Source organism: Bacillus cereus group sp. BfR-BA-01331 (assembly GCF_022663915.1).
Classification (GTDB): Bacteria; Bacillota; Bacilli; order Bacillales; family Bacillaceae_G; genus Bacillus_A; species Bacillus_A mycoides.
This window is the reverse complement of the sequence record NZ_JAKUGJ010000004.1, coordinates 115,344-173,014: the sequence shown is the minus strand read 5'-3', so window position 1 is coordinate 173,014 and position 57,671 is coordinate 115,344. Positions and strand designations below refer to the sequence as shown.

Here is a 57,671-nt window from a genome sequence, read left to right as displayed (position 1 = left end):
AAGAACCTTTGTTTTTCCCTGAAATTCATGGGGAGCACGGTTTAGGTCCAATTATTCCACTGAAAATGAGAATTTGTGACAGAGAAAATTTTTGTGAATTGATTAAATTAATTGAGCCTTGTCCAGAAGATGTTATTATAGTCGCGACGGGACGATTAACAACACTTGCAACATTATTTTTATTGTACCCCAATTTAATGAATCGATTATGTTCTTATTATATAATGGGCGGTGCTTTTCTATTTCCGGGAAACGTTACACCTGTATCAGAAGCTAATTTTTACGGCGATCCAATTGCCGCGAATATCGTTATGAAATATGCGCAGAATGCTACTATATATCCGTTAAATGTAACGCAGCGAGCTCTTATTACTCCTGAAATGGTCGATATTATTGATAAAGAAGGAACCGGGCAGGCGAAACTTATTAAGCCAATGATCGATTTTTATTACGAGAACTTTTACAAAAAAGAATATCCAGGTATTGCTGGGAGTCCGATTCACGATTTACTTCCGTTCATTTCATTTATAAATGATGATATTTTTGAATATAAAAAATCAGCAGTTTGGATAAGTACGACGAATGATGTAACGAGAGGTCAAAGTGTTGCAGATTTTAGAAAAATAGCTGAGCCAACGACGTTTGATAATCGTCCTATACAAAAAATTGCCGTTGAATTTAATTATCAAGCGTTTAAAGACGAATTTATGAGAACAATATTGAAGCCAGATTGTCCTTAAAAGGGTGCGCAGATTTGAATGATTTTCATAAGACGAATAACTTACGAAAAATGTAACATAACTAATGGTAAGCAATTGTTTCTGATTATAATTTTTATTGGTCAATTATAAAGGAGGAAATGATATGATTTGGTCTTTAATCGTTGGTGGTATATTAGGATGGTTTGCAAGTTTAATTACTGGGAAGGATGTACCTGGCGGTGTAATCGGTAATATTATTGCAGGTATTGTCGGTTCTTGGCTTGGTACAGCGTTACTTGGTAAATTCGGACCTGTTATAGGCGGATATGCGATTGTTCCGGCTTTAATAGGCGCGATTGTTTTGATTTTCATCGTAAGCTTTATATTCCGTGCAATGCGGAAATGAATACAGGGGACTGTTTACATTTGTAAGCAGTCCCTTTGTATTATGTTGTCTAATCTGTTATGCTACTGTTATACAAACAGGAGGTGTCAGCATTGAAATCATTTACAGTAAATTTTCATCAAGAGGATAATGCAAAGGCAACAACAGTACATAAATTAAGTGAAGAGGACTTCGAGAAAGCAACAGAAAAAGGTACTCGTCATCTATTTGATTTAGATACAAACGTTGGTTTCTTCGTATTCTTTGATGCTGAAGATACAGAAGGAAACGAGCAATACTTAATGTTACAATATGAAGGAGATCATGAAGAACCAAGTGCTTGCTACGGATTTGATTTGAAATTGTTCTATCAATTTTTAGCACTATACTTAAATGATCTTGAATTCCAAGGTGAGACAAATGAAGAAGAGGAAGAAAATGGTCCAATTCATCATTTAGCGCACTTACTTTACCACATCGTTGAAGACGGTAAATCTATCGAAGTGTAAAAATACATAATTGAGGCTGTCCTTTAATAGGACAGCTTTTTTAATTATATAAATAGTTAATCTTAATGGATTTCTGATCATGACAAATGATTTGAATAAGATTCAGAAGGAACAAAACATTAAACCAGCAGAGAATGAGTATTCACTTTCTGCTGGTTTTTTGCATTTAAAGGAGATTTTGTAGCAGCTTAATTCAAGTTACAAAAAGGATATAGCGAGTATGGAGAGAAGGTGTATACAAGGAGATGAATAAGATGATTAACAATACAATTCCAAGCTTTTTGAAGCTTTTGGAAAGCGATGATATAGGATTACATGACTTGAACAAATATTATGATATGCACCCAGAGGCATTCGAAGAGTATTTTAAGTTTCACTGTCCTAAGACAGAAGAACGTCTCTCTAGTGCGATTGAAAAGTATCCTGAAAAACTAAAAGACATCCGTATTATTTCGGAAACTTTACCATCTATTATTCAAGAAATTAGTGAGGAGTATCACATTCAATTTGGTTTTAATATAGATTTGACTTTTCATCTATTTGTAGGTGGATTTGGTTCTAATGCATTTGTGGAAAGGGAGATTATTGGGGATATATTTTTTGCGGCTGAGAAATTATCTCCTGTAAGGGAGCACCTCCGTGTTATCGTTGCTCATGAAATCGGACATATATATCATAATGTAGCATTACAAGAGAGTGGAATGGATTGGACTAAAGCAGAATGGAATGATGCCCCGATAAGTTTATATCGTGAAGGGGTCGCGACCTATTTATCACAACTAATAGTTAAAGGTTTAAGTGAGTCCGTTTACTATTCATATAGTAGTAATGGTAATTCATCGTTACAATATTATAAAGAAATTGAAGAGCGCATTAAGAAACGTTTTTTACAGGATTATGTTGAAGGATGGACAGTTGAAAAAGAGAAAGAATGGTTCCGTCTATCCGGAGGGAACTATTTCGGATACAATCGACTCGGTTATTTTTTAGGAACATCGTATATGGAGTATATTGTGAATACTTTCGGGGAAAGCGAAGCACTTACTTTTTGGACCAAAAATAATTTGAAGAGTAGTGTAATGGAATGGTTACAAAAGTGAATATGTTGAAGAGGGAGGCTGAAAATGATGAAAGTATATATGAAAGTACTTATATTTTTCCTAACTTTAACGTGTGTAGCGGCTTTAACCGCATGTACTAACGCTGAGGAAAAGAAACAAACTAATTCAACATCAGAAAATAGTACGGAAAAAAAGAGCGAAACGTCAGAAACGGGTAAAAAGAATGAGGACACCGCTCAAAAAACAGAGAAAGAGTCTGTGGAAAAACCAAAAGGTCATGATTCGGTAAAACCTTCAACGGAGTCTAATACGAAAAATACAGTGCTTAATCAAAAATCAATTAACCATGTAAAAGATTTATTTGAGCAAGCGAAAGAAGGTAAAGTACCTAACGTACCATATGCAGCGCATACAGGAGATATTGAAGAAATAGAGAAGGCATGGGGAAAGGCAGATAAGACTGAGCAAGCAGGAAACGGGATGTATGCAACTTTTACAAGTAAAAATGTAGCATTTGGCTTTAATAAAGGATCACAAGTCTTTGACGTACGCTCTTACCATTCAGAGCTCAAATCGATTACGTTACAAGAAATCGAAAAGGCTTTAGGAAAACCAGCGTCTGTTAAAGAAAATGGTAATGATAAAATTTATGTTTATAAAGTAAATGACCAGTTTGAATTGAAATTCGTAATTCCAAAATCGACTGGTAAAGTACATCATATTTCTGTGTTCTCACCGGAGGATAGTATTAATAAAATGGCAGGTTAAATGAAGAGCTGTTCCTATAGGGACAGCTCTTTTGTTTTGTTTCTTTCTAACGATTGAACAAAAAAAGCTTGAATGATACCACCGATTATTAATAAGAAGGCACAAATATAAAATAGAGTACTACCGCTTAATTTACTTAATAACAATGCACCTACAAAAGGCCCACAAGTTCTTGAAATATCCCAATGTATACCGTATATAGAAAAATATAATCCGCGTCTATGACTTGGAGCAATTTGTGAAACGAATCGTAGTAAGTGATTCAAAGCTATACTTTGCCCAATTACTAAAAAGAGCAATGTGAAGAATAATGACCATATTGTTGTGGAATAACCGTAGCCAATCGCAGCTAACGTATAGCAAGTATAGGAAATAACAATGATTTTAGGCATAGAAAATCGTTCAGACCATTTCACAAGGAAAATTTGGAGCATAACTTCCATGATTGCTTTACAAGTTGAGATAAATACGAGTATGAATAAAAAATTTGGAAATACACTTTCGGCGAATATACGATAATTTGATTCGGTTTGAGCGTAGAAAAAACTAATAGGTAGCGTAGAAACCATAAGTCCAAACACAGCATAATGCTTTGAAATAAATTGTTTTGGCGAATATACTTCTTTAGTTTTATTAACGCTTTGTCTGAGTGGGACCGTTTCAGGAAGCTGCGTCCAAACGAGAATAGCATATAGCGTAAGGGCTACACCTTGCAAAATAAATAAATACTCAGGGTGACTAGTATAGAAAAAGGCGCCGATTAATGGGCCAATTACAGAGCCGATTGCTCCCGTAGTATGCAGAACAGCAAATATTTCTGCCTGTTGTTCTTCCTTCGTTAAGTCAGCGATTTGTGCTCGCTGTGCCGGAATATATAAAGAGCGTCCAATACCATTTACTACATACAATAAGGCGAAAAAGGCGACCGATTCAGCAAAAACGAATCCGCTTACGGCAAAAGCTTGTAAAAGTAATCCGAGTAACATTATTTTCTTTCGGCCGTATTTATCTGTTACACCCCCAGCGATTAATGTAAACACAATATCAGCGAGAGGCTGTAATCCGAAAAGAAGCATTGTAACTATAACATTACCATTTAACGCTTTATTAACGTGAACAATAAAAATGATAGCTAACATCGCTTCAGTCGTTCGGACTAACAATTCACCGAACAATCGAATGAGAATAGGCTTATTATAACGTTTTAAAAGATACTTCATTTTTATTTCCTCCTTTCTATATTGAAATGATAAGATGGAAGCCGGAAATGAAAAAGGGTAGAATGAAAGAGGAAGATTTTTCATCTTTTAGGGGGCGTTTTATGATTATTTTGGAGCAATATATGCACCTGTGGCTCCAGTATGGAAATGGGAGAGCAGAGGGAGAACAATTAGAAATAACAATACAAAATATATCTGAAACTTTATTTTGTACAGAGCGAAATAGTAAATTAATCATAAAAAAATTAGAAGAATTTAATTGGATTATGTGGTTTCCAGGCCGAGGAAGAGGAAATCGTTCAAAGTTGTTATTTCAAAAACATCCACTTTCTTTAATTTTAGAAAGAGGAAAAGAAATAACGAAACAAGGGGATGTAAAAAACGGGAGTGCATTTATTGCAAGGTATAGCTCATATTTTCCATCACTTCAAACTCAATTTCAAACTTGGATAGATTCGATATTCGGGTATCAAGTCGAAAGGACATCTAAAGGGAGAAGAGATGTACTACGTTTGCAAGTCCAAATGAATCTAGACATTGCATTAGACCCTGTATACGCTACGATGCGTTCAGAATGTCATATGGTAAAACATATATACGACACGTTAGTGTATGTAGACGGAAATACAAACAGTGTAGAGCCAAGACTTGCGTTTTATTGGGAATATGATGACCAGAAATATATATGGACCTTCTACTTACGAAAAGGTGTTCAGTTTCATAACAGGAAAGAATTTACTGCTTATGACGTTGTACATACATTTAAACGATTCTTGAAAGCAAAAAATAATCCGCATGCGTGGATGTTACAGCACGTTGAAAGTTTACATATTCTTGATGACTACATTGTGCAGATTCGTTTATCTACAGATAATAAGTTGTTTTTACATGCTTTAAGTACAGAACAGTGTTCTATTGTAAATGAAGATGGAGATGGAAGGTTAATCGGTACTGGACCGTTTCGATTATGTGAAAAGAATGAGGATGTATTCGTATTAGAAGCAAATGATTTATATTTTCGCGAGCGACCATTTCTCGATCGAATTGAATTATGGAATGTAGAGCACAGTGTAAATACGTGCGATATTTTAGCGAAAGCACACTATAACAATATAGAAAAGCATCATAAAGAACTAACTAGACTTGAGTCGAATGTAACATACATTACATTAAATACCGCAAAAGAAGGACCTATGCAAAACACGATGTTTCGGAAAGCTCTATATAAAATCATTCATAGCAATGCGCTTATCGAGGAATTGCAAGGAGCGCGCGGAGAAATAGCAGAAGAATTGGTTCTAACAAAGGGTGGCACTATACATATAAATGAGGACATATATACTCTTATTAAAGAGAGCTCTTACCGTAATGAAACACTGCGACTATATACATTTACAGAACAAGATCATGTTGAAGATTCATATTGGATACAAAAAAAGTGTGCGAAGTATGGCGTCACTATTGAAGTCGTTTTTCTTGAAACAAAAGAGTTATTGCAAGCAAGTACGATACAAAAGGCTGATATAATACATGATAGTGCGACAATTAGTGAACGTATTGAAGAAAGTTTACTATATATGTTTCTTACAAAAAACAGCTTTATTCATCAGCATAGCAATATAAAATTTAACGAAGTATTGCAGTCTTATTTTATAGAGAATCAATTAGAGAAACGGATGACACTGTTACGCGATATGGAGGACACACTGTTACGTGAAATGCATATCATTCCTTTATATCGCAATAAACAGCGAGTAAGTTCACACGAAAAAATACAAAATATAATGATTAATTCACAAGGCTGGATTGATTTTTATGATATATGGTTTAAAGCTTGATATATATAGGTTCTTACGCATTTAAAGATATGTGTAAGAACCTTTTTTGTATGTAAGACAGGTTTGTTTCACACATTGTTACGCTACTTGCTATAAAAGTCTGTTTACAACGTAACAGTGTTATGTTACATTGTTATCAGGAAGGAGTGACATACAGTTGAGTACAGATTTGATTTCAAAAAAAGATTTATTAGAACTAGCTGGTATTTCATACGGACAGTTATATAGGTGGAAGAGAAAAAATTTAATACCGGAAGATTGGTTTGTACGGAAGTCAACGTTCACAGGCCAGGAAACATTTTTTCCGAAAGAAAAGATATTAGAACGTATTGATAAAATCCAAACGATGAAAGAGGATTTATCACTTGATGAATTAGCAAATATGTTCTCACCGAGCGTGACAGAAATTCATTTAACAAAAGATGATTTGTTACGTAAGGGTATTGCATCAGAAACAGTTTTACAATTCTTTATAGAACAAACGAACAAAACGGCAGATTTTCAATTTGCAGATATTCTTTATGTATACGTGTTAGAAGAACTTCTTCAATCAGGAGACGTTAGCTTAGAAGAAGGGAAAATGGTTTTACAAGTTTTACGTGAAAATTATGAAGCGATTAAACATAAAAATTGTGACTTACTTATTATTCGGAAGTTAGGGATTTCTACATGCTTCTTAGTATCAAGCGTTGAGGATTTAATTTTTGAAAAGGGAACAAAGATTGTTTTACGTGTAGCAATTATGAAATATACCGAAGCATTAAAAACTAAACTGTTGTAGTGGAGGAGAAATAATGCGTACAGAAAATTTAATTATAAACGGATATGGTTCATCAAACGGTGGAGAGTTTCATAAAGTGCAACTAAATGGAAAAGGAACTGTTAATGGAAACGTTGAGTGCGACCAATTTGAATGTAATGGTTACGGAATTGTTACTGGTGATTTGAAAAGTGGCGATGCGAGAATTAGCGGATCAGGTAAAGTTGAGGGTACAGTTAGTGCAGAGATGATGCGAATCGATGGGAAAGGGACAATTACACAAGATGTAAAGGCGACCACTTTAAAAATTGCAGGAAAAGGGACGATAGGTGGTAATGTAACTGGTGAAGAATTTAAAATCAATGGTCAAGCGACGATTGATGGTAATTGTGAAGTTGATATTTTTTCTTCAGAAGGGCAATTTACAGTTGGTGGATTATTAAGCGCAGATGAAATTAATATAAATATTCATGGTACATGTAGAGCGAAAGAAATTGGTGGCCAAACCATTAAAGTAAAACATAGATTGAGTGCTTTTAGTAGACTATTTAAAACAGTATTTGGCTTACAGTTAGAAGCTGAACTGCTGGAAGGTGACAATATCGATATTGATTATGCTCACATTAAAACAGTAAGGGGAAACAATGTTACTGTAGGACCGAACTGTGAAATTGAACTAATTGAATATACTGGGGTTCTTACTGTTGATAAAAGCGCAAATGTAAAAGAAATTAAGCAAGTTTAAAAGGGAGAGAGGAATCGGTATGGAAAATCAACATAGTCTTACTGTAAATGGATCAGGTAGCTCAGCAGGTGGAGATTATAACAAAGTAAAGATACGCGGCGAAGGAACAATTTCTAATCATATGAGTTGTAATGATTTTAAAACGTATGGTACGAGTGAAGTACGTGGCAATATGAAAGCGAAAAATTATGTCGTGTATGGAGATAGTGAAGTACAGGGGAATATGGAGGCGGAATATGTAAAAGTATATGGCAATGCCCAAGTACAAGGCGACGGACAAATTAATAAAACAAAAGTTAGAGGTATGATAGAATTTAAAGGGAAGCTATCCGGTGATTTCGTAGATGTGAAAGGCGCTTTAAATGTAAAGGGAGATATAGAAGTAGAGGAATTATTACTAACTGGTGGTCTTGAAAGTGATGGTTTGCTTAATGCTGAAAATATTGAAATCTCACTCCGTTATGAAGGAAGTAAAGTGAGAGAAATCGGTGGGAAAAAGATTACAGTACGTAAAAAAGCGAGATTTATTCCTTTTACAAGTCATGCAGGAAGCCTTCAAACATCAATTATTGAAGGGGATGATATTTATTTAGAACATACAATAGCAGACGTAGTAAGAGGAAATCATGTTATAATTGGCCCTGGCTGTGAAATTAGTGTAGTAGAATATCACACTAGTTTTAATCAGAAAGGTAATGCAGTCGTAAAAGAACATAAACAAATATAAGTAGTATGAGGGAGAGCAAGGTTATGGTTGAGAAGAATAATAAGCTCGGTTTTGTTGTGGCGGGCTTATTGCTAGGGATTTTAATGGCATCAATGGATAATACCATTGTCGTAACAGCGATGGGAACAATCGTTGGTGATTTAGGAGGCCTTGAAAACTTTGTATGGGTCGTTTCTGCCTATATGGTCGCAGAAATGGCAGGTATGCCGATTTTCGGTAAACTATCAGATATGTATGGTAGAAAGAGATTCTTTATTTTCGGTTTAATCGTCTTTATGATTGGTTCGGCACTTTGTGGAACTGCTGAAAATATTACACAGTTAGGTATTTATCGTGCCATTCAAGGTATTGGCGGTGGGGCACTAGTGCCAATCGCATTTACTATCGTTTTTGATATTTTCCCTCCAGAAAAGCGCGGGAAAATGGGTGGTTTATTCGGAGCAGTATTTGGTTTATCAAGTATTTTCGGGCCATTACTTGGCGCATATATTACGGATTATATTAGCTGGCACTGGGTGTTTTATATTAACTTACCACTTGGAATTTTAGCACTTATTTTTATTACATTATTTTATAAAGAGTCACGAGTTCATAGAGAACAAAAGATTGATTGGTTTGGCGCAATTACTTTAGTTGGTGCAGTAGTTTGTTTAATGTTCGCCTTAGAATTAGGCGGACAAAAGTATGATTGGGATTCTAGCTTTATTTTAAGTTTATTTGCCGGGTTCGCTATTTTAGTAATTGCTTTTATTGTTATTGAACGAAAAGTAGAAGAACCAATCATTTCATTTGAGATGTTTAAACAACGTCTATTCGGAATGAGTACAATTATTGCCTTATGTTACGGGGCGGCATTTATGTCAGCAACTGTGTACATTCCGTTATTTATTCAAGGCGTATACGGTGGTACCGCAACAAACTCAGGATTATTGTTATTACCAATGATGTTAGGATCAGTAGTAACAGCGCAGTTAGGTGGATTTTTAACATCAAAACTTAGCTACCGAAACATTATGATTATTTCTGCTGTAATTATGCTAATCGGATTATTCTTATTAAGTACATTAACGCCAGAAACAAGTCGTATATTATTAACAATTTATATGGTTATTATCGGTTTTGGAGTTGGTTTCTCATTCTCTGTACTAAGTATGGCTGCTATTCATAACTTCGGTATGGAGCAACGCGGGTCTGCGACTTCAACGAGTAACTTCATTCGTTCATTAGGTATGACACTTGGTATTACAATCTTCGGAATGATTCAAAGGACTGGTTTCCAGGATCAATTAGAAGAAGCGTTTAAAGGTATGAGCGGGGGAATGAATACAAACGCTTTAGGAGATTCAAGAGCTATTCTATCAGAATCGGCAAGATCTCAAATTCCGCCGCAAATATTAGATAAAATTATTGATGCTCTTTCTAGTTCAATCGTTCAGACATTTATGTGGGCGTTAGTTCCCGCAAGTTTAGCGTTCGTATTCGTTTTCTTTATGGGAAATGAGCGCATGGTATATAAAAAAGAACAAAACAAGGTGAAAAGTGAAACATCAAAAGCGTAAAGAAAAAGCTCCTTTCAATTTTGAAAGGAGCTTTTTCTTATGTACGGAGTCGAATTAGCCTTCGATAATTTCGTATTCTTCGTCTGCTAATAATAAAATTTGTGTTTTCTTACCTTTGTTTTGAACTTCGATTACATCATATGTACCTAAGTCTCTTAGCTTGCTTTGAGAAGCGTTAACCATAACTTCCATAGAATCAATTAAGATATCTTCTTCAACGTATGATTCAGGTAATGCCATATCTTCAGTATCTAATACACATGTATATAGATTTTGTAAGTTCTCAGCAGTTGGGTTTTGTTCCTCAACATCAATGATGTTTTTTACTGCTTCCATATTTTCTTCTTTTACTTGATATACTTTAATTTTAGTCATTGTTTTAATCTCCTTTATTACGTAATCTTAGAGGCTGCACCTCATTATAACGCTTTTTCATTGAAAGATGAAATTGTTATATGTATTTATAGTAAAAATTATGTGTTATTACTTATTATTGGTGTAATTTCCATATTGATGTTAGGCGTAACTAATTATATTCTTACGCTAAAATTATATTGTCCAAGCTTTTCATATATCCCGCTCATATTATGTGTATTAGATAAAAACATATAGGGAAGGGATTGAATGTAAGTAGATTGCGAGCCGAAATAAAATTGTCAATGTTGTCAAACTAGTATATGTGAATTTTTACAAAGTCTAGAATCTTTTACAAAGGTTTAGAGTATCGTAATAGCTGGAAACGAAATCGTTGTATCTTATTTCCTTTCATTTAACAAGATGAAAGGTATCGTGTCATTTGTACAAGAAGACGATGAGGTAATATTTGTAGGTTGTTCAAAAATTGATGCGATTCGAATAGGGAAAGTTTGTAGTTGTAAAACGAAAGTTAAATTTATTGAAGAGGAATTCCGTTTACTTGGAAATGTTTGTCCACATTGTTTAACTGAGGGAAGTACACTATTCTTCGATTTTAATAACCCTGAATTAAGTTTATCCTTACAGGCAAAAATGATTGATCCACCTAGATGTGTTGAATTTGTAGATGAGATTGGGAATGTAGTAAAGCAAATTACTATAGTAGGTGAAGCGATTGTTTCTAAAGATTTTGTTCTAGTACCTGAACTGTTAGATTTTCGATTAATTTTATCGGATACAGCTGGGAATCCTTTGAAATTTGGATTGCTATTTATTAATTTCCCTGATGTTACTTATATTATTATTTTAGCATCAAGCGGATATCTTTCCATTTCGAACTGTTTAAAAATAGAGAGTGGAACTAGTAATGCCGAAATAGAAGAGATGAAAAAGATGATAATGAATGACAATAATACGTACAAGTCAATTATTAAGTTGACTAAAATATATAAAAATGGTGCGACGGAATCTTTTATTTCTAAGAAGGAGTTATAACGTATCTATTGATTAACCCTCTTAGTTAAAATTTTATGTTTCGAAAAAATTTATAAAATAATAAAAAACATTACTTTGTTATTATTTACGGAGAACATTTTTAATTAGATAAAAGCTCATTTGTAAGTATTCGAAAAACTATATAAAAGTACATGCTTAATAGTAGCTTCAGAACAGAAGAAGTCATTTTGGAGTCGCTTGTTGGGTAAATAAATTAAAATTGCATAATAAAAAACTTCACTCCTTCTATAAATGTAGATAAGGAGTGAAAAGGAGTGAACTTTTTTATTCTTTTTGGATTTCAAATGAAATTTCTTTAGCTGCTTTTAAAGCTATTTTTTTAGCTTCTGTTTTAAAATAGGATGCTGCTAAAACGTAGCCACATCGATGTCCCATTGATGTAGGTGGTTTTAAGACAGTTCCTTTTTTAGGTTTTATATAAACTTTCTCTACACCAGGATATTTAGAACTACGGTTCTTTCCTGTAACTCGAATTAGTTTTCCTTTAGATTTAACTGTTAGGTAATGAGTGTATACATATTTATGATGTTTTTTATTTAGTGAAGGTTTATTTCCTAACATTAACTGAATAGTCTCTTGCACTAAGTTGATTCCATGTCCAATTTCAATTATATCATTCATTGCTCCACCTGATATTCTGGGGTTTATCTCAATTAATTTCCAATCATTATTTATTCTCCGGAGTTCTAGATGACAAGCTCCATTTTTCATATTAAAAGCCTGAATAACAGAATTAACTGCATTGAAAAGACTATTATATAGACTTTTGTCTACCTGTCCTAGTAAAGAATAACCAGTAACAATAAAACGTTCAAAGAGTGTAATTTCTTGTTCAATTACTGCTATAATATGGACTTTTCCATTTTGAACTAAAATTTCGACTAAGTACTGAGGTCCATCTACATATTCTTCAAGAAGAATTTCTTCATTAGGTAGTTTGTTTAAAAGACTTTGTATAGATAAAATTAATTGATTTTTATTTTTTACTAATAATACATCTTTTGATCCTGATGATTTAGGGGATTTCACAATAAGAGGGAAATTTATCTTTTTATTTTTTTTAAGAAAAGATGATAATGGTTCTGTTGGTTTGTAAATTAAATAGTTGAGTGAGATTGGTAAATCTTTAAGGACATTACGAGTTAATATTTTGTTTTCCATCCGATAGATAGCTTCAGTAGATACAATATTTGAGCAGAATTTTTCTGATAAACGTGCAGCCAGATAAACAAAGGGGTCAATAAAACTAAAGATCCCTTTTATGTTCTTTCCTGATTTATTTAATTTTTCAATTGTTGTAATTATATTATCATAATCATTTATATCGGTGAAAATCATCTGATGTACATCAGGGAATGTATCACGTTCTTCAATAAATTTTGTTTTTTTTGTTAACAAAACTGTAAAGAAATTAAGTTTTTCAGCTGCTTTGATTGCTTCCCTACTTGATCCAGATTTATTTGTTTCAATAAAAACAATAGTATCCATCTTATGCCACCCTAACCTTAATTATTTTATAAACCCTTAGATATAATATTTCTATAGGTAGAATATTAAAATGAGGTTAAGCTTGTTCTGGATTTTTCGAAAAATGGTTGAATGAAGGAGAACATGAATATATATATAATGAAGTTGATATTTGTTTTGAAAAAGATCTTTAAAAAGAGGGGAAGAGGAACCGATATGACTATAATTGGTATGCTTCATCATCGGAAAGATCCGAATGTCGTAAAGAAAGCATATACTTATGCTGCTGTAGCCAAAGCTGAAGGTATAAACTTTTTTTATTTTACTTTAGGGAAAGTAAATATAGAAACTGAGAAAATTTTAGGTAAAACTTATGAAAATGGTAAGTGGGTTGAACAAGAATTTTCTTTTCCTGATGTTATTTATAATGCAAGTGTTCATGTTAGTGATAAAAATCAGCAAATTTTTGATTATTTATATGATAAAGTTCCGTTCACAAGTCATTCAATTGGAGATAAATTAAGTGTATATAACAGAATAAAAAAAGCAGGGGAATTTAAGCAATATCTTATTCCTTTTTATGAATTAAATGATGTTAATAAGTTTTTTGACATGATTAATCGTTATGAAAAACTTATTATTAAACCAATTTCTGGACATCAAGGTAAGGGTATTATTTTTATTGAAAAACATGGGATAAATTACAGTATGAATGAGTCAGAACAAATTTCACTTATTAATAAAAAACAATTACTAAGTTTTTTGTCTGATAAGATTCAAGAGAAAGGTTACATAGTTCAACAGTTTATTTCATGTCAAATGAAATCTGGTCATGTTTATGATTTTCGATTGCATGTTCAAAGAAATGGAGAAGGAAAGTGGGTTATTACTTCAATATTCCCGAGAATAGGTCCATTAGGAAGTGTTGTATCAAATATGGCTAGCGGTGGTTATAGTACTTATTTAGATATTTTTTTAAAAACGGAGTTTGATAACGATTGGTATAATGTTCAAAGGTATTTAGAACGATTTGCGGTAAGTTTTTCTAACCATTTTAATTCTTTATATGAGGATGTATTATTTGATGAGTTAGGAATTGATGTTGGGATTGATGAAAACCAAAAATTGTGGTTGTTTGAGGTGAATTGGAGACCAGGCGTACCTAATATATTTAATCTTGAATTAGATGTAGCTAGAAATTTAGTTCACTATGCTAGATACTTAGCTGATAAACATAAATAAGAAAAGGAAAATAGAAATATATATAAACAGAAAATTACGAATTTAAATAAAATGTAAAATAACTCCAAAATATACAATAGAAGTTGATTTTGGAGTTATTTTTTGTTTACTTCACTTTTTTCCCCTTCTGTGAATCAGATAAAACCTTTAAGGTTTCATCAAATTTCCGTCTGGTATGCGCTCAACAGCCGCTAGTCCATCAAATGATTTACGTAAATAGGTCACCCCTTGTACAAGATATACTTTTTTAATTGACAGATGATTATATAAATCGAGGGATTGGCTATAGTATGTTCTATAAAGGAGACGTTGTATGCGGTGCATCATCGTATAGTATTTATGATGATGGGATTGAAATTGAAGTTGCTACTGATCCGAATCATAGAAGAAAAGGATTGGTGACTGCAGTAAGTACGGCTTTAATATTGGATTGTTTAGAAAAGACGAAATATCCAAACTGGGATGCAGCGAATAGCACTTCTGCTAAACTAGTGGAAAAGCTTGGATATGTTTTTGATAAGGCGTATGATACTTTTTTTGTAAATAATAGGTAAATGAACGAGTTTGTACGAATTGAATTTTACAACATAAAAAGGCTAGAAAATCCAATTAAATTAACATCAATTAGCCCTTTTTTATAATTACAAAGATAAAATATCCAAAGATAATTTTACCTAAACTAAAGGTGTTAAGAGAGATGTTAATTAATAGTATTAGAGGGGAGAACAACGACAAGATTGTTTTCATTAGAAGTATTGATAAATTCTATTGGAAAAGGTGAGAGTAAAAAAACGATGTGAATGATAAAGATGAAGTGATTCCACAACAATGTAGGTATAAAAACCGACTTTATTAAGTCGGTTTTTATTTTTTAACAATCAGGTGTTACCCAATATTAAATTGCAGTTGCAAAGATATTATGAGATGAAGAAATCAACAAACTTAAATTTATCTGCCTTAATAAATGTAAGAATAGATTTTTTGAAAGTTTCTTCGAAAATATGGTTATCTTTTTTACTATTGAACTTAATTAACGTATCATTGTATTTTTCCACGTTGAGAGTTAAGAAATTCTATTTTTTATAGGTAAATATACATGAAAATTAAGTACATTAAGTTATGTGTATTTTACTATTAAAGAGAGAGTACTCTTTTTATTTGTAAATGATAAAAGTGACTATGATACAAACCCACGCATTAATAGAAGACAAACATATACAGTATAGAGAGTTAAAAAGCTCTAAATTTTTCATATAAAGGAGATTATAAAATATGAGTGAACAATGCCCAATTAATGTACCATGTCAGGTAGCGGGACAAACCCAAACACCATTAAGTGATGCTGCAGCAACACCAATTACTACTCCAGGAGCACCAATCGTAAAAATACCAGTTGTATTAGCGGAAAGAACAATTCAAATTGTTGTAGAAGCCGATGTTCCATTAGATCCTCCAGCAACTGAGATTAAACGTGTCTTAAAAAATGTATTTTTAACACAAGGTAAGTTAGTTCCTGTAGCATTTACTCCGGTAGTTGGTACACCTTACAACCGAGTTACAAGAGGAAAATTATTTGTACAAGGGTATATTCGTAAAAATATTGAATATGCAAATGATGAGTGTAATGGAGTTCTATATGATCGCATTGCAAATGTTCCATTTTCTGGTTTTGCAGATCTAACAGAAGCTGATTTTCTATCACTAGCTTTAATAGCTGCTTCTTCAGACACTACATCTCATTTTATTAATCCTAACAACGGCGATTTACCACGTTTAGATAAATACTTCTTCCAAAATTCGGTTTTTTATAACGAACAACCATATGTCGAATTAGTAAGTGCTCAATTTTTCGAATTAGACTTTTCACCTTGTCCAACAGAATTAAACGAGCCATTTGGAACTCTTCGTGAAAAAATTGTACTAGACCTTACTTTAAAAGTTTTACAAGTACAACAAGTACAAGTATAAGACTAAAAAAGCATTGTCTTTAATAAAAAGACAATGTCTTTTTTATTATTATAAAACATATATAATGATGGAATGGTCGCGTACAAAAAGCATATTTTTATGAATTTCATCAGATGGGGGGATGGTGATGAATAAGCCATGGGTTGGTAAGGAAATATGGAACAAAGTTTACAAATGGAAAATGCTGAATGTTCAAGATGATTCGCGCGAAATAAGAGAAAAAAAGGAAAGTAAAGAAACAGAGTCAAAAAAAGAAGATGAAGCAATTGAATTAGAGGAAGAAAGTGAAAAAACTAGATCAGTAAAAGAAGATAAAGCGATTGGATTAGAGGAAGAAAATGAAGAAATTGAATCAAAAAAAGAAGAAAAAGTAATTGGATTAGAGAAAGAAAGTGAAGAAACTGAATCAAAAAAAGAAGAAAAAGCAATTGAATTAGAGGAAGAAAGTGAAAAAACTGGATCAGCAAAAGAAGAAAAAGCAATTGGATTAGAGGAAGAAAATGAAGAAATTGAATCAAAAAAAGAAGAAAAAGTAATTGGATTAGAGAAAAAAAGTGGAAAAACTGAATCAGCAAAAGAATATGAAGAAAGAGAATTAGAGCAAGAAGAAATAGCAATTGAATCAAACAAAGAAAGTGAAGAGACTGAACCAGCAAAAGAAAATAAAGTGATTGGATTAGAGAAAGTAGAAGTAGCAAATGAATCAGAGAAAAAAAGTGAAGAAACTGAATCAAAGAGAGAAAGTATAGGTTTAGGATCAAAAATAGAGACTTCAGTGCATTCAATGGTAGTGAAAACGCCATTTTCTATTATTTCAGAAGTGTCTAGCTTTAATGTATTTCCAAAAATAAATGTGAAAAATCAAGATGCATTTGTATTTCGAAATGAAAAAGATGCGGAGGGGCGTGAATTAGATTCTAAGTTATTAACTACAGTGCAACAGTATCATTCGGAGGCTTATTGTAAATTAGTTTCTTTAAATCTTCATGAAAAGAGAATGCTTGTTGAATTATATAATCAAAAAGTTAAAGGGAATAATGAAGAGAATAAGGTAGAGACATCTTCATGGATTCCTATTCACAGCATAATATTAGAGAGTGGAAATGAAGGAGAAGTAAATAATTATATAACAGCCAGACTACCAATAGAAATAGGAAAATATAAAGGTGAAATTAGTTTACGAGAAAAAGTGGTATTCACAGAAAAAGTCATAGGAATAAAAGAGGTGGAACAGGAGATTGTTTTGACAAAAACCGAATTTTTAGTACCAAAAGTAAAAAAGAATGGACAAAATAAATTTACAGTTGAAAAAGGGAGCTTATTGGTAGAAGGATATATATATCAATGTATTGAATACATATCAGAACAAAGTACATTTCATGACAATGTGTATCAGTTAGTACAAAATATTGTATTGGAATTAATCATTCAAGTGATACAAGAACAGGAAGTACAAGTGCGAATTACATAAAAATGATTATATTCCCTTGATTAGCTCATTATTTTTATTCGTAGCGTATCAATGCGTAATCTTTTGTAAATCATTTAGTGCCATAGAATATCCTCCAAACGGTTTATCCTCAATGAATTCATTTTAATATTTATGAAGGATGATATTATTGCTAGCTAGGATAGTTACTTAATTGTATGAATTTCTTCAGGTTTATGTTTTAAAAAGGTGCTAACAAGTTTGTCAACGAACTTGCTAACACTTATTAAAAACAGGCATAAAATGTGGCGTATATGTTGTTTGAATAAAGAAGCTAATTCACAGATAATTTCTTGTATAATCTGATGTGTAATACAAAGTGCATTGACTCCTTTTTTACAAAACTCACAACTTAAATAGTAAAACATGTTTATCGTAATTTTCCAAACACCAATTATATTTTTTTAGAATAATTGAGTGGACAACTTCTTTCGTAGTATCGACTTCAGTATAGCCATATTTTTTATAAAAGTTTTCTAATTCCTCGAAAGGAAGACAATACACATTTAGTATTTGTAATTTTTTTGCAGTTTGTACTAAAAATGAAACGAGTTTCCCAGCTAATTGTAGACCTCTAAATTTAGGGAGAATAAAAATTCCACCCATTTCAATAGTACCTTCATCTATTTGGACTAAACGTCCAACACCTGCATACTCGTTGTTATATGTAATGATCGCAACTGTGTCTCGTGTTAAATCACTTGGTACAAATCCTATCGATTCATAATGATTATTAACCCATTCTAAATCATTAGATGTAGCTAGTTGAATACTCATATGTATCCTCCCTCAGAAAAAATGTAATATTCTCATTATACACAGTGTAATAACTTGTAAAAAGAGGTTAAAATGAAATCATTTTTATTTGCAGTTCAAGTTTTGAATAATAGTGCATACAATATAAAGTCTTTTCCTTTCTTCATTTAAGTTTTACGTATATAATTTAAAAGTACTATTTTTATTTTATATTTTTTATATTTATAACAGAATAGAGGTTTAAAAATGGGTGTTAAAATCATTACGGATAGTGCGGCGGATTTACCGGTAGAATTGCTGCAAGCATATGATATAGATTTAATTCCACTCCGTGTATATGATGAAACAGAAACAGAGTATTTAGATGGGGTTACATTAAAATCAGTTACATTACTGCAAAAAATGAGAGAAGGCGCAGTTTATAAAACGTCATTGCCTTCACTTGAAACATTCCAAGAAAAATTTATTTCCTATGCAAAAGAAGGTAACCCTTGTATATATTTAGCTTTTTCATCTGAATTGTCTGGTACATATCAATCGTCAGTTCTCATTAAAAAAGAAGTGAAAGAAACATACACTGATTTAGATTTAGAAATTATCGATACAAAATGTGCCTCACTCGGTCAGGGTATTGTCGTATTAGAGGCTGCAAAAATGGCAAAAGAGGGCGCATCAAAAGAAGAAATATTAAACCGTGTCGCTTTTCTAATGGAGCATATGGAGCATATCTTCACTGTAGCTGACTTACAGTACCTTGTTAGAGGTGGACGTTTAAGTAAAGTAGCCGGTTTCATCGGTGGTTTGCTAAACATTAAGCCAATCTTAAATGTGGATGAAGGAAAACTTGTACCACTTGAAAAGGTACGAGGGAAAAAGAAAGTATTAAGCCGAATTGTTGATATTATGGAAGAGCGTGGGAAAGACCTTAAAGGTCAAACAATCGGTATGACTCACGGTGATGATTTAGAAACTGCCGAAGCATTAAAAGCATTAATTACTGAAAGATTCGGCTGTGAAGTATTTATCGTAAATACAATTGGAGCAGCAATCGGAGCGCATACAGGACCTGGTGCGTTAACATTGTTCTTCTTAAATGAAGTAGAGTAAAGGATTGATCTTTTGATCAATCCTTTTTTCTTTAAATAAAATATAGAATTTACTATTTATTAGTGCTTTGTTTTATAGGTAAGAAGGTATAAAGGAAACAAGTGAAGGCTAGTATGAAACTAAATATTTCAGTATCATCAACTACTAAACCATTGTTCCACTGATAAAGGAAGGATGCTAGCAATAAAAGAGTAGCAGCGCCTCCAACATATCTTGCTATTTTTCGTGTTGAATCTTTTTTTGTTTTTACAATCATATTTGTCATCCTTTCATATTTACTAAATAATTCGACAAACTAATTTCTAGGATGTGATATTGATAATTCATCTATTGAGCTCATTTAATTTATTTTCATTTACAATAGATGTCTTCCATGTACTAGGTAAATGTAATTAACCATTCGATCTATTTTAAGAATGATAGTTTACATGTAGTTCAATCCTTTTCATTAAGTTTATCGTAATTCAAGTATATGGCGCCGTCTTTGTTAATAACAAGAAGTAAAATTGTATGAAAAAAGTGGGCAAAAACCTTAAATTTAAACCATTAAATTTAACAAGCTATCTAGAAATAATCATAATATGAATGTAATATTAAAATAAATGATACATTTTTTTACATTTGTGAAATTGTATATTTTATATAGTATGAAAGATTAAGAAATACATAATGACTTATTTAGTGAAAAGCATGAAATGGTTAATTAGGGAGAGAAAAAGATGGAAATTGGGGAACGTATTCGGCAAGTTCGTATGCATAAAGGATTGACACAGGGGGAGCTCGTATCAGAAATATGCTCAATAACATATTTGAGTAGAATAGAAAGTGGAAAAATAAAACCGTCATCTTCTTTTATAAAAAAGGTTTCTAAGAAGTTAGAAGTTAAGAGCGATTATCTTATAAATGGAAATTACGAGGAGATACAGCTTACTATTTTTAAAATATGTAATAAATATAAAAAAGATAAAAGTATTACAGAAGCTGACTTATCTTTGTTAGAATTATACGTTCGTGAAGTAGATTCAATCCCTTTATTACTAAAGGTATATGGTGTACTTATATACTATCATGCCCGACAAAAAAACGTGTTATATGTGAAGTCGCTTATAGATCAAGCTTCGCAAATGATACCAAGTCAGGTCGAAATGCAAGATCCTGAAGATTATATTTATTATTTAAAAGCTCGAGGTTTATATTTTTATAATAAACAAGACTACAGTGCTGCTCATGATATTTATGTACAGGCTGAGAGTTTACTTGGTGCAGAAGAAACTGAACAACATGGTCATATATACTATAATTTATGTCATGTATATAAGGAGCTTTATAAAGATAAAAGTATTAGTCGTTTGTATGCCTTAAAAGCTTACAACATATACAGAAAAAATGGTATGCAGAAAAACGTAATAAATACACTTTTAATGCTTGCAATATTGTATATTATGGATGAGTTATATGAAAAGGCACTTGAAATTTTACAGCAAGTAGAAAATAGTTTGGCTACTAATGGTGATTCAAAGTATTTACCTATCATTTCATATGATTACGGTAAAATTTATCAAGGTTTGAAAGACTATACGAATGCCATTAAATACTACGAAAAAACTTTGGAATTAAGTGAATTTTTATCACAGAAAGATCAAAAAGTATATGCGTTACGAAACATGTTGGAGATTTACATAGAACTTAAAGATTGGAAAAATGTTAATAAGGCTATGAATGAAGCATTTCATTTTTTATCGATTTATGATGTGCCAATTGCATTTGTCCAACTATATGGTTTGAAAGCTAAAGTATTCAAAATACGTGGGGATTATTATGAATATGAGAAAAATATGCAAAAAGCAATTGAAGTGGGATTAGAAAAAAAACAACACCGCTTAGTTGCTGAACTATCCTATGAACTAGGTAACTTTTATAATGAAAATCGCTCTTATAAATTATCTGCGAAATTTTATAAAATATCAGTTGAAAATAAAATGGATTTATAAAGAAGTTTAGTTAAAAATTCTTATAAATTGTAAAGGGTTATCCAAAAGAGTAGTATATTTTATGCCTTTTGGATAACCTTTTTTATTGCTATTCTAAAATTACTGGTCGATATGGTATGGGTGAAGATAAGATCATCGAAGTTTTTACTGTACCAAACGGAATAACGATATCAATTAATTCCTCTAATTCCTTCATAGAGTGAACTGCTACTTTTAAGTAATAGCTACTTTCACCTGTTACTCGATGACATTCGAGTATTCTATATTCTTCGTAGATTTTCTCCTCGAATTTTTTACAAGGAATCTTTAGATTTTCAATTCTTAAAAATGCTTGAATTGATTTTCCAACTGCATCTAATGATACCCGTGCGGTATATTTCTCAATTATTCCTGCATCTTGTAACCTTTTTAGTCTTTCTGTAACGCTAGGGCGGCTAAGGTGTAGATGCTCAGTCATTTCTGTAATTGTCATCCTGGCATCTTCTTGTAATAATAGGGTTATTTTCTTATCAATCTCATCCATTACTCATGCTCCTTTGCAAAGTTGAAAGTAAATTTTTGAAATACATGCATAATATAAAATCTAATGCTAAATTACATACACAATTGAATGTTGAATAGACTGATAACTTTCTATAATTAAAATATAAATGGAGGTGCATGTAATGTCTAATCATTTCAATGAAACAATTTCTATTAAAAAGGGAACAGCTTTATATGTAGGGGCAGTTTTAGGATCAGGAATTCTTATTTTACCTGGTATGACTGCGAGTATAGCGGAAGGGAATGCGATTATTTCTTGGCTTATTATGATTTTACTTAGTATCCCACTTGCATTAACATTCGCTTTTTTATCTATTGAGCATCCAAGTGCAGGGGGAATTGCAACTTTTTCTGAGAAGGCTTTTGGTAAAAAAGTAGGTGCGATTGTAGGGTGGTGTTTTTTTATCGCAGGTAGTGTTGGGCAAATCATTGTATCACTGACAGGTGGAATGTATATAGTAAAAGTCTTTTCTTTACCATCGTATTTTTCTTATATTATCGGGTTAATCATAGTAAGTATTTCTATCGGCTTTAATTTATTTGGATTAAAAATGAGCGGTTCATTTCAAGTATGTATCGGTGTATTAACTTTTTTTATTTTAATCGTAACAATTATAAGCTCACTACCTTATATTGAAATGAAAAATATAAATGTACATATTTCTATGAAAGCAGTAAACCCGATTTTAGATGCGTCATTATTAATTTTTTGGTCGTTTTTCGGTTGGGAAGCAATTGCGAGTTTAGCTCCAGAATTTAAAGCACCTAGAAAAAGAAATATTATTTTGTCTACAGGATTTGCAATTATTATTATTGGAGTTTTATATATGGGGATTGCATTATCAGTAATTGGAACAAAATCATATCATATTAATGCTGATAATACTACAGCTCTAGTACTTGTAATAAAACAAACATTAGGTAATCAATTTGCATGGTTAATTGGATTTGTAGCTTTTATTATTTGCTTAGGGACGACAAATGCATTTATCGCAAGCATGGGCCGTTTAGGCTATTCGCTAGGGCAGGAAGAAGTTGCACCTCGTTATTTAGCAAGTATTAATGTAAAAAGAGCAGCGCCAACAAATGCAATAAAAGTTGTAGGTTTTATTGCAATAATAGGTTTGTTAATATGTTTCGTTTTTCATATTAGTATAGATAGAATCGTATTAATACCGAACTCGTTAGGGATTGTTACATATATAGTCGGTACTGCGGCCGGAGTTAAGTTAATAAATAATAGATTAGGTAAAATCTTTTCTATAATAGCTTTTACATGTTGTATAGCGGTTTATCCCTTTATTGGAGGAGTCATACTTATTCCAATAGTTGTAGCTTTAGCGTCTTTATGCTATTTATATTGCATAAAAGGTAGACTTGTAAATGGGAGGGAGCAGAATAAGGAATGTTAAAATACATTCGTTTAAGTTTCAATATTTAGAGATATCTAAATATTGGGGATTCATATATAATTATGGAGGGATTAAATTTTTGTAACTATTTGTAAAAATAGGAGGCTATTAAAATGAATATACTTATTCAAGCTCCAACTAAATGGGATTTAGGCAGACTATATTCTAATAAACAAGATCTTATATTTTCTATAGAACGGTTAATTATAGAATATAAAGCAACAAAAGACTCAGTAATCCTTTCACAACTTATACAGGCTATCGAAAAAGCAGAGTATTACTTATATTGCCGTGCTGCTGAAGATGAGAAGCATCCTGAAAATACTTTACTAAGTGTAAAAGTAAATCAATTAAAGAAAGAAGTTCAACTATTAATAGAATCTAGTAAGGGACAAAGTGTTAATACAAATCATTTAAGTATTAAACTAATAGAAAATGAATTAAAAGCTTGGGAAGATATGTATACACAATTAAGAAATAAAATAGAAGTAATACACGATAAAGAGACTTTATCATTTGGACAAGCAAATTACGTTGCGATGAATAGTGATGATCATAATGAAAGATTAATAGTATTTGATTCTCTTACAAATGCTTTGAATAAGGAAAAAGATATCTTTGCTACTGTATTGAATCAAATAGGAAAATTACGTCATGCTAAAAGTGATGAAATGGAAGGAACAGAGATTTTAAAACAATCACTACAAGCAAATGGCATCTCTGAAACTGCATTATCCCAAATGTGGAATGCAACGGAACAAAATCTTACGAAGCTAGTAATTGCGTTAAACGGTTATAAAAAAGGAAAGAATTCAATTACATGGCACGAGCTAATGACATGGAAAGAAAGTAATGAGACTGTTATTCCTTTTTCAGTAGCAGTAAAAAACATATATGATGCACTAAAAAATATAGATGAAGAATTGGCACAGTTCGCACAGAATGCAATAGCGAATGGCTGGATCGACGCTGAACCGAGAGATAATAAACCGCCGGGTGGATTTTGTGCTCCTTTTTTCAGTGAAAAAGAATCTCGCATTTCAATTCGTTATGATGGAACAATTGATAGTGTAAGAGTACTTGCTCATGAACTGGGACACGCTTGGCATTTTTTTGTTATGAGTCTTGAACAATCTACAACATTTTTAGATGATTATCTGCCAATGAGTACAGCTGAATCAGCGTCTATTTTCTTTGAAACGGTAATCATGAATTATTTAATTCAAACAACAGATGGTGTAGAGATGAAAAAGTCATTGCTTAGCTGGAAAATCAGAAATAGTTTTAATTATGTTATGGCAATTCGGGCATCGTTTCAGTTTGAGAAAAAATTTTATGAAGAATGCAAGGAAGGACCTTTAAGTGCTGATGAAATTGAAAAATTATCTATATTGGCACAAAAAGAAGCATACGGAAATGAATTAAACGAATATCAGCCGTTTGTTTGGATGAAATACATTCAATTTTATATAGCAGACGTTCCTTTTTACAATTATCCATACACATTTGGGTATTTAGCGAGTTTTAGTTTAATCGAAATAGCAAAGGAAAATAAAAATAAAAATGCATTTCATTTGAGGTATAAAGAGTTTTTAAGAGAAACAGGAAAGGCTCCAGTTGAAGAATTGATGAAAAAACATTTTGATATTGATTTGACAGAGTATGAATTTTGGAATAAAGCTTTTATACAAATTTCTAAAGACATTGATGAATATATGCAACTTACGTAAGGGGAGAGTATAGTGGATCATCAGCTTATAAAAGGAATACCTTTTTCAACTTTAGAATATGCAAAAGCTATAAGTTTATTAAAAGGTTGGCTACATGAAAAACAAGAGAAACCAAGATTTGTAGTAACTGCAAATCCTGAAATTGTTATGTCAGCTAAGGAAAACAAGGCTACATCAAAGCAGTTTGAAAAAATGTTACTATCTGCGGATTTAATAACAGCCGATGGGATTGGTGTCATAATTGGATCGAGAATATTAAAAGGAACGTTGAAAGAGCGTGTTACTGGGGCAGATTTAACTCGCGATTTAATAAAATGTTGTAATGAAAATGGATATCGTGTCTTTCTTTTTGGAGCTGCACCAGAAAGTAATGAAAAAGCATTAGAAAAATTAAAAGAGCAAAATCCATATGCACATTTTAAAGGACAGCATGGATTTGTAAACGGTGAAGAAATAGAAGAAGTAAAAGCTCAAATCAAGCAATTCAATCCGCATTTATTGTTGGTAGGTTTAGGTTCACCTAAACAAGAAGAATTCATCTATGATAACTTACAAACATTAAACGTGCCACTATCTATTGGTATAGGCGGCATGATTGATATAATATCAGGTACTGTAAAAAGAGCACCGAAAATAATGAGAGATACTGGAACAGAATGGTTGTATAGATTAATGTCGCAGCCAAAAAGAATAAAGAGACAACTTGTATTGCCGAAGTTTTTACTTTCGGTTATGGCGGAGAGGATTAAAGGGATTACAAATTAACAAAGGGGACTACATACATGAACAGAATCGGCATTATCGGAGCAATGCAAATAGAAATAGACTTACTATTAGAAAAACTAATTATTAAAGAGGAATATACTATTGCGGGAATACCTTTTTATAAAGGAAACTTCATGGATACAGAAATTATTATTACGCGATGTGGTGTAGGAAAGGTAAATGCTGCCGCATGTACACAAATTTTAATTAATAAATTTGATGTGGATTCTATCATTAATACAGGTGTTGCGGGTGGATTACATCCGGATGTGAAAATTGGCGATTTAGTTATTTCTACAAATGTTACGCATCATGATGTTAATAAACATCAAATGAAGAATCTATTTCCGTTTCAAGAAGCTTTTCATGCAAGTGAGGAATTAAGAGATTTAGCCCGAAAAGCTGTTAATAGTAGTAGTTTAAATATTACTGTTCATGAAGGAAGAATCGTCAGCGGAGAATGCTTCGTCGAGGATTCAAAATTAAAGGAGCAATTAGTCACTGAATATGCACCTCATTGTACAGAAATGGAAGGAGCAGCAATTGGACATGTTGCTTATATAAATGACATACCGTTTCTCGTTTTGAGATGCATTTCTGACAGTGCAGATGATTCAGCGCAAGTTTCATATGATGACTTTGCGAAAATTGCAGCGAATTATTGTTCAGAAATTATTGTTGAGATGCTTAAAAATATTTCGAGTAAAGCTGTATTGTAGTTCATAAGTAAAGAATGGGAGAGATTATCATGTTACAAGCACTAATTTTCGATATGGATGGAACTTTATTTCAAACAGATAAAATTTTAGAGTTATCACTAGATGATACATTTGATCATTTACGGTCACTACAATTATGGGATACGATAACACCAATTGATAAATATCGTGAAATTATGGGTGTACCTTTACCTAAAGTTTGGGAAGCTTTATTACCTAATCATTCTAATGAAGTAAGGGAACAAACAGATGCATATTTTTTAGAAAGACTAATTGAAAATATAAAGAGCGGAAATGGTGCCTTATATTCGAATGTAAAGGAAGTTTTTAGTTTTATAAAAGAAAATAACTGTTCCATTTACATTGCTAGTAACGGTTTAACGGAATATTTACAGGCAATCGTATCTTATTATGATTTAGACCAATGGGTTACTGAAACGTTTAGTATTGAACAAATTCAATCGCTTAATAAAAGTGACTTAGTAAAAAGTATTTTGAAAAAATATGATATAAAAGAGGCAGCGGTAGTTGGAGATCGTTTATCTGATATTAATGCGGCAAAAGATAATGGTTTAATTGCGATTGGATGTAATTTTGATTTTGCACAAGAAGATGAACTTGCTCATGCTGATTTAGTAATTGATGATTTAATGGAACTGAAGGGGATATTACCAGAATTGAAGAATACGTACATAACAAAATGAATAAGTTCACATTCAAATGAATGCTCAGGATAATATATTCTTGGGCATTTTTATTTTTTAAAAAGATACATTTGGATAGAGAAAGTGGGGGAGTAAGCTGGAAAATATACAAATAAAACGAATTGGAGATTTGCTAAAATATGAGGTCAATCACCTTGTCCAGGAAAGTAAAGAAGAAGGATTTAACTTCTTAATAAAACTAATAAATGAATATGAAAGTAAAAGAAATACATTTAGTAAAACGGGCGAATGTTTATATGGCATTTTTCGAGGTGATACGTTAATTGGAATCGGTGGATTAAATCAAGATCCGTATACGAAAGATAATAAGATTGGCCGATTGAGGAGATTTTATATTTCAAAGGATTATCGGCGCATCGGATTAGGGAAGTTGTTATTAAAGCAACTATTAAGACATGCGGAAAAGTATTTTCACGTTGTTGTTCTACATTCGGATACAAAGCAAGGTGATGAGTTTTATAGCGCAAATGGATTTGTAAAAGGAGAATATTATAAAGGTTCGAGTCACTATATAATATTGTAGAAAGGTTCCATGCTCATTGCGTATGGAACCTTTCTTATGCAATTACATCTTAACATTCATTTGTTTCAATAAACCCTTCGGATCACCTTTTACATAATAAAAATGGGGATTATTCTCATCATCGTAAAGCATAATGTAAGGTTTTTCATTAAGTGGGAGAAGGATGAGTACTTCATCGATTGTTGTATGTAACCATTGATTTGTAATAGGAACAGGTTTTGATAACGGGATTTTTATCATATGACCATCTTTCGGAACGACATTTAAGTTTTTAAATGGACCAGTAATTGATTTTGCGTATTGAACTGCTTCTTTTTGGATGGCTGAATCTAAAGATTGTTTTTGGACCACCATTTCTTTTTTACAATCAAATACTTCAATTTGTTTATTTGTATTTGCGAACGCATTTGTTGATAATAAAAAGAAGAGAAGAGTAATGACTCCTATTTTTTTGAACATGAAACAACACCTCACACTTACTATACCCTCAAACGTTGTAAATATTTTTATGTCACATTGATGTAACAAAGAAGTTGTATGATAAAATTGATATTTGTTTATAAGTAATGGAGGAAATGTAATGAAAGTATTAATCGCAGATGATGAACAAGATATGCTGAAAATTTTAAAAGCGTATTTTGAAAAAGAAGGCTTCGAAGTTTTATTAGCAAAAGATGGAGAGGAAGCACTTCAAATATTTTATGATGAGAAAATTGACTTAGCTATTTTAGACTGGATGATGCCGAAAAGTAGTGGTATTACTGTCTGTCAGGAAATAAAAAAGAATTCGAGTGTAAAAGTATTAATGCTTACTGCGAAAAGTGAAAGTGAAGATGAATTAGCAGCTCTTCAAAGTGGGGCAGATGAGTATGTGAAAAAACCATTTCACCCAGGAGTGCTAATTACGCGAGCGAAAAAGCTTGTACAGCATGAAGATGTTATTCAAGTTCAAGATTTAAAAATAGATTTCACCAAAAATAAAGTATATAAAAATGAGAAAGAATTAGACATTACAAAGACAGAATTACAATTAATAAAGTGCTTTTTAAATCATAAAGGCACGATTTTAACGAGGAAAAAGTTGTTAGATATAGTCTGGGGATTTGATTATTTTGGGGAAGAGCGAACGGTTGATACGCATGTAAGAAGATTACGTAAAAAAATAGGAGAAAATATTATAAAGACACATCGCGGTTTAGGATACAGTTTGGAGGAAGAGTGTGAATAAACTCGGTAAAAAGTTATTTTTCAGCATCTCTTTAACAGTCATCCTTATTTTTGCCATCTCTTTATTATTAATTAACTATTTTTTACCAAAATATAATGTGCACAAAACACGCGAAAGCTTAGAAGGCATTACAGCGCAAATACAGTCGATACCGCGTAAAGAGCTGGATGATGCTATAAATCGTATTGAAAATGAAGGTAATGTTACGATTGCGTATACATCAATAAATAGTTCAGAAGATGCTATTAATGAAGAATTACGCATGCAACTTACAAAAAAGAGAGTTGCATTGAATAAACTTTGGATTACAAAAGAAGAAATTACGAAAGTGAAGAACCTCGGACAATCGAATAAAATATATGATCAAGAAAAGATAAAATCTAGTTTTTTTGCGAAATACATTGCGAAAGATGATATGTTGATTTTAGTAGGAGTTTCTATCGCACATTCCAATGAAGTAATTAACACGCTTAACTCATTTTATTTATACATTTTGGGATTCTCACTATTTCTTATTATCGTGCTCGTCTGGATTTTTTCAAAAACAATCACTACACCACTGAATGAATTGAGTGATGTCGCAGAAGATATTTCACGTCTGAAATTTAAACGGACGAAAGTTAAAACGAATGATGAAATAGGTGATTTAGCAAATAGTATAAACATTATGAGTGATAAATTACATGAAGCACATCAAGATTTAACAGATCGAAATGACCACTTAAAACGATTTATGGGCGATGTAACTCATGAATTAAAAACGCCAATCGCATTAGTAAAAGCATATTCTATGGGAATAAAAGACGGTTTAGATGATGGCACATATGTTGATACAATCATTAAACAAACAGATCAAATTTCAAATTTAATTGAAGAGTTATTGCGATTCTCTAAACTAGAAAGAGATATTTTACAAAAAGAAGAATTCCCTATTGAACCACTAGTACAAAGTATAATAGATAAGCATAAGATTGAACTGGAGTCGAAAGAAATCAAGTTGCAAGTGAACTATAGTGTTGGTGACACGATTGTTTATGCTGATTTAAATAAAATGAGAATGGTCTTTCAAAATTTAATTTCTAATGCGATAAAATATACAACGAATCAAAATATAAAAATCATATTAGAAGAGAAAAATGGCATTGTGTATTTTCAAATTCAAAATGGTATTGCTGCTGAGGGCAGTAAAGAGATAGATAAAATTTGGGAGCCTTTTTACGTATTAGAGTCTTCACGTAGCAAAGAAAAATCAGGTACTGGATTAGGATTAGCGATTGTAAAAAGTATATTAGAAAGACATGGATTTGAATACGGAGTTTCGGTAGAAGATGGAGAAATACAATTTTATATGTATATAGATAGGAACTAATTATTATTAGTTCCTTTTCTATTATCTTGAAAGATTTGAATGTTTTACAAATTTCTCAACTTTCTATAAAATATAAACTGAATTTTCTGCATTTTTAATGTATAGTAAAAGAAGGAATATATGGGGAGGGAAGGGCATGAGGAAAAAGAAATTAGCAATAACACTTTCAGCTATATTATCTTTAACAATTACTTCAGGAGTTTCTAGTATGACTGCACATGCGGAAAATAAGGAAGGGAGGTCTGTAAAAGGGAGTGATATTAAGTTAAATGGTCAAGTCTCAGAAGCTTTAACTCCAAACACAAAAATTGAATTAGAAAATGGGATGACGAAGCCAATCTATTCACTTGATGAGGCCATCGTAGAAAATTTATTTGTAGAGACAGAAGTTGATAGTGATCGAGATGGTAAAAAAGATCGTGTATCAGTAAAGGTTATGCGCCCAAAGACAAATCCAGATGTGAAAGTCCCTGTTATTTATGAAATGAGTCCATATCGATCTGGATTGAAAGATGTTCCTGTTTATAGTGTTGATGAAGAATTGAATGCATATGGAGGAAAACCGTATGGAGCTGTTAATCTTGGTTCATACGGAAATTATTACGTTCCAAGAGGATATGCAGTCATTTTAGGTGAAAGTATCGGAACTGGGAAATCAGATGGATGTCCGACCACTGGAGATGAGCAAGAAATACTTGGGACGAAGTCTGTCATTGATTGGGTAAATGGGCGTGCGAAAGCATATACAGAGGATGGTAAGGAAGTAAATGCAAATTGGTCTTCGGGAAATGTAGGAATGACAGGAGTTTCTTATAATGGTATGTTACCGAATGCTGTCGCAACGACAGGAGTGGAAGGGTTAAAAACAATTATTCCAATCGCAGCGATTAGTAGTTGGTATGACTATTATCGTGCAAATGGGGCAGTAATTGCGCCAGGTGGATATCAAGGAGAAGATACAGATAATATGGCAGAAGCAGTACTAACAAGAAAGAACCCTGAAGTTTGCGGGCAAATTATTAAAGAACTAACAGCTGGACAAGATCGTAAAACAGGCGATTATAACGCCTTTTGGGATAAACGTAACTATGTAAAAGATGTTAAGAATGTGAAGGCTAGTGTGTTTGTTGTTCACGGTTTAAATGATTGGAATGTAAAAACGAAGCAGTTCGCACAGTGGTGGGAAGCTCTTGGTGAAAATAATGTTCCTCGTAAAATGTGGTTACATCAAGGTGGACATGGTGGAACATCAAGTAATAACTGGCAACAAACCCAAAATAAATGGTTCGATTATTGGTTATATGGAATTGAAAATGGAATTATGGATGAACCGATGGTAGATGTACAACGTGAAAATAAATCGTGGCAAAAAATAAAAAATTGGCCAGATCCAGCAGCTGTACCATCAAAAGTCCGTATGTATTTAAGTAATAAAGCAGTCAATCTACCATTAAGTATGGGGTCAGTAAACAATGTTTTCTCATTAGTAGATGATGCTAAAATACAGTCAAATCAACTAGTAGAAAACCCTGAGTTAGAAATAGCGAATCGATTAGTATATACAATGCCTGTACTGCAAAAAGATATGCGAATAAGTGGTACGCCTAAAATTTCAATAACAGGAAATATTGATCGATCTGTTTCGAATTTAACAGCTTTACTCGTTGATTATGGCGGAGCGAAGCCTGAAATTGTAACGAGAGGTTGGATGGATCCGCAAAACTTAAATAGTATAGAAAATTCAACAGCGATTCAACCTGGTAAAGATTACACATTTACATGGGACATGCAGCCAGATGATTACGTATTTAAAGCAGGGCATCAAATGGGAATCGTTTTAATCGCAAGTGATTACGATTATACAATTAGACCGAAAGCAGGAACGAAGCTAACTGTGAAATTGAGTGAAGTGACATTGCCGATTGTGAAATAAATAGTTTTTGATGAAGAGCTTACTATAGTAAGCTCTTTAAATTTTGAAATAGAAATGTCTACAAGCATAGGGAGTGTATTATGCATTTCTATTGGTAGATATAATAATATTTACAACAAATAAAAAAATTGCATTAATGATTAAAAGGCCACTAAAGGTAAAAGCGGCAAAACCTCCAGCTAATCCATCTCCTACTTTTTCTCCAATTACGTGCATAGTGGCAAAGAAAACAATGGGGGAAGAAAGAATGAAAATACCACTGGCTATTTTCCATATTCGTTTATACTGCTTTGCTATAAAGAAAATCAGTGTATTAAATATGATAAGAAGAAAAACAAATCCAATTAATGAATTCATCATATCCTCCTTTCGGTATAAGTCTGAATTTTGGTTTCTATATGTTCATTTTGAAGGGAATATTATACAATATGATTATATTCTATGGAAAGCGAGTGATATATTATGACAGTCAGCTCTTTCGAATTCTCATTAAAATTTGAGGTACGGAAAGATTAAGTAAATTAGAATCTTCCGTACACATAAAACGGAGGAGAAAATAAATGTTTAGTTATTATAGTACACTTTGTACGGAATTATATGATTTCACAAAACCTGTCGGTTACTCTTTGAATGGTGATATTGAATATTATCAAGATCGTTTAAAAAGTTGTAAAGGGAGAATTCTCGAAGCAGCAGTAGGATCGGGACGTGTCATTATTCCATTTCTTGAAGCTGGCTTTAAAGTTGATGGGATAGATTATTCGCCTGAAATGCTAGACTCTTGCCGTATGCGGTGTAAAGAGAGAGGCTTGCATCCTAATTTATATGAAGGAAGCTTACAACAATTTTCACTGCCACATAAATATGAAGCGATAATAATTCCTACTGGATCCTTTTCTTTAATTGAAAATCGTGATGATTCTATAAATGCTCTGAAATGTTTTTATCGACATCTTAATCTAGGCGGGCGTTTAATTGTAGATCTTGCGCTTCCATATGACTGGAAGACGGGTGAGATTCATACATCGACTTTTTCTCTGCCAAGCGGGGACGGAATTACATTAGAAAATAAATCAATTGAAATAGATTGGCTTAACCAAGTAACTGTATCATATTTAAAATATGAAAAATGGAGTAAAGGACAGTTAGTACAAACTGAACTACAACGTTTTGCAATGCGGTGGTATGGAATAGAAGAGTTTAAGCTCCTTTTAGAAAGTATAGGTTTCACTGACATTACTTGCTCTGCTGACTATGTTTATGAAAAGCAACCGTCAAATGCAGAACAAATTATTACTTTTGAAGCTGTACGAAAGTAATAATATAGGAACTATTCATGAAAATAAGGCAATCGACACAACATCGACTGCTTTATTTTCAATTTTAGGATATGTTTTATTTCATTGTTTATAGAGAAAAATCGGAGGCAAACAAATGAAATTCATCTTAATATTTGGCCCGCAAGCAGTCGGGAAAATGACGGTCGGGCATGAGTTAGAAAAAATAACTGATTTAAAGCTATTTCATAATCATATGACGATTGATTTTGTTAGCTCGTTTTTTGATTACAGTACAAAGCGGAAGCACAACGGTTAGTAAGTTTGTTTCGTAATGAACTGTTTGAAGAAGTGTCTAAAAGTGATTTATACGGAATGATTTTTACATATGTATGGGCATTTGACTTTCAATCGGATTGGGAGTACATAAACCATGTAGTAAGTATTTTTGAATCAATAGGCGCAGCAGTATATTTTGTAGAGCTCGAGGCAGAATTAGATGAAAGATTAGAGCGAAATAAAAGTCCACATAGACTAGAGCATAAACCGAAAAAAAGAGATATTGAATGGTCTGAAAAAAATTTAAAAGAAACGATGAAAAAACATAGATTAAATTCATTTCATGATGAAATTGAAAAAAAAGAGTACATAAAAATTAATAATACTCATTTGAATGCTAAAGAAGTAGCTGTAATGATTAAGGGAAAATTCCGATTGTAAAATACTTAAATGCTGTTACGTTTTCATTGTCCAAGCATTCTCCTACTAACTACATATACTATTTATGTTAAAGTCAGTCACTATTTTAAATGGGCTGTTATTTTACTATAAATGACACTTTAGAGAAGTGGGAGGAATAAACTTGGAAAACGAAGAACAAGGAAGAATTGAAAATCAAGTGTATTCAAATCGAGTAGTGAGATCAGAATTTGATGAGAATTGGGAAACTTGTATTTCAAAAAGTGGTTATGTAATCTATGTAGCTACAAGTGATCATGCTGAAGTAATAGTTTTACTTTCAGATGGTTCAAGTAAATTATTAATCTTCGAAAAAGGTGGTAAAGTAGTAGTAGGTGGCGGTGGAACGAGTCATTACAGCAAACCGCATATTGCAAGAAACATTTAATGTGAAAATGATAATCGAGAAGAGGCTGGTAACCTTATAGTCTTTAATTTTTATATGGAGATACGTATAATAAAGTTAGTTTTTGTTTTAGGTTCTGGCGTTTTTTCTAACAAAAATAAGATGAAAAAGATCTTTAACGTATAAAGGTCTTTTTTGTTTTATTCACAAATCAAATTAATGGAGGTGAGCTAATAATGAAAAATATTTGAGTAACCTATGTTTTTTCGGGTGTTCTCCTATTCGGCCTTACATATATAACTTCCGCAATTTACGCGGGTGCATTAGAAATTTGGGATAGAGGAAGCGGGAAATTCTTTACTGCATTTTATGAAATCCAGGGTACAATTTTATCGGTAATTTCAATTTGTTTTATTATAGCAGGGATATACTGTATACATAAAAAAGTGTAGTGAAAAACAATCAGCCTTTCATGTACTATACATGAAAGGCTGATTGTTTTTATGTGTTGAAGGAGTCTTTTAGAAGAATTGTAGTTTTTAGATTGATAGTTGAAACTGTAACAGCTTATGTATAATTAATATCATTTTGTCAAATGAATGTCACATAAAAGTCTTATAGTGTATATAGAAAGTGAAACATATACAAAGCAGGAGATGAAATGATGAAAAAGGCACTACAATATATATTCATATTATTTACGTTAGTTACTTTAAGTTATGTAATTTATATTAACTATGAAAAGCAGAAAGAGATTAAAAATAATAAGCAAGTAATTAGTGAAGTTGCAAAGAGGTATGATATTCCAGATTGGATACCATTATCAATTGCGGATCATGAAACAAAATTTAACCGAAAAGCAATAGGAGATAACGGAACATCTTTTGGATTATTCCAATTACATCGTGGTGGATTAGCACCAGTGCAATTATCGGAAGAGAGTTTAGTGGATTCGCGTATAAATACAACGATAGCAATTTCAAGTATGGTCAAATCGTATGAACGTGGTGTGAAAAAAGGATTGCAGGATTGGGAGTTGCTTAAATATGTTGCTAATACATCAGGGTGGCCAGGAAACTTAGGGGGAGAATGGACAGATAATAATACGAAATATAATAAAGGGCTAGAACAATCATATCAATTATATAAAAAAGAGAAGTAGATATAAAAAGGCATTTTCAATTTGGGGAAATGTCTTTTTTATGTTATAGTATAAAAGTGTTTGGGTGTTATGTTATTTCGATATATCTTCAAATTTGTTATGTAGTATTTTTATATTAAATAACTACTAAAATCATTTTTTTATATAAGGAGTAAGAAGTAGGGATATGAAAAATATAGATTTTATACTAGAAAGTGATGAAACATTAAAACCGTCAGAACGATTAGTACTATTATTATTAGAGAAGCATAGAATGTTATATACGAACGATCTATTAGCTCTTTCAAATTTATCATATAAAACATTAACAGATTCACTAACAGCACTCGTTTTAAAGTCTTATGTTTTAAAGGATACAGGTAAGGGAAGAAGGCAGAATTGTTATAGATTAGTATGATAAGAGTACTGCTATAGATTCTTGCTATATACGTATTTTTCAAATGTAAGGATAAATTCCATTTTTATTTTCAAATGATAAAAAACTATTAATTTAAGTAAATAGCCGGTTTTGATATGTAAAGAGTTCATGGCTGCTAAATATATAATTTCATTTCATTTTTAATAATGTTTATTAGTTGTAAGTGAAAACGATATTTTTTTAAAACAATTATAAAAATGAAACTAAAAAACAATCTACTCATTAGAGTCGGTTGTTTTTTTATTAGGATAACGAATTATAAAAATAATATTATTATGTAAACTTAATTATTTAGAAAGGAACATGTGATTATTAATGGAATTTATTAAGGGGTACTTAATATTTCTATACATGGAGGTTCATTATGGAACAAATCATATCAATATCACAAGCAGTCATAAGCGGGGAAAAAGAAAAGGTAGTAGAAATCATTAATACGGATCCAAGTTTTGTTAACTCATTTAGTGAAGATGGATGGACACCGCTTCACTTAGCTGCTTATTTTGGACAGAAAGAAATTGCAAGTTTCCTTTTAGAACAGGGAGCAGAAATACATATTAGAGCAAAAAACGAAAATGAAAATACACCTCTTCAAGCAGCAATTGCGAATAAGCAAAGCGAGCTTGTAGCTTTCTTAATTGAAAAGGGATCAGATGTGAATGCTGTGCAAAGTGGTGGCTGGACAGGACTTCATGAAGCAGCGTTATTAGGAAATGAAGAAATCATTATATTACTTCTTGAAAATGGTGCTAATAAAATGATTAAGAAAAATGATGGGAAAACCGCATATGATATTGCTTTAGAAAAAGAGCATGAATCCCTATTACATCATTTGCAAGAGGAAGTGAGCTTATGATTAGCCACTGGAATGTAGGGGTTTTTCTTTTTAATGAAGTGGAAGTGTTAGATTTTGCGGGTCCATTTGAAGTTTTTTCCGTTACAGCAACAAGTGAAGGTCAACCATTTACAGTTCATACTGTTAGTCAAGATGGAGAAATGATTACAGCGAGAAATGGATTAAAGGTACAACCGGACTATAGTATCGAAAACTTGCCTCCAGTTGATATTTTAATTATTCCTGGTGGGTTAGGTGTTAGAGAAAACGAAATGAAAAATGAAATAATAACAAATTGGATCCGCGAGCAAATGAAAGAAGTAAAGTTAATGACTTCTGTTTGTACCGGTGCGCTTTTACTTGCGAAAGCTGGATTACTCGATGGCTTCAAAGCGACAACACATTGGGCAAGTATTGAAAGTTTTAGAAATGATTTTCCGAATGTGGAAGTATTAGAGAATGTAAAGTTTGTAGATGAGGGGCATATTATTACGTCTGGTGGAATTTCAGCCGGAATTAATATGTCATTTCATATTGTGAAAAATTTGTTGGGTGCTGAGGTTGCTGAAGAAACAGCGAAGAGAATGGAATATGATATTGATTTACAATATTAAAAGTAAAACAAGACGAGCAGTTGGATATTTCCAGCTGCTCGTCTTGTTTTATATTGACTGAATATGCGCTAATTCCTGATCTGTAAGAATCGGACGGATAGACGAGTCTGCATTTTCTTTCGCTTGTTTTTCTGTTTTTGCGCCAGGAATTGCGACCGATACCGCTGGATGAGTGAGGACATAACGAAGTGCCAGTTGCCCTAAGGTTTGATTTTCATTTGAGAGTAATCGTAGTTTCTCTACTTTTTGTAAATCATCTTGAAACCACTTTTCTTTTGGCCATTCTTGGCGTAAATCTCCGTCAAGAAAAGTTGTTTTATTTGTAAACTTTCCAGTTAATATCCCCATTTTTAAAGGGCCGCGTATAACAGCTCCTAAATTGTTCTCCTGTAGGTAGGGCAGTATGTCGTTTTCTGGTTTTCGGTTTAATATGTTGTAATCAAGTTGCACAACATCAATTTCATCGTTTTTATTGAAGTGTTTTATATATTGTATGTCGTGAGTTGAAACACCAACAGCTCTTACTTTTCCGTCCCGTTTTAATATTTCAAATGCTCGTAAAAATGCTTCTGTTTCTTCTTGTTTATCCCACCAAATGTGACAGAAATAAACATCAATATAATCTGTTTCTAGGCGCAGTAAGCTAGTTTCAAATACTGCGATCACTTTTTCTGCAGTATTATAAACAGGCTCTCCACTTGGATCATAGTGATGCCCAATTAAACCGCCTTTCGTTGATAAAACGATATTATTACGGTGCTCTCTTATCGCTTGAGTTACTAACCTTTCACTATGTCCTAATCCGTATACATCAGCAGTATCAATAAAGTTTACGCCGCATTCAATTGCTTTCTTCATAGCGGTTATAGATTGTGTGTCGTTAACAGGACCCCATTCATCGCCGCCAATCGCCCACGCTCCAAAGCCAATTTCAGAAACAGTAATTCCAGTTTTACCTAATGTACGGTAGTGCATCATTTTTCCTCCTTGTAAGCATGTTATAACATCGGTATGCAAAAGTGGAATTTATGTGTGTAAAAATGTTTTCTACAATAGAGGAAAAAGAATAACATAAACTACTATTTTATAGCAGCATAAATAAAAATTCTCATTTTAAATACAGAGATGTCGTCGAACGCTATCTCTAATTGGTTAATTTGTGAGATTTTTTTGTGAAGGAGGTTATTTTATAAGAATAGAATTTAAGTTAGTAAGAGATCGTGCCTATGGTAGTGAGAAAATATGGGTTAGGGGGATTTGAAAATGAGGAAACTCAAAAGAGTCAATGTTCCTAATATACCAGAGCAACTATCACAGCCTAACGACAAGCGAACTATAAATAAGAAGAAGTTAAGGCGTTTTATTTTCATGTTCATTTTTATTGCTGCGACTACTTTGTACGTTCAATATATTTTAACGAAACAACAAGAAGTAATTAATGGCAAAAAAAATACTATAACAAATCAAAAGAAACAATTAGTTTCTTTAAAGAAAGATCAAGGTTCTTTAAAGACTAACATTGAGAATTTAACCGATAATGAAGAAGAGATTTTAAAGTTTGCTAGAAAAGAGTATCAATTTTCTAAGTCAAACGAAACAATATTCGTATTGCCAAAGTGAAGTGGTGGAACAGTTAGCGATAGCTAACTGTTTTTTGATGTATGAGGGAAAAAGTTGTTTGTAGTGTGAATGTCATGGTACAAGGAGCAATGACATATTGTAAAAATGAGAAGTTTGAGCCAATTTTAATTGTTTCAAGAGATTTTCATAATTATGGAATATATGTCAAAATAAATATTGTTAAAATTCTGTCAATTGTATATAATACAAGGTAAACGGATACATTTTTTAATCAACGTTGAGTTAACAGCTTATACGTCTGTTAAGAAAACCGTTATCCTCGTATAAGAAAGGAAGATAGCTGTGTACGCTTCAAATACAATTTACGTCGTAGGGGATGCGAAAGCACCTCAAAATAATCCCATTACCGAAAAGTTCAAAAGTTATTTTGTAGCATTTGTACTTGAGAAGGATACAGGGGAAATTGTAGATGCAGATTGCTCAGCCACAATTGCATTAACATCTCAATTTGTTAAATATTTGTTTCTACATAAAAATATTAATGACCCAGCATTAGTAACAGAAATAAAAAATCGATACTTCGGTTCGTCTCAAAAGGCGCTACTTGTAGCGCTAAAGGATGCACAGAAAAAATATAATCAGATCGCTGCTTTGTCTACCCATTCATAGACAAAATCCAGCCGTAAGAATCTTCTTATGGCTGGATTTTTTTGTTTCGCATTAACGGAAAAGCCACCCGGGGATTAAAGTATCACTCTATAAACAATGAAAGGATGAACAAAATGAAAATTACCGATGTGAAGGTAAACCGTCGACATGTAAAGCTTCATACACCGTTTAAAACTGCGCTTCGCACTGTAACGGAAATCGAAAGTATAGATGTGTTTATTCATACAGATGAAGGGATTGTTGGAAAAGGAGCTGCTGCAGCAACACCGGTTATTACAGGTGATTTTACCAACGGGATTGAGGAAGCAATATTAGGGCCAATTCGCTCCGTATTAGTTGATAAAGATGTGCTACAATTTCAAACGTTATTGTTACACATTCAAATGAGCTGTATAGGAAATACAAGTGCGAAAGCGGCGGTAGATATGGCTTTATACGATGTATATTGTCGATTTCACAACATACCGTTATATGCATTGTTAGGTGGGAAGAAAGAGATTCATACTGATATTACAGTAAGTGTGGATGAGCCTTTATTAATGGCAAAAGAAGCGAAAAAGCATATCGACAAGGGATTCCAAACATTGAAAATTAAGGTGGGTAAAGAGGCACATTTAGATTTAGAACGCATAGAGGCAATTCGAAATGTAGTTCCAAAGAATACGACGTTACGTTTAGATGCAAATCAAGGATGGAAACCGAAAGAAGCGGTTTCTATTATTAGAGAAATGGAGAATAGAAATTTAAATATAGAATTTGTAGAACAACCAGTTCATGCGAAAGATTGGGAAGGATTAAAGTACGTGAAGGACAATGTACAAACGCCTATTATGGCAGATGAAAGTATGTTTTCGGCAAGCGACGCATTAAAGATTGTCCAAGGAGGATATGCAGACCTACTTAATATTAAATTAATGAAATGCGGCGGCATACGAGAAGCCTGGAAAATTGCAGATATTGCGGAAGCAGCAGGTGTGAAATGTATGGTTGGAAGTATGATGGAATCTTCACTTTCAGTTAGTGCTGTTGCCCATTTAGCTGCGGCACATCCGAACATTCATTACTTTGATCTTGATGCACCGTTATGGTTAATGGAAGACCCGGAAGGAATGACTTACAATGGTCCAAAGGTAAACCTGCATTCTGTAGTGAATATACAATCTTAGAAGTAGTACCTAGTAAACTATCTTTTAAGGGGGATATATATGAAAAAAGTAGGAACTGCATTTTTGACAACCTTATTTATATTTTCATCGTTTACATCGGCAAATGCTGAAGAGAAGAAGGATAATAAAGCATTTATAGATGTATCTGCTGCAACGTTATGGACTGCACCTGACTCATTACGCCCAATTGATGCACCGAGCGCAACAAATCCAGTTGATTTATGGAAGTGGACGAAATCAATGACGCTAGATGAGAAGCTTTGGTTAACGAGTGCAAATAAATTAGAAACGCAAGCGCTACTCGGTCAAGAAGTAACAGTAATTGATAAAAAAGGTGATTGGGTAAAAGTACTAGTGCACGGACAGCCAACGCCGCGAAATGAAGAAGGGTATCCAGGGTGGATGCCTGAAAAACAATTAACGTATAATCAAGAATTTGTAGATAAAACAAACGAACCTTTCGTATTAATAACGAAACCGACAGCAATTGTATATATTAACCCTTCTGAAAAACATAAATCACTTGAAGTCAGCTATAATACGCGTTTACCGTTATTAAGTGAAGATACGATCTCATACCGCGTATTGTTGCCAAATGGTCAGAAGGCGTGGCTACGGAAAAATGATGGAACTGTTTACCGTTCTCCAAATGATATTCCGGCTCCAACCGCTGATGATTTAATAAACACCGGAAAAATGTTTTTAGGATTACCGTATATATGGGCTGGTACAAGTGGTTTTGGATTTGATTGCTCTGGATTTACACATACGATTTATAAATCACATGGCATTACAATACCGAGGGATTCTGGGCCACAATCAAAAGCAGGAATTGCGGTTGATAAAGAAAACCTACAAAAGGGCGATTTAATATTCTTTGCACATAATCAAGGAAAAGGTAGTGTTCATCACGTTGCCATGTATATTGGTGATGGAAATATGATTCACTCACCAAGAGCTGAAAGATCGGTAGAAATTATACCGCTAAATACACCAGGATATATAGAAGAATACGCTGGTGCTCGTCGTTACTTACCTTAAAAAAGATAGGGGGGCTTTATATGAAGAAGGTTGTTCGCTACTCATTAGTTAGTACTCTACTTGTATCTTCATTTTTAGTAGGCTGTGCTAAAGAAAAAACAGCTACAAAGCCGAAAGATGAGAAGAAAGTATTGCAACTATTAGAAACGGGTGAAATTCCGTCACTAAATTCCGGAAAAGTAACAGACGCCGTATCGTTTAATGTTTTAAACAATGTAATGGAAGGGTTATTCCGTTTATCGAAAAATGATGAAGTGATTGAGGCTGGAGCACAAAAATATGAAGTGAGTAAAGACGGAAAGACTTATACATTCCACTTGCGTGATGCGAAATGGTCTAACGGCGATCCAGTAACAGCTCATGATTACGTATATGCTTGGAAGCAACTTATAAATCCAGATACAGCCTCTCAATATGCATATATCGCGTACGATGTGAAAAATGCGGAGAAGATAAATAAGAAACAATTAGGCTTAGAAGAATTAGGTGTGAAAGCAAAAGATGATAAAACGTTCGTTGTAGAGCTGGAACATCCTGTACCGTATTTTACGAAACTACTCATTTTACCATCTTTCTATCCAATTAATGAAAAATATGCGAAGGAGCAAGGTGATAAATACGGGTTAGAGGCAAATAAAGCGATATATAATGGGCCATTTACATTATCAGAGTGGAAGCACGAAGCGAGCTTTACAATGAAGAAAAACGATAAATATTGGGATAAAAAAGAAGTGAAATTAGATGAAGTAAACTACCAAATTGTTAAAGAAATTTCAACTTCGGTAAATTTATATGAAACAGATAAGGTAGATAGAGCTGTCATTTCAACAGAATTCGTAGATAAATATAAAAGCAATAAAGAGCTAAAACAATATACAGATCCGGTTATGTACTTCTTCCGTTTTAATGAAAGTGTACCGATTCTTAAAAATAAAAATGCAAGGCTTGCGCTAAGTACAGTGTTTGATAAGAAAGGGCTTGCGACTTCATTTTTAAATGATGGATCAGTTGCTGCGAATTATTACGTACCAAAAGGATTTTTAAAAGGACCAGATAAGAAAGATTTTAGAAGTACGGCAGGTGAGTTTAATAAGACTGATGTAAAACAAGCGAAAGAATATTGGGAGAAGGCGAAGCAAGAGACGGGCACAAATGAAGTGACGTTAGAGCTATTAAACTATGACTTAGAGAACTTTAAAAAAGTAGGAGAATATATTAAAGAACAGCTTGAGAAAAACTTACCAGGGCTAAAAGTTAATGTGAAATTACAACCACATACGCAAAAACTAGCGTTAGAGAAGAAAAAAGAATACGAAATGTCGTTATCACGTTGGTTACCTGATTATCCAGATCCAATGACATACTTAGAAGTTTTCCTTTCGGGAAGTACCGTAAATAATACAGGATATGCAAATCCAGAGTATGACGCGTTAATTAAGAAAATTAAAACTGAATTAGGTAATGATGAAAAGGCTCGCTGGAAAGCAATGCAAGATGCTGAAAAAGTACTTCTTGATGATGCAGTAATTGCACCGGTATTCCAGCGCGGATTATCGTATTTACAAAAGCCATATGTGAAAGACTTATATGTACATCAATTCGGTCCGGCAACAAGTTTAAAATGGGCAGATGTACAAAAATAAAGTGATGAAGAAACAGACTTCACGTATGTGATAGTCTGTTTTTTCTTATAGCTTCAAATGAATTATAGACATTTTATAAGTTTTTTCATCGCTTAAAAATAAAATTATTACATAAATTCCAGTGTGAAATTTATGTAGAATCTTGTATAATTAACATGTTTCTTTGGAAGCATTTTCTTGCGCTATTTGTATAGGACTTAATAGAGCAAGGGAGGAAATACATACATGTATATAATAGATAAATAGAATGGAGCATGTATTGAAAAAAAGGAGAGAAATGATGACGTGTCATAAACAAGGGTTACAATTTATTCGTAATAGAAAGAGGAACAACCGATGAAGATGAAGCATGCTTTTGGTCCAATTATTTTAGCCTGTGTACTCTTTTTCATTGTATTGCTTATTCCATCTAAGAGTTTAGTATCACTATTAAGCGATAAAAAGATAGAAGATGCAGCAACTTCCTTACAAAAAGAGAAAGTACAAAGTGTTTTCTTGCAACAGAAAATGTTAGAGAATTCGCAGTATTTACCGATGTATGGTTCATCAGAGTTTTTACGAATGGATGCATATCATCCATCTAACTATTTTAAAGTAAATCCAGCAGGTTTTACTCCATTTTTAATAGGGACTGGTGGTACGCAAAGCTTGGCTCATATATTAAATATGACGTCTACAATGGATGAATTAGAAGGTAAAAAGGTAGTCTTTGTTCTTTCACCACAATGGTTTACAAAAACCGGTGTATCACAAGGGGATTTTACAAATAATTTCTCCAAACAACAAGCCTATCACTTTATTTTTAATGACGAAATAAAGCCTGAAATGAAGAAAAAAATCGCGAAACGTTTACTAGATTATAAAGTTGTTCGTAAGGATGCGATATTAAGTAGTTCGCTAGAAAGTATTGTATATAACGATACAAAACATAACATAAAAGCTGCACTAGCTAAACCGCTAGCGTATATGTACCGGAACATTTTAGATCATCGAGATTTATTTAACTCTCTATTTAAGATCGAACCGATGAAAGAGGAAACAAATATGGGATTACGTTCGCTTTCTTGGGAAGATGCACGTAAACATGCGGAACAAGAAGGTAAAGTAGGATCCACAACAAATACATTCGGAATTGAAAATCCATATTATTATAAACATAATTTAAAGAAAAAATTAAAAGGTTTAAAAAACTTTAGAGCAAATGAATCGTATGATGATTCACCAGAATATGATGACTTACAAATTGTTTTAGATCTTTTCAAAGAAAAAAATGTAAAACCACTCTTTATTTCTGTGCCTGTAAACGGACCGTGGTATGATTACGCTGGTTTCCCAAAAGAACGTCGTGATGTGTATTATAATAAGGTTCGCGATCAAGTCGAGAAAGCAGGATACCCAGTAGTCGATTTTTCTAGCCATGAATATGATAAGTATTTCTTGAAAGATACGATTCATTTAGGTTGGAAAGGCTGGATTTATTTCGATGAAGCAGTGCAGAAGTTTTACTCTGAAAAATAATGCATAAACAATAGAAACAGGAATGGCAATAAAGCCGTTCCTGTTTTTTAGTATAGAGGATTTTGGTGTGGGCAATTTGGAAAGGCGTGTATATCTTGAATTTGTCTAAAGTCATAATGTTTCATGGCGAACTGGGCTTGGTAGAGATATTCATAAACATATAATTGACCATCATGTGCAGAACATAATACCCCAGAAGCTCCTTGCCCATTAACGAAGGAGATGCCGATAGGGCGTCCGATTAAGTATGGTATTTTTTGATGCCAGTGCATAGGGGAATCACTCCTTTTTGAGATAATATACGAAATGAATGACTGAATTGTTGCTTATCCACGTAAATCTTAAACTGAAGGGTTTTTAACGCTATATCTAGAAGTTATTAATATGAATGGATTATAAGTGTGGAAGAGGAATAAATGATGGCCAAAGAATGTATTCTAGAAGAAAAGTTGAGCCTAATAGAATGGTGCCAAACATTGAATGGAATATCGGAGGATATATGGTTTCAACCATTTAAAAAAGGTTCATGGGCAATTGCGGATGTAATTTCACATTTTATTGTTTGGGATGAGTTTCTAATGAAGTATAGAATTTCATATTTTGTAAGCGGGAAATCTGTACCTATCGTTCCAACAGATGTTGAGGAAATGAATAAGGTTGCAATAAAATATGCAAGGTCTGGTATTTCAAAAGAAGAACTAATAGATCAATTTAGCTTTACTCGTAAACAATTAGTAGACCAAATTGAGCGAATTCCTGCTCGGAATTTTAATAATGACTATCAATTTGGCACAAAAAAATTGAGGTTAAATAATTATTTTTCATCACTTATCGAGCATGACTTAAAGCATAAAAAAGAAATAATACAATTTCTAATACATGATCAAGCCGATAATAAAAACCGCTATAATTCTTAATGAATTTATAGCGGTTTTTATTATAATCTTAAGCAAGATTTTTACGTTTTTTTGTCCACTTTTTTATTACGAAATATAAAAGTATAAGTACAACGCCACCGATAGCGAACGATTTCACATACGGTCCAGCAATATCGTTAATATTCTCCCAATTTTCACCTAGTTTCTCACCTAAATAAATGAAAATGATAGACCAAGGGATGATCGCAAGTGCTGTTAATGTAGTGAAACGTAGTAATGGCATTTTTGTAATACCAGCAGGAATTGATATCGCATGACGAACGATAGGAATGAAACGTGCAGTGAAAATTACGCCAGTTCCGTAACGATTAAACCAATCTTCAGCAGCATCCATTTGTTTTTTATGTATGAAAATATACTTACCGTAACGTTCTAATACAGGGCGACCACCATATCGACCAATCCAGTAAACAAAGATTTGGGCAATAACACCACCAATTGTACCGAATATAACTGCGCCTACAAATGAGATACTACCATTGAATACTAAGTATCCCGCATAAGCAAGGACAATCTCACTTGGAATAATTTCAATCATAAGTCCAAGCATTATGCCCCAATAACCTAATCCCTCAAAAAATGTTAATACTGAATGAATAAAACTACTTAACATTGTTGCACCTTCTAATGTATGAATTTTGAATATAAGCCCCTTTATTTAACAATATAAAAGGTTCACTATATGTAGATTATACCTTATTTATATAGTGGATTGCCATTTCAATTCTTTTATGTCTCTCATAAGTATTATAGTAAAGGATATAAGTTGAGTTTTCATGAAGAGAGAATGAAAGGAGTATTAAAAATTTCTCATATTTAAAGAGAAGGAAAGGAGTTATAGACTGAAAATTTTGTATAATGATGTAAGTGTGAATTTACAAAGGGGGAGAAGTTATGCGTTTTACAGATCCTATTTACGGACCAATTACTATTCACGATAGAGAGATTATACGATTGATCGATACTAAAGCGTTTTGAAGGTTGGCCCATATTAAACAACAAGGCCATACATATTTTTTACACGAGAACGCAATACATACGAGGAACGAACATTCAATAGGTGTATATGTACTAGTTAATAAAGTGATAGAACATCTTACGGAGATTGGTGACATTCATTTGTCAGAATATGAGCGGAAGTTAGTATCTACTGTAGCCCTTCTACACGATGTTGGACACGGTCCATATTCGCATTGCTTTCAGAAAATATCTGGAGAGGATCACGGGGATTGGACTGTTCGAATTATTCAAGAGGATGATGAAATACGCACAATTTTAAATAAGATTTCCGGATTATTAGAAGATGTAACGAAAGGTTTATCAAAAGATGGAGTTTTTCCGATTATAGATGAGCTATTATTTAATTCATTAGGAATGGATCAATTAGATTTTTGGAATAGAGATTTATATTATTCCACGCTTGAATTGGAGGGCTTACGAATAGAAGAATTGATTGCTAATATGCGTTTTATTAACGGTAAACTTGTTATTGAAGAATCAGGAATCCCTTTGATCGAACAACTAATGAAAATAAAAGAAGGGCTTTACAATAATGGCTTTGGCCATCCATTTGTAATAGGGAAAGACTTATTAATACAATCTATTTTTAAAAAGGTAGAGGAGAAAAATCTTTCGTTCTATACTCCTGAGTTACAAAATTTCTTTCATAAAGGGGAGAGGTTAGAAGTAGAGGACTTTCTTCCGTTACAAGATGAAATGATTTTAAATGAAATAAAGTATTTTGCAAAATCAGACGACATAGAAATAGCGGCGTTAATCCAGCTATATTTTTCAGCTTCTAAAAGTTTATCATTTGAAAAGGGACTAGAGGGTGATTTTAAAAAGGAAAATAGCACCTTAGCAGTAATAACTGAAAAAAAGGCTTACAGTTCATACATGGGTGGTATTTATGTTTATAGTAATGATCAGTTAGAGGATATTATAGAACAATCACCTTTCATTCAAGAGATAGTAAAATTGCCTAAAAAAGAATATGCGTATTCAATTTAAATTGGTTCGAAAATTTAAAAATGAATGAGGTGGAAATATGGATTGGAAAGAACGTCTTTTAGAATTGGATGATATGCCAATTATATTAGAATGGTATAACGACGAAGATTTACATAACATAGCAGATGTGAAATCATTTAAGCGATATACAATCGAAGAGCTTCGGCAGTATTGGACTGGAAAATTGTCGCGGTCTTATGCGAGTTATCATGTAATAGTAGTAGAGGATGAAGTAATAGGGAGAGTCGGATTAAAAAAGAAGCAATATGACGATGCGTGCGTGATGGAATACTCTATCCTCATTGGTGTTTCGAATTTATATTCAAAAGGGCTTGGAACGGAGATTACAAAGTATTTTATTAGTAAATCATTTTTAGATCCGGATATACAAGCCGTTGTATTGCAAGTTAGGGAAGATAATAAGAGGGCCATTCGTTGTTATGAGAAAGCTGGATTTAAAAAAGAAAAGTCGTATATAGAGAATCAAGTGAAAGTGTATGATATGCATAGAATTAAGAAAGAGGAAAAAATTACATATAATTAATTCTGAATGTACTGTAAATCAAGGGAGGGAAATGAAATACATGAAACATAAAATTGCTTTACTGGCCGATGTCCATGGTAATGCAACTGCTTTAAAAGCAGTTATCGAAGATTCTATTAAAGAAAGTGTGACTGATTATTGGTTTTTAGGAGATTTAATTATGCCTGGGCCTGGATCGAATGATTTATTTGAGATGTTAGAGAGTATTAACGTTGATACTTATGTTCAAGGGAATTGGGAAGATAGCTTTCTTGATGTGCTTAATAAAAACATTGATATTAATAACGCTACTGATATTTATGTTTCTAGATTAGTGCAGTATCAATGTGAAAATCTGGATAAAAACTATATAAATCATATTAAAAATCTACCATTACATATAACAAAACGGGTGAATGATTTATCTATCAGTATTAGTCATAATCTACCAAATAAAAATTATGGAGGAGATTTATGGCCCACTAATAATCAGGAAAATTTTGATCAGTTATTTGATCATGATTATGATATTGCAATTTACGCTCATACCCATCACCAATTGTTACGCTATAGTAGCAATGATCAATTAATTATTAACCCAGGAACTATTGGACAACCTTTTTACAGATGGGACAAGTTAAACTCTGACCTACGTGCTCAGTATGCAATTCTTGAAATTGATGAGGCAGGGATTGCAGAGGTGGGATTTAAAAAAATTTCTTATGATGTAGAAAAGGAATTAAAAAATGCTATTAATAAACAACTTCCGTATATTGATTTATATCGAGAACTGCTCGAAACAGGAAAAACCCATACTCATGATATTGAATTATTACAAAAGATTAATGATAAATTCAATTATAGGGATGAAGTAATTAGATTTATGGAAAAAATCGGTTAGGAATCTAATGGAATGAAATTTAGATTTTAAAAGAATTTCTGATTAAATTGTTTAGTGTAGTTAAGTATCTTACATCGAGGGAAAACAAGCATAACCCTGTTCTCAATATACGACAGGGTTATGCTTGTTTTCGTCTTTAAAATTAAATACCTTTTTGTTATAAAAAAAATAGAAGCAATTCTGCTCCTATTTTTTACGGCTTCACATCTAAATTTTGTAAAAATAACGTTGCTGAAACGTAACGTTTTGCTAGCATTTGTACATAAGCGGTATGTACAGAAAGTGTGGCGATAATAATAGCGTTACGAATTGCTTCGCGTTGTTCGTTATTAATTTGATCGAACTTACTTGCTATTTTATCAGCCTTTTCTTTTACGATATTTTCGATCGTATGAACTGTATCTGTAGCATTTAGTTGTAAGCAATTCCCTTGATTCAGTTCTTCAAATAAAGAAGAATAAGCTACATATAAATGAAGAGGATTAATTAAATCATCACTTCGATCGGCCGGGTCATTTACGATGAGTCGTAATAGTTTGCGAATAGATTCAAAATCAAGCGCTGTTTTTAAATCTTCGACAATGAATAGTAATGCTGCTTGTTCGATTGAGTATTTTTTCCCTTTTTGAGGTGAGCCAATCATTTCTTTTATATCTCGTTTCACCCAGTTTTGCATAGCAGTTACAGAGAAACTCGTGTTTTCAATCTGATTGCCAAGCGCAACTATTTCATTTAAAGAAAAACCGACATCCGTATCGTCAATCTTAATCAATTTTTCAAAAATAGGTGAAAGTGCGGTTGTAATAAAAGCAGTAACGCTTTGTCCGCTTTCAATATCTTTTTTATGTGACTTTGCCCAAGCTTCTTGTAAAATGCCGAGAGGCTTCTTCGTATTCCATCCTCTTAGTGATAGAAGGAGCGTTGCCATTTCGTTTCGTGTGAGATGAAATGTTTCCATCTTTTCACCTCCAAAATTATAAAAAGTTCTTATGAACTTATAATATGTTTTGTTTCATTTAAAGTCAATTCCGTTTTGATTAATTTTTCCTATGTCATGAAATTGTCGTAAGTAAATAATGCTTGCATATTTCGACAAAAGTTCATATAATAAGTTCATAAGAACCTTTAAAATGGTTTTAAAACAAATCTATCATTCTGAATTTACTAGAAAGGTAGATTTCACATATATCTATATAAAAGGAGAATGGATATAATATGTTGAAAAAACTTGTAGCAGTAATGACAGCATTCATGGTTATCTTTGGGGCTAGTAGCTTTATGTTCGTAGATCATGCGGCAGCGAAAAGTTACAAATCTGGTAAAAAATCATATACACCAAGTTCAGGTCAAAAGTCAAAAGTTGATTTAAACAAAAAAGATTCTAATGTGAATTCACAAAAAACGACAACTGATTCAAAAACAAAAGCAACAAACACAGCGCCAAAAAGTAATAAAGGTGGCTTTATGAAAGGTTTATTACTAGGTGGTCTTGGTGGTTTACTAATGGGTAGCTTATTTGCAAATATGGGAGCTCTTGGTTCTGTATTAGCGTTTATGGTAAATATGTTATTAATGGCTGGTATCGTAATGTTAGCAGTTCGTGCATTTAAATACTTCAAAGATCAACGTAAGAAAAAGGCAGATGAAGTAGCATGGAAACAATAAAAATTTCTGAACAAGAGCTTATAAATGCGCTTTGCGTATATATCGCTGAAAAAAGACAAGTTGGTCCAGAAGAAGTTTCAGTTGAACTAATGTATGATGATGACTACGGTTTCTCTGCAGAAGTAGAGGTAAATGGTCGCCAGCAAATTTTAATTCAAGCAAACTTAATCGAAGCACTACGCTTGTTGCTAGATAGAGAATATAATGTCAATTCATTTGCAGCAAGATTGCAACTTGAATTAGATGATGAAGAAGGCATTTACGCATTAGCGAAATTTAATAATAATGAACAATAAAACTGTTAGAGCTGTATGCTCTAACAGTTTTTTATTTGGATTCATATTGTTAGTATGTTTCTTCTTTTGGGATAAAATCCAATTATTAATAAACTAATGAATTGGTAAAAGCATGTTATTATAATCAAGAATATTTTATGTTAATAGGAGGATATAATGAAAAATAAATTATTAGTAGCATTAGCTACGGTTTGTTTATCTTTAACTGCTTGCAATTCAACAGAACAAACGAAAGATGTACAAGCGAACGAAAAGAAAGATAATAATGTGGAACAACAAACTGGAACTACTAGTCCAAAAGCTAAAGAAATAACAGAAAAAAGTACAGTGGAGAGATTATCTCAAGATCATAATGTGTCATTAGAAGGTGATGGTGAGAATTCTTCTGACTTTTTTGAATTGAAATCTGGATTTGTCATTGCTGAGGTAGAACATACAGGAGAAAGTAATGCGATTCTTGAGTTGAAAGACGAACAAGGTAATGACGCTGGTTCACTTTCAAATTTTATTGGTAATGGAAAAGAAAAAAGGTTAGTTCTCATAAAAAAGAGCGGTAAATATTTCATTAATCCTACAGCGGATGGTCATTGGAAAGTTAATATGTCACAGTCTATTTCAATGGATAAAGTAATAACAACTCCGGGAACAATTAGTGGCCATGGATCTGATGCTGTTTTTGTAAAACTTGAAAAAGGCTTGAAAGAGTTACATGGTGTACATATGAACGGTGAAAGTAATTTTATTGTTGAATTAAATGATAGTATAGTATTTAATGAAATTGGTGCAGCTGATACAACGAAAAAAATGCCTGTAAAAGAAAACGGTATACATATATTCACTATTCAAGCAGATGGTGATTGGACAATTGAAGTGAAATAATTTGAAAAGCTCCTCTTATTGTTGTTGATAAGGGGAGCTTTTTGTCATAGAAAGTGTAGTATAAGTATATTAAATAATTTCTTGTTGCTTATATGAAGTATCCTTTTTAGAATGAAAATCACGCCAAAGTTCATTCATCTTCCGTCTACCAACACCAATCATCGGATTAAACTGAATCGCAGCTTTCTGACGTACAGTGTGAACATTTTGAATTGCTTGTTGTAAATGTTTTTCAATCGAATTAGATGTTTTATTAGCTTGTTTTACGATTGAATATCCAGCAACCGTTCCTTGCGCCATCGCGATTTTTCCGCTTTCAATGCCCGTAATATTTCCAGCAACAAATAAACCTGGAAGAGAGGTTTCCATTTCTTCTGAATGAAGCGGGACATGCCCGCCAAGTTCAGGAATGTAATGGAACGGACAACCAGCTACAGCGGCAAGCTCAGCAAGCGGATATAGCCCTCCGGCAATACAAACGAAGTCAGCCTCATATATCTTTTCTGATCCGTTAATAATATTCCCTTTAGAGTCAATGTTAGCAACACGGACACCTTCAACTTGATCCGTTCCGATAATTTCAAGTGCAGCTGTTCGGAGATGAAGCGGCGTCCCGTTTATTTTCATGCCGCTATTTGGATAAAATGTTAATCCGGCTTTTCGAATCCAATCATACTTCATAAAACGGCTACCTATACGTAGGAAAGTAGATGGGGCAAGGTGAGCCGCATTTAAGAGTGAGTTTAAGACTTCTTCTGGTTCACTAGCTTTTCCGCTCAACTCGTTTTTTTCAGGGAGTACAATATGATCCACTGTAATTCCAGCTAATTGCAATTCATTTAAAATGGCGAAAGACAAAATGTTAGCGCCAATTATGATTCCTTTTTTTCCAACTTGCACGCGGTGAACATTTGTCATAACTTGAGCTGCTCCAATTGACATAACTCCTGGAAGTGTCCAGCCAGGAAGGGGAATGGAATACTCAGCAGCCCCAGTAGCAATTAGTACGAACGGTGCTTCTAACGTACCGATATTTGTATGCACGAACCAAGACCCCTCATCTTCATCTAAGTTATATACGGAAACACCGCACCGAATATCGACTGAAAGGGATTTTGCTTCTTCATGAAGGCGCTTTGATTCTTCTATTCCGTTCCACCATTCCCCAGTAGGCTCTTGATGCAACTGACCTAACAATCTCCCGCCCGGCTTCATAAATTCATCAATAACAAGTACGTTAAGTCCAAAATGGGCACAAGAGATAGACGCTGATAATCCTGCTGGTCCTGCGCCAATAATAATTACATCGATCATCGCTTTTTCACCATCTCTCTCACGATATTCGGATGCTGTTTTCCACTTTCAACAACCATATTGTCTTCTACAATTGTTAAGCATGCTCGTACGTTCGATTGATTATTTACTGTCACGCGGCATTCTGAACAATGCCCGATATTACAATAGATACCTCGTGGTGTCCCGCTATCTTCATGGACCCTTAAAGTTCGTATTCCGTTTGCTAGCAAGGCAGCAGCTATCGTTTCGTGTTCATAAGCTTCGTATTGTTGACCGTTAAATTGAAAAGTGATGCGTTCACTATTATTTAAACTACCTAAAATAGGGTGATCTGTAATTCTACTCATTTATTTTCACCTACCGCTCCAAAAGTAACTGCACGCACGGGTGGCTGATATTTTAATGGAATTTCATTGGGAGTTATGTCAGGGTTTGTACTTTCAATCATTCGATCTATCATCATTCTACATGTGCGACCACCACAAAATCCCATGCCAGCACGTGTTCTTAGTTTTAATTCTCTTGCCGAGCATTTGTATTCAGCAATTGTCGATTGAAGTTGTCCGTATGTAACTTCTTCACAACGACAAACAATTAAGTTCTCTTTATTCGTCATATGTATTCCTCCTCTAGTTCGGTTTACATAAATTATTATGCAAAAACTATGCCAATATAGAGGTGGAGAGGGATTATTGTAACCCCAGTCTTTTTAAACGATTATATAAAGTGGCCCTTGTTACGCCAAGTTGTTTCGCACATTCTAATTTATTACCATCTAAAATGCGTAAAGCTCTTTCAATTACCTTTTTCTCGTGCTCATCCATTTCTTCTTGTAAAGAAAGAATCGTATTATTGTTGCTGAGTAATAGGGAGTGAGCTGTATGATTGTCTAAAGTTTCATTTGTATGAAATGGTAAATATTCTTGTTTAATAATGCCGTCTGTCGCAAATACGACGAGTCTTTCAACTACGTTGCGGAGCTCGCGAATATTACCAGGCCAATTGTAATGAAGTAGTTCATGCATAATATTTGAAGGTAAGTCTCGAATAGGCCTGTTATAGTTTATTGAAAAATCGTTTAAAAAGGAGTACGTCAATTCGATAATATCCTCTCGTCTTTCGCGCAGCGGTGGAATAAGCAAGCTAACTACATTTAAGCGATAGTATAAATCTTCTCGGAAAGTTCCTTTTCTCATTTCTTCTTGTAAATCACGGTTTGTAGCAGCGATAATACGGAAATCAATATTGATTTCTTTTTCTCCACCAACTCGGTAATACTTTCGTTCCTGCAGTACACGCAAAAGTTTCACTTGCATATCGAGCGGCATCTCGCCTATTTCATCGAGGAATAAAGTACCGCCTTGTGCAAGTTCTATTTTACCTTTCTTACCTTTACTATTTGCACCAGAAAAAGCCCCACGCTCGTAACCAAATAATTCACTTTCAAATAACGCTTCTGGGATTGCGCCGCAGTTAATTGAAATGAAAGGGGCATTTGCTGTTTCGCTTGCTTCATGAATTGCTTTCGCAAACACTTCTTTTCCAACTCCGCTTTCTCCTAGTATTAAGACCGTAGATTTCACTGAACAAACCTTTCTAGCTAATTGAATCGTTCTTTGTATAACAGGGCTTTTTCCATTCATCGCAAGGAAAGGATCGGATGTATCTTTATATTTTGCTACTTCTTGTTCTAAACGGTGCATTTCATGAGACATATTAAATAGTTTTTCATTTAATACGACTTGATTTGTAACATCCGTTTCTGAAACGACTGCTCCAATAATTTTATCGTTGCAATAAACGGGGTTTGAATTAATTAATACGAACAAATCTGGACGGGGCTGATGGAACTGAGCAATTATGCTTTTTCCGTCATGTAATGATTGCAGAATTTCTAAATCTTTATAATCAAAAAAACGGGTGATGGGTTGTCCGATAATTTCATTATGGTTCACTGAAAAAATCTTTTCAGCGCCATCTGTCCAAGTACGAACGCATTCTTTATCGTCGATGACTGTAACAGAAGAATCAGACGTTTGAATAACAGTGTTATAAAAAGCTAGTAGTTCATTGTAATACTTATAAAGAAAAGGAATCATTTGCTGAGCAGTTATACAGCATAAAGGCTCTTGATTTTCTTTAATGATGACAACGGATAGTTCATGAGAAAATGCGTCGATTAAAGTAGTGAAAGAGTCATCTTCATATATAACTGCGCACCTCCATTCCTCAGTAGGTGAATGGAGGTAATAAAATTTTTCACCTACTTGTTTCATGCGCTTAACGGTACTTGTACAATCAATTGACAAAATTTTTATTAACTCTTTTATTGTTGGGAATGAAAATGCCATATTGTCCTCCTGTTATGTATAAAAATTTAGACAGTGATAAAAAAATAATACACCTATTTACGATAAATTTAAAATATTTTTACAAATAAAAATTATTTCATATAAATAGTTCTGTATGTAGAGTTGGCACACCAATTGCATAAATAGAAAGTGAGAGATTTAGGAGAAAGGAGGGGTGCTATGTGAGACACTGTGACGTTTTAATAATAGGCGGTGGTATTATAGGATGTTCTATCGCTTATTACACATCAAAATACGGAAGAGACGTAACAATCATCGAAAAAGGAGAATTTGTTAGTGGGACGTCTTCACGGTGTGACGGGAACATTTTGGCTATTGATAAAGACCCAGGATTTGATAGTCAAATGTCGTTAGTAAGTCAAAAATTAGTAACTGAATTAAGTGAAGAGTTGGAACACTCATTTGAATATAGGGCGCCAGGAAGCATTCTCGTTTGTGAATCCGACGAAGAGATGGAGGCAGCGCAGCAATGGGTAAATCGTCAAAAAGAGGCTGGCTTACCATTTCGAATGCTTGATAGGCAAGATATAAGAGAGGAATCACCATTTTTTGCGGATGATTTATTAGGTGGTTTAGAATGCGCAACTGATTCGACTGTAAATCCATATCTTCTTGCTTTTTCACTTCTTACAGAATCGAAGAAATTTGGTACGAAAACTTTTAATCATACAGAAGTTAAAGAAGTGAAAAGAGATATAGACGGTTCCTTTATTGTAGAAACGACAAATGGAACGTTTACTGCGAAACAAGTGGTGAACGCAGCCGGTGTGTGGGCTCCTAAAATCGGACAGATGTTAGATGTGAATATCCCAATTGAGCCGAGAAAGGGACATATTATTGTAGCTTCCAGGCAACAACACGTTGGATGCCGTAAAGTAATGGAATTTGGTTATTTAATTTCTAAATTTGGTGGAAAACGAAAAGTAGATGCTTTAACTGAGAAATACGGGGTAGCTCTTGTATTTGAACCGACAGAAAGCCAAAATTTTTTAATTGGTAGTAGTAGAGAGTTTGTAGGTTTTCATACGAGGATAAATAACGAGGTTATTAAATGTATTGCAAATAGAGCAATTCGTTTTTATCCGAAAATGGCAGATATGATGGTGATTCGT

Annotated in this window: 59 protein-coding genes and 6 pseudogenes (2 of these 65 cut by a window edge); 49 read left to right on the top strand and 16 right to left on the bottom strand. The window is 33.1% G+C overall.

Going from position 1 to position 57,671, the window contains the following annotated elements; all coding sequences use genetic code 11:
- The 5 genes from MR155_RS09695 to MR155_RS09675 form a co-directional block, all read left to right on the top strand.
- On the top strand, window positions 1–740 hold the 3' portion of the coding sequence (locus tag MR155_RS09695) for a nucleoside hydrolase (protein WP_242309458.1). The gene continues 226 nt to the left of window position 1, outside the view; only the last 740 of its 966 coding nucleotides appear in the window; the start codon falls outside the window, past its left edge; it ends in the stop codon at window positions 738–740.
- 124 nt (window positions 741–864) lie between these two features.
- Entirely contained in the window at window positions 865–1,107 is a 243-nt protein-coding gene (locus MR155_RS09690; RefSeq protein WP_002013368.1) for a GlsB/YeaQ/YmgE family stress response membrane protein, read from the top strand.
- A gap of 92 nt (window positions 1,108–1,199) precedes the next feature.
- Window positions 1,200–1,595 carry a hypothetical protein gene (locus MR155_RS09685; RefSeq protein WP_002084959.1) on the top strand — a complete coding sequence of 132 codons (396 nt, stop codon included), beginning with the start codon at window positions 1,200–1,202 and terminating at the stop codon, window positions 1,593–1,595.
- 254 nt (window positions 1,596–1,849) lie between these two features.
- Window positions 1,850–2,695 carry an aminopeptidase gene (locus tag MR155_RS09680; RefSeq protein WP_242309456.1) on the top strand — a complete coding sequence of 282 codons (846 nt, stop codon included), beginning with the start codon at window positions 1,850–1,852 and terminating at the stop codon, window positions 2,693–2,695.
- 24 nt (window positions 2,696–2,719) lie between these two features.
- Window positions 2,720–3,424 (top strand): YjgB family protein, encoded by a 705-nt coding sequence (locus MR155_RS09675; protein WP_242309454.1) that lies wholly within the window; start codon window positions 2,720–2,722, stop codon window positions 3,422–3,424.
- 14 nt (window positions 3,425–3,438) lie between these two features.
- Here MR155_RS09675 and MR155_RS09670 read toward each other — a convergent pair whose 3' ends face one another.
- On the bottom strand, window positions 3,439–4,644 hold the full coding sequence (locus MR155_RS09670) for an MDR family MFS transporter (RefSeq protein WP_085311643.1): 1,206 nt from the start codon (window positions 4,642–4,644) through the stop codon (window positions 3,439–3,441).
- A 62-nt stretch (window positions 4,645–4,706) separates the two neighbouring features.
- Here MR155_RS09670 and MR155_RS09665 point away from each other — a divergent pair, with 62 nt between their 5' ends.
- The 5 genes from MR155_RS09665 to MR155_RS09645 all read left to right on the top strand — a co-directional run bounded on the left by MR155_RS09665 (window position 4,707) and on the right by MR155_RS09645 (window position 10,273).
- Complete coding sequence (locus MR155_RS09665) at window positions 4,707–6,482, top strand: SgrR family transcriptional regulator (protein ID WP_242309689.1); 1,776 nt, start codon at window positions 4,707–4,709, stop codon at window positions 6,480–6,482.
- A gap of 157 nt (window positions 6,483–6,639) precedes the next feature.
- Entirely contained in the window at window positions 6,640–7,263 is a 624-nt protein-coding gene (locus MR155_RS09660) for a YhbD family protein (RefSeq protein ID WP_113937507.1), read from the top strand.
- Between the two features lie 13 nt (window positions 7,264–7,276).
- Window positions 7,277–7,987, top strand: a complete 711-nt coding sequence (locus MR155_RS09655) for a bactofilin family protein (protein WP_242309453.1) — start codon at window positions 7,277–7,279, stop codon at window positions 7,985–7,987.
- 19 nt (window positions 7,988–8,006) lie between these two features.
- Window positions 8,007–8,714 (top strand): polymer-forming cytoskeletal protein, encoded by a 708-nt coding sequence (locus tag MR155_RS09650; protein WP_016101229.1) that lies wholly within the window; start codon window positions 8,007–8,009, stop codon window positions 8,712–8,714.
- 23 nt (window positions 8,715–8,737) lie between these two features.
- Window positions 8,738–10,273, top strand: a complete 1,536-nt coding sequence (locus MR155_RS09645; RefSeq protein ID WP_002189905.1) for an MDR family MFS transporter — start codon at window positions 8,738–8,740, stop codon at window positions 10,271–10,273.
- A 54-nt stretch (window positions 10,274–10,327) separates the two neighbouring features.
- Here the strand turns inward: MR155_RS09645 and MR155_RS09640 are convergent, their stop codons facing one another.
- Window positions 10,328–10,648: a hypothetical protein gene (locus tag MR155_RS09640; RefSeq protein ID WP_002032538.1), complete on the bottom strand. Its 321-nt coding sequence runs from the start codon at window positions 10,646–10,648 to the stop codon at window positions 10,328–10,330.
- Between the two features lie 300 nt (window positions 10,649–10,948).
- On the opposite strand from MR155_RS09640, the pseudogene MR155_RS09635 reads away from it, so the two are divergent.
- Window positions 10,949–11,683, top strand: a pseudogene (locus MR155_RS09635) (BC_2878 family exosporium-associated protein).
- Between the two features lie 285 nt (window positions 11,684–11,968).
- On the opposite strand, the gene MR155_RS09630 reads toward MR155_RS09635, so the two are convergent.
- Window positions 11,969–13,192 carry an ATP-grasp domain-containing protein gene (locus MR155_RS09630; protein ID WP_242309451.1) on the bottom strand — a complete coding sequence of 408 codons (1,224 nt, stop codon included), beginning with the start codon at window positions 13,190–13,192 and terminating at the stop codon, window positions 11,969–11,971.
- 123 nt (window positions 13,193–13,315) lie between these two features.
- On the opposite strand from MR155_RS09630, the gene MR155_RS09625 reads away from it, so the two are divergent.
- The 4 genes and pseudogenes from MR155_RS09625 (at window position 13,316) to MR155_RS09610 (ending at window position 17,852) form a co-directional block, all read left to right on the top strand.
- Entirely contained in the window at window positions 13,316–14,413 is a 1,098-nt protein-coding gene (locus tag MR155_RS09625; protein ID WP_033708463.1) for a YheC/YheD family endospore coat-associated protein, read from the top strand.
- A gap of 257 nt (window positions 14,414–14,670) precedes the next feature.
- Window positions 14,671–14,967, top strand: a pseudogene (locus MR155_RS09620) (GNAT family N-acetyltransferase); the annotation flags it as partial.
- Window positions 14,968–15,685: 718 nt separating this feature from the next.
- Window positions 15,686–16,381, top strand: a complete 696-nt coding sequence (locus tag MR155_RS09615) for a CsxC family protein (protein ID WP_002065863.1) — start codon at window positions 15,686–15,688, stop codon at window positions 16,379–16,381.
- A 127-nt stretch (window positions 16,382–16,508) separates the two neighbouring features.
- On the top strand, window positions 16,509–17,852 hold the full coding sequence (locus MR155_RS09610) for a BC_2427 family protein (RefSeq protein WP_242309448.1): 1,344 nt from the start codon (window positions 16,509–16,511) through the stop codon (window positions 17,850–17,852).
- A gap of 363 nt (window positions 17,853–18,215) precedes the next feature.
- On the opposite strand, the gene MR155_RS09605 is transcribed toward MR155_RS09610, so the two are convergent.
- The gene (locus MR155_RS09605; RefSeq protein WP_219302700.1) at window positions 18,216–18,647 is read right to left on the bottom strand and encodes a GNAT family N-acetyltransferase; all 432 of its coding nucleotides are present in this window, start codon (window positions 18,645–18,647) and stop codon (window positions 18,216–18,218) included.
- A 225-nt stretch (window positions 18,648–18,872) separates the two neighbouring features.
- Here MR155_RS09605 and MR155_RS09600 point away from each other — a divergent pair, with 225 nt between their 5' ends.
- Window positions 18,873–19,733, top strand: coding sequence for a DegV family protein (locus tag MR155_RS09600; RefSeq protein ID WP_219302698.1), 861 nt, complete (start codon window positions 18,873–18,875; stop codon window positions 19,731–19,733).
- A gap of 52 nt (window positions 19,734–19,785) precedes the next feature.
- Here the strand turns inward: MR155_RS09600 and MR155_RS09595 are convergent, their stop codons facing one another.
- A complete protein-coding gene (locus MR155_RS09595) occupies window positions 19,786–19,989 on the bottom strand; it encodes a hypothetical protein (RefSeq protein WP_002110388.1) in 204 nt (67 codons plus the stop codon).
- 463 nt (window positions 19,990–20,452) lie between these two features.
- Between MR155_RS09595 and MR155_RS09590 the strand changes: the two genes are divergently transcribed.
- Window positions 20,453–21,724, top strand: a complete 1,272-nt coding sequence (locus MR155_RS09590) for a helix-turn-helix domain-containing protein (protein ID WP_242309447.1) — start codon at window positions 20,453–20,455, stop codon at window positions 21,722–21,724.
- Between the two features lie 88 nt (window positions 21,725–21,812).
- Here MR155_RS09590 and MR155_RS09585 read toward each other — a convergent pair whose 3' ends face one another.
- Entirely contained in the window at window positions 21,813–22,247 is a 435-nt protein-coding gene (locus MR155_RS09585; RefSeq protein WP_242309445.1) for an Lrp/AsnC family transcriptional regulator, read from the bottom strand.
- A gap of 142 nt (window positions 22,248–22,389) precedes the next feature.
- On the opposite strand from MR155_RS09585, the gene MR155_RS09580 reads away from it, so the two are divergent.
- The 6 genes from MR155_RS09580 (at window position 22,390) to MR155_RS09555 (ending at window position 28,141) form a co-directional block, all read left to right on the top strand.
- A complete protein-coding gene (locus tag MR155_RS09580; RefSeq protein WP_242309443.1) occupies window positions 22,390–23,679 on the top strand; it encodes an APC family permease in 1,290 nt (429 codons plus the stop codon).
- A gap of 113 nt (window positions 23,680–23,792) precedes the next feature.
- Complete coding sequence (locus MR155_RS09575; protein ID WP_242309441.1) at window positions 23,793–25,409, top strand: M3 family metallopeptidase; 1,617 nt, start codon at window positions 23,793–23,795, stop codon at window positions 25,407–25,409.
- A gap of 12 nt (window positions 25,410–25,421) precedes the next feature.
- A complete protein-coding gene (locus MR155_RS09570) occupies window positions 25,422–26,174 on the top strand; it encodes a WecB/TagA/CpsF family glycosyltransferase (protein WP_016091569.1) in 753 nt (250 codons plus the stop codon).
- 17 nt (window positions 26,175–26,191) lie between these two features.
- Window positions 26,192–26,893, top strand: a complete 702-nt coding sequence (locus MR155_RS09565; RefSeq protein WP_242309439.1) for a 5'-methylthioadenosine/adenosylhomocysteine nucleosidase — start codon at window positions 26,192–26,194, stop codon at window positions 26,891–26,893.
- A 29-nt stretch (window positions 26,894–26,922) separates the two neighbouring features.
- Window positions 26,923–27,597, top strand: a complete 675-nt coding sequence (locus tag MR155_RS09560; RefSeq protein ID WP_242309437.1) for an HAD family hydrolase — start codon at window positions 26,923–26,925, stop codon at window positions 27,595–27,597.
- A 130-nt stretch (window positions 27,598–27,727) separates the two neighbouring features.
- The gene (locus MR155_RS09555; RefSeq protein ID WP_219302684.1) at window positions 27,728–28,141 is read left to right on the top strand and encodes a GNAT family N-acetyltransferase; all 414 of its coding nucleotides are present in this window, start codon (window positions 27,728–27,730) and stop codon (window positions 28,139–28,141) included.
- Window positions 28,142–28,183: 42 nt separating this feature from the next.
- Here the strand turns inward: MR155_RS09555 and MR155_RS09550 are convergent, their stop codons facing one another.
- On the bottom strand, window positions 28,184–28,600 hold the full coding sequence (locus MR155_RS09550) for a hypothetical protein (RefSeq protein ID WP_060749962.1): 417 nt from the start codon (window positions 28,598–28,600) through the stop codon (window positions 28,184–28,186).
- 121 nt (window positions 28,601–28,721) lie between these two features.
- Here MR155_RS09550 and MR155_RS09545 point away from each other — a divergent pair, with 121 nt between their 5' ends.
- From MR155_RS09545 to MR155_RS09535, 3 genes are all read left to right on the top strand, one after another.
- Window positions 28,722–29,369: a response regulator transcription factor gene (locus MR155_RS09545; protein ID WP_000865958.1), complete on the top strand. Its 648-nt coding sequence runs from the start codon at window positions 28,722–28,724 to the stop codon at window positions 29,367–29,369.
- Window positions 29,362–30,738 carry a sensor histidine kinase gene (locus MR155_RS09540; protein WP_219302680.1) on the top strand — a complete coding sequence of 459 codons (1,377 nt, stop codon included), beginning with the start codon at window positions 29,362–29,364 and terminating at the stop codon, window positions 30,736–30,738. Before MR155_RS09545 ends, MR155_RS09540 begins: the two co-directional genes overlap by 8 nt.
- A gap of 136 nt (window positions 30,739–30,874) precedes the next feature.
- Entirely contained in the window at window positions 30,875–32,671 is a 1,797-nt protein-coding gene (locus MR155_RS09535; RefSeq protein WP_242309435.1) for a Xaa-Pro dipeptidyl-peptidase, read from the top strand.
- Window positions 32,672–32,749: 78 nt separating this feature from the next.
- Here MR155_RS09535 and MR155_RS09530 read toward each other — a convergent pair whose 3' ends face one another.
- Window positions 32,750–33,028, bottom strand: a complete 279-nt coding sequence (locus MR155_RS09530; protein WP_113937487.1) for a hypothetical protein — start codon at window positions 33,026–33,028, stop codon at window positions 32,750–32,752.
- 203 nt (window positions 33,029–33,231) lie between these two features.
- Between MR155_RS09530 and MR155_RS09525 the strand changes: the two genes are divergently transcribed.
- The 8 genes and pseudogenes from MR155_RS09525 (at window position 33,232) to MR155_RS09495 (ending at window position 38,061) form a co-directional block, all read left to right on the top strand.
- Window positions 33,232–33,990: a class I SAM-dependent methyltransferase gene (locus MR155_RS09525; protein ID WP_242309433.1), complete on the top strand. Its 759-nt coding sequence runs from the start codon at window positions 33,232–33,234 to the stop codon at window positions 33,988–33,990.
- A 115-nt stretch (window positions 33,991–34,105) separates the two neighbouring features.
- Window positions 34,106–34,668: pseudogene (locus MR155_RS09520) on the top strand (AAA family ATPase).
- Window positions 34,669–34,810: 142 nt separating this feature from the next.
- Window positions 34,811–35,074, top strand: coding sequence for a hypothetical protein (locus tag MR155_RS09515; protein ID WP_002142115.1), 264 nt, complete (start codon window positions 34,811–34,813; stop codon window positions 35,072–35,074).
- 194 nt (window positions 35,075–35,268) lie between these two features.
- Window positions 35,269–35,484: pseudogene (locus tag MR155_RS32020) on the top strand (hypothetical protein).
- Between the two features lie 209 nt (window positions 35,485–35,693).
- Window positions 35,694–36,194 (top strand): transglycosylase SLT domain-containing protein, encoded by a 501-nt coding sequence (locus tag MR155_RS09510; protein WP_113937483.1) that lies wholly within the window; start codon window positions 35,694–35,696, stop codon window positions 36,192–36,194.
- A 166-nt stretch (window positions 36,195–36,360) separates the two neighbouring features.
- On the top strand, window positions 36,361–36,591 hold the full coding sequence (locus tag MR155_RS09505; protein ID WP_000789035.1) for a hypothetical protein: 231 nt from the start codon (window positions 36,361–36,363) through the stop codon (window positions 36,589–36,591).
- A 385-nt stretch (window positions 36,592–36,976) separates the two neighbouring features.
- Window positions 36,977–37,468: an ankyrin repeat domain-containing protein gene (locus tag MR155_RS09500; protein WP_113937482.1), complete on the top strand. Its 492-nt coding sequence runs from the start codon at window positions 36,977–36,979 to the stop codon at window positions 37,466–37,468.
- Entirely contained in the window at window positions 37,465–38,061 is a 597-nt protein-coding gene (locus MR155_RS09495) for a DJ-1/PfpI family protein (protein WP_219302672.1), read from the top strand. The genes MR155_RS09500 and MR155_RS09495 overlap by 4 nt, the downstream gene beginning before the upstream one ends.
- A 48-nt stretch (window positions 38,062–38,109) precedes the next feature.
- On the opposite strand, the gene MR155_RS09490 is transcribed toward MR155_RS09495, so the two are convergent.
- Complete coding sequence (locus MR155_RS09490; protein ID WP_242309431.1) at window positions 38,110–39,036, bottom strand: aldo/keto reductase; 927 nt, start codon at window positions 39,034–39,036, stop codon at window positions 38,110–38,112.
- 288 nt (window positions 39,037–39,324) lie between these two features.
- Here MR155_RS09490 and MR155_RS09485 point away from each other — a divergent pair, with 288 nt between their 5' ends.
- The 7 genes and pseudogenes from MR155_RS09485 to dltD all read left to right on the top strand — a co-directional run bounded on the left by MR155_RS09485 (window position 39,325) and on the right by dltD (window position 45,679).
- Window positions 39,325–39,681, top strand: a complete 357-nt coding sequence (locus MR155_RS09485; protein ID WP_002085024.1) for an FtsB family cell division protein — start codon at window positions 39,325–39,327, stop codon at window positions 39,679–39,681.
- A pseudogene (locus MR155_RS32225) lies at window positions 39,620–39,896 on the top strand (hypothetical protein). The gene MR155_RS09485 and the pseudogene MR155_RS32225 overlap by 62 nt, the downstream one beginning before the upstream one ends.
- Window positions 39,897–39,984: 88 nt before the next feature.
- On the top strand, window positions 39,985–40,311 hold the full coding sequence (locus MR155_RS09480) for a DUF3870 domain-containing protein (RefSeq protein WP_002012954.1): 327 nt from the start codon (window positions 39,985–39,987) through the stop codon (window positions 40,309–40,311).
- A 104-nt stretch (window positions 40,312–40,415) separates the two neighbouring features.
- Window positions 40,416–41,477 (top strand): dipeptide epimerase, encoded by a 1,062-nt coding sequence (locus MR155_RS09475; RefSeq protein ID WP_242309429.1) that lies wholly within the window; start codon window positions 40,416–40,418, stop codon window positions 41,475–41,477.
- 39 nt (window positions 41,478–41,516) lie between these two features.
- Window positions 41,517–42,518 carry a C40 family peptidase gene (locus MR155_RS09470; RefSeq protein ID WP_242309427.1) on the top strand — a complete coding sequence of 334 codons (1,002 nt, stop codon included), beginning with the start codon at window positions 41,517–41,519 and terminating at the stop codon, window positions 42,516–42,518.
- 20 nt (window positions 42,519–42,538) lie between these two features.
- On the top strand, window positions 42,539–44,161 hold the full coding sequence (locus MR155_RS09465) for a peptide ABC transporter substrate-binding protein (protein WP_242309425.1): 1,623 nt from the start codon (window positions 42,539–42,541) through the stop codon (window positions 44,159–44,161).
- 336 nt (window positions 44,162–44,497) lie between these two features.
- Window positions 44,498–45,679 carry a D-alanyl-lipoteichoic acid biosynthesis protein DltD gene (dltD, locus tag MR155_RS09460; RefSeq protein ID WP_242309423.1) on the top strand — a complete coding sequence of 394 codons (1,182 nt, stop codon included), beginning with the start codon at window positions 44,498–44,500 and terminating at the stop codon, window positions 45,677–45,679.
- 47 nt (window positions 45,680–45,726) lie between these two features.
- Here dltD and MR155_RS09455 read toward each other — a convergent pair whose 3' ends face one another.
- Complete coding sequence (locus MR155_RS09455) at window positions 45,727–45,951, bottom strand: hypothetical protein (protein WP_002142107.1); 225 nt, start codon at window positions 45,949–45,951, stop codon at window positions 45,727–45,729.
- Window positions 45,952–46,098: 147 nt separating this feature from the next.
- On the opposite strand from MR155_RS09455, the gene MR155_RS09450 reads away from it, so the two are divergent.
- On the top strand, window positions 46,099–46,596 hold the full coding sequence (locus tag MR155_RS09450; RefSeq protein ID WP_242309421.1) for a DinB family protein: 498 nt from the start codon (window positions 46,099–46,101) through the stop codon (window positions 46,594–46,596).
- A gap of 28 nt (window positions 46,597–46,624) precedes the next feature.
- Here the strand turns inward: MR155_RS09450 and uptA are convergent, their stop codons facing one another.
- Window positions 46,625–47,230 carry an undecaprenyl phosphate transporter UptA gene (gene uptA, locus MR155_RS09445; RefSeq protein ID WP_002032601.1) on the bottom strand — a complete coding sequence of 202 codons (606 nt, stop codon included), beginning with the start codon at window positions 47,228–47,230 and terminating at the stop codon, window positions 46,625–46,627.
- A gap of 281 nt (window positions 47,231–47,511) precedes the next feature.
- Here uptA and MR155_RS09440 point away from each other — a divergent pair.
- From MR155_RS09440 to MR155_RS09430, 3 genes and pseudogenes are all read left to right on the top strand, one after another.
- Window positions 47,512–48,627 (top strand): annotated as a pseudogene (locus MR155_RS09440) (HD domain-containing protein).
- 37 nt (window positions 48,628–48,664) lie between these two features.
- The gene (locus MR155_RS09435) at window positions 48,665–49,171 is read left to right on the top strand and encodes a GNAT family N-acetyltransferase (RefSeq protein ID WP_242309419.1); all 507 of its coding nucleotides are present in this window, start codon (window positions 48,665–48,667) and stop codon (window positions 49,169–49,171) included.
- Window positions 49,172–49,211: 40 nt separating this feature from the next.
- Window positions 49,212–50,051, top strand: coding sequence for a metallophosphoesterase family protein (locus MR155_RS09430; RefSeq protein ID WP_242309417.1), 840 nt, complete (start codon window positions 49,212–49,214; stop codon window positions 50,049–50,051).
- A 193-nt stretch (window positions 50,052–50,244) separates the two neighbouring features.
- On the opposite strand, the gene MR155_RS09425 is transcribed toward MR155_RS09430, so the two are convergent.
- Window positions 50,245–51,009: a DUF1836 domain-containing protein gene (locus MR155_RS09425; protein ID WP_002065900.1), complete on the bottom strand. Its 765-nt coding sequence runs from the start codon at window positions 51,007–51,009 to the stop codon at window positions 50,245–50,247.
- Window positions 51,010–51,266: 257 nt separating this feature from the next.
- On the opposite strand from MR155_RS09425, the gene MR155_RS09420 reads away from it, so the two are divergent.
- From MR155_RS09420 to MR155_RS09410, 3 genes are all read left to right on the top strand, one after another.
- On the top strand, window positions 51,267–51,716 hold the full coding sequence (locus MR155_RS09420; protein ID WP_002085037.1) for a hypothetical protein: 450 nt from the start codon (window positions 51,267–51,269) through the stop codon (window positions 51,714–51,716).
- Entirely contained in the window at window positions 51,704–52,012 is a 309-nt protein-coding gene (locus MR155_RS09415; protein WP_000447767.1) for a YxcD family protein, read from the top strand. The genes MR155_RS09420 and MR155_RS09415 overlap by 13 nt, the downstream gene beginning before the upstream one ends.
- A 156-nt stretch (window positions 52,013–52,168) precedes the next feature.
- Complete coding sequence (locus MR155_RS09410; RefSeq protein WP_002142100.1) at window positions 52,169–52,891, top strand: hypothetical protein; 723 nt, start codon at window positions 52,169–52,171, stop codon at window positions 52,889–52,891.
- 69 nt (window positions 52,892–52,960) lie between these two features.
- On the opposite strand, the gene MR155_RS09405 is transcribed toward MR155_RS09410, so the two are convergent.
- The 4 genes from MR155_RS09405 to MR155_RS09390 all read right to left on the bottom strand — a co-directional run bounded on the left by MR155_RS09405 (window position 52,961) and on the right by MR155_RS09390 (window position 56,538).
- Complete coding sequence (locus MR155_RS09405; protein WP_242309415.1) at window positions 52,961–54,205, bottom strand: NAD(P)/FAD-dependent oxidoreductase; 1,245 nt, start codon at window positions 54,203–54,205, stop codon at window positions 52,961–52,963.
- On the bottom strand, window positions 54,202–54,534 hold the full coding sequence (locus tag MR155_RS09400) for a (2Fe-2S)-binding protein (protein WP_113937472.1): 333 nt from the start codon (window positions 54,532–54,534) through the stop codon (window positions 54,202–54,204). Before MR155_RS09400 ends, MR155_RS09405 begins: the two co-directional genes overlap by 4 nt.
- Window positions 54,531–54,803, bottom strand: a complete 273-nt coding sequence (locus tag MR155_RS09395; protein ID WP_242309413.1) for a (2Fe-2S)-binding protein — start codon at window positions 54,801–54,803, stop codon at window positions 54,531–54,533. Before MR155_RS09395 ends, MR155_RS09400 begins: the two co-directional genes overlap by 4 nt.
- Before the next feature lie 73 nt (window positions 54,804–54,876).
- Complete coding sequence (locus MR155_RS09390; protein ID WP_242309410.1) at window positions 54,877–56,538, bottom strand: sigma-54 interaction domain-containing protein; 1,662 nt, start codon at window positions 56,536–56,538, stop codon at window positions 54,877–54,879.
- 182 nt (window positions 56,539–56,720) lie between these two features.
- Here MR155_RS09390 and MR155_RS09385 point away from each other — a divergent pair, with 182 nt between their 5' ends.
- Window positions 56,721–57,671 carry the 5' portion of an NAD(P)/FAD-dependent oxidoreductase gene (locus MR155_RS09385; RefSeq protein WP_242309408.1) on the top strand. The gene runs 225 nt beyond the window's last position, so only the first 951 of its 1,176 coding nucleotides appear in the window; it begins with the start codon at window positions 56,721–56,723; its stop codon lies beyond the right edge, outside the window.

What these genes read in the sequence shown, in the direction of transcription:
- MR155_RS09690 (WP_002013368.1), top strand. Translation starts at nt 865, where the DNA reads ATGATTTGGTCTTTAATCGTTGGTGGTATATTAGGATGGTTTGCAAGT.
- MR155_RS09680 (WP_242309456.1), top strand. Translation starts at nt 1,850, where the DNA reads ATGATTAACAATACAATTCCAAGCTTTTTGAAGCTTTTGGAAAGCGAT.
- MR155_RS09675 (WP_242309454.1), top strand. Translation starts at nt 2,720, where the DNA reads ATGATGAAAGTATATATGAAAGTACTTATATTTTTCCTAACTTTAACG.
- MR155_RS09670 (WP_085311643.1), bottom strand. Translation starts at nt 4,644, where the DNA reads ATGAAGTATCTTTTAAAACGTTATAATAAGCCTATTCTCATTCGATTG.
- MR155_RS09665 (WP_242309689.1), top strand. Translation starts at nt 4,707, where the DNA reads ATGAAAGAGGAAGATTTTTCATCTTTTAGGGGGCGTTTTATGATTATT.
- MR155_RS09655 (WP_242309453.1), top strand. Translation starts at nt 7,277, where the DNA reads ATGCGTACAGAAAATTTAATTATAAACGGATATGGTTCATCAAACGGT.
- MR155_RS09650 (WP_016101229.1), top strand. Translation starts at nt 8,007, where the DNA reads ATGGAAAATCAACATAGTCTTACTGTAAATGGATCAGGTAGCTCAGCA.
- MR155_RS09645 (WP_002189905.1), top strand. Translation starts at nt 8,738, where the DNA reads ATGGTTGAGAAGAATAATAAGCTCGGTTTTGTTGTGGCGGGCTTATTG.
- MR155_RS09640 (WP_002032538.1), bottom strand. Translation starts at nt 10,648, where the DNA reads ATGACTAAAATTAAAGTATATCAAGTAAAAGAAGAAAATATGGAAGCA.
- MR155_RS09630 (WP_242309451.1), bottom strand. Translation starts at nt 13,192, where the DNA reads ATGGATACTATTGTTTTTATTGAAACAAATAAATCTGGATCAAGTAGG.
- MR155_RS09625 (WP_033708463.1), top strand. Translation starts at nt 13,316, where the DNA reads ATGAATATATATATAATGAAGTTGATATTTGTTTTGAAAAAGATCTTT.
- MR155_RS09615 (WP_002065863.1), top strand. Translation starts at nt 15,686, where the DNA reads ATGAGTGAACAATGCCCAATTAATGTACCATGTCAGGTAGCGGGACAA.
- MR155_RS09610 (WP_242309448.1), top strand. Translation starts at nt 16,509, where the DNA reads ATGAATAAGCCATGGGTTGGTAAGGAAATATGGAACAAAGTTTACAAA.
- MR155_RS09605 (WP_219302700.1), bottom strand. Translation starts at nt 18,647, where the DNA reads ATGAGTATTCAACTAGCTACATCTAATGATTTAGAATGGGTTAATAAT.
- MR155_RS09600 (WP_219302698.1), top strand. Translation starts at nt 18,873, where the DNA reads ATGGGTGTTAAAATCATTACGGATAGTGCGGCGGATTTACCGGTAGAA.
- MR155_RS09595 (WP_002110388.1), bottom strand. Translation starts at nt 19,989, where the DNA reads ATGATTGTAAAAACAAAAAAAGATTCAACACGAAAAATAGCAAGATAT.
- MR155_RS09590 (WP_242309447.1), top strand. Translation starts at nt 20,453, where the DNA reads ATGGAAATTGGGGAACGTATTCGGCAAGTTCGTATGCATAAAGGATTG.
- MR155_RS09585 (WP_242309445.1), bottom strand. Translation starts at nt 22,247, where the DNA reads ATGGATGAGATTGATAAGAAAATAACCCTATTATTACAAGAAGATGCC.
- MR155_RS09580 (WP_242309443.1), top strand. Translation starts at nt 22,390, where the DNA reads ATGTCTAATCATTTCAATGAAACAATTTCTATTAAAAAGGGAACAGCT.
- MR155_RS09575 (WP_242309441.1), top strand. Translation starts at nt 23,793, where the DNA reads ATGAATATACTTATTCAAGCTCCAACTAAATGGGATTTAGGCAGACTA.
- MR155_RS09565 (WP_242309439.1), top strand. Translation starts at nt 26,192, where the DNA reads ATGAACAGAATCGGCATTATCGGAGCAATGCAAATAGAAATAGACTTA.
- MR155_RS09560 (WP_242309437.1), top strand. Translation starts at nt 26,923, where the DNA reads ATGTTACAAGCACTAATTTTCGATATGGATGGAACTTTATTTCAAACA.
- MR155_RS09550 (WP_060749962.1), bottom strand. Translation starts at nt 28,600, where the DNA reads ATGTTCAAAAAAATAGGAGTCATTACTCTTCTCTTCTTTTTATTATCA.
- MR155_RS09545 (WP_000865958.1), top strand. Translation starts at nt 28,722, where the DNA reads ATGAAAGTATTAATCGCAGATGATGAACAAGATATGCTGAAAATTTTA.
- MR155_RS09535 (WP_242309435.1), top strand. Translation starts at nt 30,875, where the DNA reads ATGAGGAAAAAGAAATTAGCAATAACACTTTCAGCTATATTATCTTTA.
- MR155_RS09530 (WP_113937487.1), bottom strand. Translation starts at nt 33,028, where the DNA reads ATGAATTCATTAATTGGATTTGTTTTTCTTCTTATCATATTTAATACA.
- MR155_RS09525 (WP_242309433.1), top strand. Translation starts at nt 33,232, where the DNA reads ATGTTTAGTTATTATAGTACACTTTGTACGGAATTATATGATTTCACA.
- MR155_RS09510 (WP_113937483.1), top strand. Translation starts at nt 35,694, where the DNA reads ATGATGAAAAAGGCACTACAATATATATTCATATTATTTACGTTAGTT.
- MR155_RS09505 (WP_000789035.1), top strand. Translation starts at nt 36,361, where the DNA reads ATGAAAAATATAGATTTTATACTAGAAAGTGATGAAACATTAAAACCG.
- MR155_RS09500 (WP_113937482.1), top strand. Translation starts at nt 36,977, where the DNA reads ATGGAACAAATCATATCAATATCACAAGCAGTCATAAGCGGGGAAAAA.
- MR155_RS09495 (WP_219302672.1), top strand. Translation starts at nt 37,465, where the DNA reads ATGATTAGCCACTGGAATGTAGGGGTTTTTCTTTTTAATGAAGTGGAA.
- MR155_RS09490 (WP_242309431.1), bottom strand. Translation starts at nt 39,036, where the DNA reads ATGCACTACCGTACATTAGGTAAAACTGGAATTACTGTTTCTGAAATT.
- MR155_RS09485 (WP_002085024.1), top strand. Translation starts at nt 39,325, where the DNA reads ATGAGGAAACTCAAAAGAGTCAATGTTCCTAATATACCAGAGCAACTA.
- MR155_RS09475 (WP_242309429.1), top strand. Translation starts at nt 40,416, where the DNA reads ATGAACAAAATGAAAATTACCGATGTGAAGGTAAACCGTCGACATGTA.
- MR155_RS09470 (WP_242309427.1), top strand. Translation starts at nt 41,517, where the DNA reads ATGAAAAAAGTAGGAACTGCATTTTTGACAACCTTATTTATATTTTCA.
- MR155_RS09465 (WP_242309425.1), top strand. Translation starts at nt 42,539, where the DNA reads ATGAAGAAGGTTGTTCGCTACTCATTAGTTAGTACTCTACTTGTATCT.
- dltD (WP_242309423.1), top strand. Translation starts at nt 44,498, where the DNA reads ATGAAGATGAAGCATGCTTTTGGTCCAATTATTTTAGCCTGTGTACTC.
- MR155_RS09455 (WP_002142107.1), bottom strand. Translation starts at nt 45,951, where the DNA reads ATGCACTGGCATCAAAAAATACCATACTTAATCGGACGCCCTATCGGC.
- MR155_RS09450 (WP_242309421.1), top strand. Translation starts at nt 46,099, where the DNA reads ATGGCCAAAGAATGTATTCTAGAAGAAAAGTTGAGCCTAATAGAATGG.
- uptA (WP_002032601.1), bottom strand. Translation starts at nt 47,230, where the DNA reads ATGTTAAGTAGTTTTATTCATTCAGTATTAACATTTTTTGAGGGATTA.
- MR155_RS09435 (WP_242309419.1), top strand. Translation starts at nt 48,665, where the DNA reads ATGGATTGGAAAGAACGTCTTTTAGAATTGGATGATATGCCAATTATA.
- MR155_RS09430 (WP_242309417.1), top strand. Translation starts at nt 49,212, where the DNA reads ATGAAACATAAAATTGCTTTACTGGCCGATGTCCATGGTAATGCAACT.
- MR155_RS09425 (WP_002065900.1), bottom strand. Translation starts at nt 51,009, where the DNA reads ATGGAAACATTTCATCTCACACGAAACGAAATGGCAACGCTCCTTCTA.
- MR155_RS09420 (WP_002085037.1), top strand. Translation starts at nt 51,267, where the DNA reads ATGTTGAAAAAACTTGTAGCAGTAATGACAGCATTCATGGTTATCTTT.
- MR155_RS09415 (WP_000447767.1), top strand. Translation starts at nt 51,704, where the DNA reads ATGGAAACAATAAAAATTTCTGAACAAGAGCTTATAAATGCGCTTTGC.
- MR155_RS09410 (WP_002142100.1), top strand. Translation starts at nt 52,169, where the DNA reads ATGAAAAATAAATTATTAGTAGCATTAGCTACGGTTTGTTTATCTTTA.
- MR155_RS09405 (WP_242309415.1), bottom strand. Translation starts at nt 54,205, where the DNA reads ATGATCGATGTAATTATTATTGGCGCAGGACCAGCAGGATTATCAGCG.
- MR155_RS09400 (WP_113937472.1), bottom strand. Translation starts at nt 54,534, where the DNA reads ATGAGTAGAATTACAGATCACCCTATTTTAGGTAGTTTAAATAATAGT.
- MR155_RS09395 (WP_242309413.1), bottom strand. Translation starts at nt 54,803, where the DNA reads ATGACGAATAAAGAGAACTTAATTGTTTGTCGTTGTGAAGAAGTTACA.
- MR155_RS09390 (WP_242309410.1), bottom strand. Translation starts at nt 56,538, where the DNA reads ATGGCATTTTCATTCCCAACAATAAAAGAGTTAATAAAAATTTTGTCA.